General features: G+C 68.2%; 60 protein-coding genes. 46 read left to right on the plus strand and 14 right to left on the minus strand.

Annotated features, from left to right (window positions below):
• The 5 genes from ACFOY6_RS13760 to ACFOY6_RS13780 form a co-directional block, all read left to right on the plus strand.
• On the plus strand, positions 1-892 hold an 892-nt coding region (locus ACFOY6_RS13760), incomplete at its 5' end, for a hypothetical protein (RefSeq protein WP_379651275.1).
• Positions 889-1,701 carry a hypothetical protein gene (locus tag ACFOY6_RS13765; RefSeq protein ID WP_379651277.1) on the plus strand — a complete coding sequence of 271 codons (813 nt, stop codon included), beginning with the start codon at positions 889-891 and terminating at the stop codon, positions 1,699-1,701. The genes ACFOY6_RS13760 and ACFOY6_RS13765, both read left to right, overlap by 4 nt.
• A 29-nt stretch (positions 1,702-1,730) precedes the next feature.
• Positions 1,731-2,042, plus strand: a complete 312-nt coding sequence (locus ACFOY6_RS13770) for a phage holin family protein (RefSeq protein ID WP_379651279.1) — start codon at positions 1,731-1,733, stop codon at positions 2,040-2,042.
• Between the two features lie 85 nt (positions 2,043-2,127).
• Positions 2,128-2,301, plus strand: coding sequence for a hypothetical protein (locus ACFOY6_RS13775; protein ID WP_379651281.1), 174 nt, complete (start codon positions 2,128-2,130; stop codon positions 2,299-2,301).
• Positions 2,298-3,113, plus strand: coding sequence for an N-acetylmuramidase domain-containing protein (locus tag ACFOY6_RS13780; protein WP_379651283.1), 816 nt, complete (start codon positions 2,298-2,300; stop codon positions 3,111-3,113). The genes ACFOY6_RS13775 and ACFOY6_RS13780 overlap by 4 nt, the downstream gene beginning before the upstream one ends.
• Before the next feature lie 140 nt (positions 3,114-3,253).
• On the opposite strand, the gene ACFOY6_RS13785 is transcribed toward ACFOY6_RS13780, so the two are convergent.
• Positions 3,254-4,102 carry a DUF6270 domain-containing protein gene (locus tag ACFOY6_RS13785; protein WP_379640699.1) on the minus strand — a complete coding sequence of 283 codons (849 nt, stop codon included), beginning with the start codon at positions 4,100-4,102 and terminating at the stop codon, positions 3,254-3,256.
• 132 nt (positions 4,103-4,234) lie between these two features.
• Complete coding sequence (locus ACFOY6_RS13790; protein WP_379640700.1) at positions 4,235-5,236, minus strand: DDE-type integrase/transposase/recombinase; 1,002 nt, start codon at positions 5,234-5,236, stop codon at positions 4,235-4,237.
• Between the two features lie 224 nt (positions 5,237-5,460).
• Here ACFOY6_RS13790 and ACFOY6_RS13795 point away from each other — a divergent pair, with 224 nt between their 5' ends.
• On the plus strand, positions 5,461-6,579 hold the full coding sequence (locus ACFOY6_RS13795; protein WP_379640701.1) for a hypothetical protein: 1,119 nt from the start codon (positions 5,461-5,463) through the stop codon (positions 6,577-6,579).
• Positions 6,580-6,749: 170 nt separating this feature from the next.
• Here the strand turns inward: ACFOY6_RS13795 and ACFOY6_RS13800 are convergent, their stop codons facing one another.
• The 9 genes from ACFOY6_RS13800 to ACFOY6_RS13840 all read right to left on the minus strand — a co-directional run bounded on the left by ACFOY6_RS13800 (position 6,750) and on the right by ACFOY6_RS13840 (position 13,441).
• Complete coding sequence (locus tag ACFOY6_RS13800; RefSeq protein WP_379640702.1) at positions 6,750-7,955, minus strand: DUF1501 domain-containing protein; 1,206 nt, start codon at positions 7,953-7,955, stop codon at positions 6,750-6,752.
• Entirely contained in the window at positions 7,952-9,274 is a 1,323-nt protein-coding gene (locus tag ACFOY6_RS13805; protein WP_379651342.1) for a DUF1800 domain-containing protein, read from the minus strand. Before ACFOY6_RS13805 ends, ACFOY6_RS13800 begins: the two co-directional genes overlap by 4 nt.
• 103 nt (positions 9,275-9,377) lie before the next feature.
• Positions 9,378-10,094, minus strand: a complete 717-nt coding sequence (locus tag ACFOY6_RS13810) for a hypothetical protein (protein ID WP_379651286.1) — start codon at positions 10,092-10,094, stop codon at positions 9,378-9,380.
• Positions 10,095-10,659: 565 nt separating this feature from the next.
• Positions 10,660-11,298, minus strand: coding sequence for an AAA family ATPase (locus ACFOY6_RS13815; protein ID WP_379640734.1), 639 nt, complete (start codon positions 11,296-11,298; stop codon positions 10,660-10,662).
• 195 nt (positions 11,299-11,493) lie between these two features.
• A complete protein-coding gene (locus ACFOY6_RS13820) occupies positions 11,494-11,733 on the minus strand; it encodes a hypothetical protein (RefSeq protein ID WP_379651288.1) in 240 nt (79 codons plus the stop codon).
• Positions 11,730-12,245 carry a hypothetical protein gene (locus ACFOY6_RS13825; protein WP_379651290.1) on the minus strand — a complete coding sequence of 172 codons (516 nt, stop codon included), beginning with the start codon at positions 12,243-12,245 and terminating at the stop codon, positions 11,730-11,732. The genes ACFOY6_RS13820 and ACFOY6_RS13825 overlap by 4 nt, the downstream gene beginning before the upstream one ends.
• Positions 12,246-12,250: 5 nt before the next feature.
• Positions 12,251-12,667 carry a MarR family winged helix-turn-helix transcriptional regulator gene (locus tag ACFOY6_RS13830; protein WP_379640706.1) on the minus strand — a complete coding sequence of 139 codons (417 nt, stop codon included), beginning with the start codon at positions 12,665-12,667 and terminating at the stop codon, positions 12,251-12,253.
• Positions 12,664-12,939 carry a hypothetical protein gene (locus ACFOY6_RS13835; protein WP_379640707.1) on the minus strand — a complete coding sequence of 92 codons (276 nt, stop codon included), beginning with the start codon at positions 12,937-12,939 and terminating at the stop codon, positions 12,664-12,666. Before ACFOY6_RS13835 ends, ACFOY6_RS13830 begins: the two co-directional genes overlap by 4 nt.
• Before the next feature lie 181 nt (positions 12,940-13,120).
• The gene (locus tag ACFOY6_RS13840; RefSeq protein ID WP_379640708.1) at positions 13,121-13,441 is read right to left on the minus strand and encodes a helix-turn-helix domain-containing protein; all 321 of its coding nucleotides are present in this window, start codon (positions 13,439-13,441) and stop codon (positions 13,121-13,123) included.
• 790 nt (positions 13,442-14,231) lie between these two features.
• Between ACFOY6_RS13840 and ACFOY6_RS13845 the strand changes: the two genes are divergently transcribed.
• From ACFOY6_RS13845 to ACFOY6_RS13995, 31 genes are all read left to right on the plus strand, one after another.
• Positions 14,232-14,714: a phage regulatory CII family protein gene (locus tag ACFOY6_RS13845; RefSeq protein WP_379640709.1), complete on the plus strand. Its 483-nt coding sequence runs from the start codon at positions 14,232-14,234 to the stop codon at positions 14,712-14,714.
• Positions 14,711-15,433 (plus strand): hypothetical protein, encoded by a 723-nt coding sequence (locus ACFOY6_RS13850; RefSeq protein WP_379640710.1) that lies wholly within the window; start codon positions 14,711-14,713, stop codon positions 15,431-15,433. The genes ACFOY6_RS13845 and ACFOY6_RS13850 overlap by 4 nt, the downstream gene beginning before the upstream one ends.
• A gap of 62 nt (positions 15,434-15,495) precedes the next feature.
• Positions 15,496-15,687, plus strand: a complete 192-nt coding sequence (locus ACFOY6_RS13855) for a helix-turn-helix domain-containing protein (RefSeq protein WP_379640711.1) — start codon at positions 15,496-15,498, stop codon at positions 15,685-15,687.
• A 2-nt stretch (positions 15,688-15,689) separates the two neighbouring features.
• Complete coding sequence (locus ACFOY6_RS13860) at positions 15,690-16,751, plus strand: hypothetical protein (RefSeq protein ID WP_379640712.1); 1,062 nt, start codon at positions 15,690-15,692, stop codon at positions 16,749-16,751.
• A gap of 141 nt (positions 16,752-16,892) precedes the next feature.
• Entirely contained in the window at positions 16,893-17,741 is an 849-nt protein-coding gene (locus tag ACFOY6_RS13865; RefSeq protein ID WP_379651292.1) for a hypothetical protein, read from the plus strand.
• A gap of 137 nt (positions 17,742-17,878) precedes the next feature.
• A complete protein-coding gene (locus ACFOY6_RS13870; protein ID WP_379640714.1) occupies positions 17,879-18,250 on the plus strand; it encodes a hypothetical protein in 372 nt (123 codons plus the stop codon).
• Positions 18,247-18,450, plus strand: coding sequence for a hypothetical protein (locus tag ACFOY6_RS13875; protein WP_379640715.1), 204 nt, complete (start codon positions 18,247-18,249; stop codon positions 18,448-18,450). Before ACFOY6_RS13870 ends, ACFOY6_RS13875 begins: the two co-directional genes overlap by 4 nt.
• A gap of 389 nt (positions 18,451-18,839) precedes the next feature.
• Positions 18,840-19,574 (plus strand): recombinase family protein, encoded by a 735-nt coding sequence (locus ACFOY6_RS13880; RefSeq protein ID WP_379651294.1) that lies wholly within the window; start codon positions 18,840-18,842, stop codon positions 19,572-19,574.
• Positions 19,555-19,941, plus strand: coding sequence for a hypothetical protein (locus tag ACFOY6_RS13885; RefSeq protein ID WP_379651297.1), 387 nt, complete (start codon positions 19,555-19,557; stop codon positions 19,939-19,941). Before ACFOY6_RS13880 ends, ACFOY6_RS13885 begins: the two co-directional genes overlap by 20 nt.
• A 129-nt stretch (positions 19,942-20,070) precedes the next feature.
• Positions 20,071-20,415, plus strand: coding sequence for a hypothetical protein (locus ACFOY6_RS13890; protein ID WP_379640717.1), 345 nt, complete (start codon positions 20,071-20,073; stop codon positions 20,413-20,415).
• A gap of 141 nt (positions 20,416-20,556) precedes the next feature.
• Positions 20,557-21,114: a hypothetical protein gene (locus ACFOY6_RS13895; RefSeq protein WP_379651300.1), complete on the plus strand. Its 558-nt coding sequence runs from the start codon at positions 20,557-20,559 to the stop codon at positions 21,112-21,114.
• Positions 21,115-21,234: 120 nt separating this feature from the next.
• Complete coding sequence (locus ACFOY6_RS13900; protein ID WP_379651302.1) at positions 21,235-21,942, plus strand: hypothetical protein; 708 nt, start codon at positions 21,235-21,237, stop codon at positions 21,940-21,942.
• The gene (locus ACFOY6_RS13905; protein WP_379651304.1) at positions 21,902-24,094 is read left to right on the plus strand and encodes a phage terminase large subunit family protein; all 2,193 of its coding nucleotides are present in this window, start codon (positions 21,902-21,904) and stop codon (positions 24,092-24,094) included. The genes ACFOY6_RS13900 and ACFOY6_RS13905 overlap by 41 nt, the downstream gene beginning before the upstream one ends.
• 7 nt (positions 24,095-24,101) lie before the next feature.
• Positions 24,102-24,359, plus strand: coding sequence for a gpW family head-tail joining protein (gpW, locus tag ACFOY6_RS13910; RefSeq protein WP_379640721.1), 258 nt, complete (start codon positions 24,102-24,104; stop codon positions 24,357-24,359).
• Positions 24,356-26,002: a phage portal protein gene (locus ACFOY6_RS13915; RefSeq protein WP_379651306.1), complete on the plus strand. Its 1,647-nt coding sequence runs from the start codon at positions 24,356-24,358 to the stop codon at positions 26,000-26,002. Before gpW ends, ACFOY6_RS13915 begins: the two co-directional genes overlap by 4 nt.
• Positions 26,003-26,013: 11 nt before the next feature.
• Positions 26,014-26,298, plus strand: coding sequence for a hypothetical protein (locus ACFOY6_RS13920; protein WP_379651308.1), 285 nt, complete (start codon positions 26,014-26,016; stop codon positions 26,296-26,298).
• The gene (locus ACFOY6_RS13925) at positions 26,298-27,176 is read left to right on the plus strand and encodes a S49 family peptidase (protein ID WP_379640723.1); all 879 of its coding nucleotides are present in this window, start codon (positions 26,298-26,300) and stop codon (positions 27,174-27,176) included. Before ACFOY6_RS13920 ends, ACFOY6_RS13925 begins: the two co-directional genes overlap by 1 nt.
• A 53-nt stretch (positions 27,177-27,229) precedes the next feature.
• Complete coding sequence (locus ACFOY6_RS13930; protein ID WP_379651310.1) at positions 27,230-27,949, plus strand: hypothetical protein; 720 nt, start codon at positions 27,230-27,232, stop codon at positions 27,947-27,949.
• A 12-nt stretch (positions 27,950-27,961) separates the two neighbouring features.
• Positions 27,962-28,348 (plus strand): head decoration protein, encoded by a 387-nt coding sequence (locus ACFOY6_RS13935; RefSeq protein WP_379640725.1) that lies wholly within the window; start codon positions 27,962-27,964, stop codon positions 28,346-28,348.
• Between the two features lie 98 nt (positions 28,349-28,446).
• Complete coding sequence (locus ACFOY6_RS13940) at positions 28,447-29,481, plus strand: major capsid protein (RefSeq protein ID WP_379651312.1); 1,035 nt, start codon at positions 28,447-28,449, stop codon at positions 29,479-29,481.
• A gap of 6 nt (positions 29,482-29,487) precedes the next feature.
• Entirely contained in the window at positions 29,488-29,826 is a 339-nt protein-coding gene (locus ACFOY6_RS13945; protein ID WP_379651314.1) for a head-tail joining protein, read from the plus strand.
• On the plus strand, positions 29,823-30,374 hold the full coding sequence (locus ACFOY6_RS13950) for a hypothetical protein (RefSeq protein WP_379651316.1): 552 nt from the start codon (positions 29,823-29,825) through the stop codon (positions 30,372-30,374). The genes ACFOY6_RS13945 and ACFOY6_RS13950 overlap by 4 nt, the downstream gene beginning before the upstream one ends.
• A 12-nt stretch (positions 30,375-30,386) precedes the next feature.
• Entirely contained in the window at positions 30,387-30,545 is a 159-nt protein-coding gene (locus tag ACFOY6_RS13955; RefSeq protein WP_379640676.1) for a DUF2635 domain-containing protein, read from the plus strand.
• Positions 30,535-30,759 carry a hypothetical protein gene (locus ACFOY6_RS13960; RefSeq protein ID WP_379651318.1) on the plus strand — a complete coding sequence of 75 codons (225 nt, stop codon included), beginning with the start codon at positions 30,535-30,537 and terminating at the stop codon, positions 30,757-30,759. The genes ACFOY6_RS13955 and ACFOY6_RS13960 overlap by 11 nt, the downstream gene beginning before the upstream one ends.
• The gene (locus tag ACFOY6_RS13965) at positions 30,759-32,237 is read left to right on the plus strand and encodes a phage tail sheath subtilisin-like domain-containing protein (RefSeq protein WP_379640729.1); all 1,479 of its coding nucleotides are present in this window, start codon (positions 30,759-30,761) and stop codon (positions 32,235-32,237) included. The genes ACFOY6_RS13960 and ACFOY6_RS13965 overlap by 1 nt, the downstream gene beginning before the upstream one ends.
• 3 nt (positions 32,238-32,240) lie before the next feature.
• A complete protein-coding gene (locus tag ACFOY6_RS13970; RefSeq protein ID WP_379640679.1) occupies positions 32,241-32,609 on the plus strand; it encodes a phage tail tube protein in 369 nt (122 codons plus the stop codon).
• Between the two features lie 2 nt (positions 32,610-32,611).
• Positions 32,612-32,920, plus strand: a complete 309-nt coding sequence (locus tag ACFOY6_RS13975; protein ID WP_379640680.1) for a phage tail assembly protein — start codon at positions 32,612-32,614, stop codon at positions 32,918-32,920.
• Positions 32,921-33,046: 126 nt separating this feature from the next.
• Positions 33,047-34,999, plus strand: a complete 1,953-nt coding sequence (locus ACFOY6_RS13980) for a phage tail tip lysozyme (RefSeq protein WP_379651320.1) — start codon at positions 33,047-33,049, stop codon at positions 34,997-34,999.
• Entirely contained in the window at positions 34,996-35,757 is a 762-nt protein-coding gene (locus ACFOY6_RS13985; protein ID WP_379651322.1) for a DNA circularization N-terminal domain-containing protein, read from the plus strand. Before ACFOY6_RS13980 ends, ACFOY6_RS13985 begins: the two co-directional genes overlap by 4 nt.
• Positions 35,754-36,317: a hypothetical protein gene (locus ACFOY6_RS13990; RefSeq protein ID WP_379640683.1), complete on the plus strand. Its 564-nt coding sequence runs from the start codon at positions 35,754-35,756 to the stop codon at positions 36,315-36,317. The genes ACFOY6_RS13985 and ACFOY6_RS13990 overlap by 4 nt, the downstream gene beginning before the upstream one ends.
• 275 nt (positions 36,318-36,592) lie before the next feature.
• A complete protein-coding gene (locus tag ACFOY6_RS13995; RefSeq protein WP_379640684.1) occupies positions 36,593-36,892 on the plus strand; it encodes a phage baseplate assembly protein in 300 nt (99 codons plus the stop codon).
• An 11-nt stretch (positions 36,893-36,903) separates the two neighbouring features.
• Here ACFOY6_RS13995 and ACFOY6_RS14000 read toward each other — a convergent pair whose 3' ends face one another.
• From ACFOY6_RS14000 to ACFOY6_RS14010, 3 genes are all read right to left on the minus strand, one after another.
• On the minus strand, positions 36,904-37,368 hold the full coding sequence (locus ACFOY6_RS14000) for a hypothetical protein (protein ID WP_379640685.1): 465 nt from the start codon (positions 37,366-37,368) through the stop codon (positions 36,904-36,906).
• Positions 37,369-37,476: 108 nt separating this feature from the next.
• Entirely contained in the window at positions 37,477-37,746 is a 270-nt protein-coding gene (locus ACFOY6_RS14005) for a BrnA antitoxin family protein (protein WP_379651324.1), read from the minus strand.
• The gene (locus ACFOY6_RS14010) at positions 37,697-37,978 is read right to left on the minus strand and encodes a BrnT family toxin (protein WP_379651326.1); all 282 of its coding nucleotides are present in this window, start codon (positions 37,976-37,978) and stop codon (positions 37,697-37,699) included. The genes ACFOY6_RS14005 and ACFOY6_RS14010 overlap by 50 nt, the downstream gene beginning before the upstream one ends.
• Positions 37,979-38,059: 81 nt before the next feature.
• Here ACFOY6_RS14010 and ACFOY6_RS14015 point away from each other — a divergent pair, with 81 nt between their 5' ends.
• The 9 genes from ACFOY6_RS14015 to ACFOY6_RS14055 all read left to right on the plus strand — a co-directional run.
• Positions 38,060-39,190, plus strand: a complete 1,131-nt coding sequence (locus tag ACFOY6_RS14015) for a phage baseplate assembly protein (protein ID WP_379651328.1) — start codon at positions 38,060-38,062, stop codon at positions 39,188-39,190.
• A complete protein-coding gene (locus ACFOY6_RS14020) occupies positions 39,187-39,702 on the plus strand; it encodes a phage baseplate assembly protein domain-containing protein (protein WP_379640689.1) in 516 nt (171 codons plus the stop codon). The genes ACFOY6_RS14015 and ACFOY6_RS14020 overlap by 4 nt, the downstream gene beginning before the upstream one ends.
• On the plus strand, positions 39,699-40,148 hold the full coding sequence (locus ACFOY6_RS14025) for a phage GP46 family protein (RefSeq protein WP_379651331.1): 450 nt from the start codon (positions 39,699-39,701) through the stop codon (positions 40,146-40,148). Before ACFOY6_RS14020 ends, ACFOY6_RS14025 begins: the two co-directional genes overlap by 4 nt.
• A gap of 7 nt (positions 40,149-40,155) precedes the next feature.
• Complete coding sequence (locus tag ACFOY6_RS14030) at positions 40,156-41,259, plus strand: baseplate J/gp47 family protein (protein WP_379651334.1); 1,104 nt, start codon at positions 40,156-40,158, stop codon at positions 41,257-41,259.
• A gap of 3 nt (positions 41,260-41,262) precedes the next feature.
• Entirely contained in the window at positions 41,263-41,856 is a 594-nt protein-coding gene (locus ACFOY6_RS14035) for a YmfQ family protein (protein ID WP_379640691.1), read from the plus strand.
• Entirely contained in the window at positions 41,853-42,686 is an 834-nt protein-coding gene (locus tag ACFOY6_RS14040) for a glycine-rich domain-containing protein (protein ID WP_379640692.1), read from the plus strand. Before ACFOY6_RS14035 ends, ACFOY6_RS14040 begins: the two co-directional genes overlap by 4 nt.
• 11 nt (positions 42,687-42,697) lie before the next feature.
• Positions 42,698-43,174 (plus strand): hypothetical protein, encoded by a 477-nt coding sequence (locus tag ACFOY6_RS14045; RefSeq protein WP_379651336.1) that lies wholly within the window; start codon positions 42,698-42,700, stop codon positions 43,172-43,174.
• 2 nt (positions 43,175-43,176) lie between these two features.
• Entirely contained in the window at positions 43,177-43,521 is a 345-nt protein-coding gene (locus ACFOY6_RS14050; RefSeq protein ID WP_379651338.1) for a hypothetical protein, read from the plus strand.
• 44 nt (positions 43,522-43,565) lie between these two features.
• A partial coding sequence (locus ACFOY6_RS14055; RefSeq protein ID WP_379651340.1) for a hypothetical protein occupies positions 43,566-45,083 on the plus strand: 1,518 nt, incomplete at its 3' end.

Genomic DNA, 45,083 nt, shown 5'->3' on the forward strand with positions numbered 1-45,083 from the left:
GATCGGCCACACCGTGTGGTGGGGCGGCCAGAACATCGACAAGTTCATCAAGGGCACGATCCAGTACCAGCACGTGCTGGCTGCCGTCACCTCGGCCCGGGGCGCCGCGGCCCGCATGGGGCGCGAGCTGCGGGTGATCATCCGCTGGTGCCAGGGCGAGAACGACACGGCCGGCTATCTCGACATGCTGCGCCAGCTGCAGGCGGATCTGCGCGAGGATGTGCGGGTGTCGGCCGGCATGTCCACCCTGCCGCCCTTCGTGATCCAGCAGGTGAACGGCAACGCCGACACGGTCACGGGCATCCAGCGTCCGGTGCAGGCGCAGTACGAGATCCTGAAGGAAGGCATCCCGGGCCTCTACGGCTCAGGCCCGATGTATGACTGCCCGCTCGGCGACAACATCCACGCATCGTACTTCGGGCGCATGATCCAGGCCGCGCGCGATGCACACGCCGTCGACAGCATCCTGCGTGGCCTGTCGCCGATGGGACTGCGGCCCACCTCCTTCACGCGGATGAACGCCACCACACTGCGCATCACCTGGCAGCTGCCGCCGGATGCAACGGCGCTCTCCTGGTCGAGCTGGACGCCCGATGTCGCGCAGCGCGGGTTCGAGATCTGGCAGCAGGACGGCACCGATGTGCCGCTCTCCGCCGTGACGATCAGCGGCGCCGCCACGCTGGACCTGGTGGGGGCAGCCGACCTGCCCACCACGCCACTGCGCATCCGCTCCGCGATGCAGATCAGCGGCCCGGCCCTGGAGGGCTGGTCGCGCGGCCGCACCACGCTCGAGGCCGTCACCCCCTACCGCACCTTCTGGCGCGACCAGGGCTTCGCCATCCCTGAGTTCGTCGCCTACCCCGCCATGCGTTTCGAGGAGATCGTGGCATGAGCCGCATCGTCGTCGCCACTTCTGTGCCCGGCAGCGCCGCGCCGGTCGCCAGGCCGCTCGACCAGCAGATGCTGGAGGATGTGGATCTGGCCCACTGGTTCCGCGCCTATGAGCCGGACATGGCCGTGACCGCCGAGACCCGCGAGATCACGCAGTGGCGCGATCTCAAGGGCAGCGGGGCCACCCTGCGGCCGGGCACCGCCACGGGCATGGGGCCGGCCAGGCTTGTCGAGGGGGCGCTGAACGGCCGGCCTGTGGCCGATCACGCCGAGAATGGCATCTATGTCTGGGATGGCGGCCCGGCCGCGCTGCCGCAGCCCGACTTCGCGCAGCCCTTCTCGCTGGTGGCGCAGATCCGCGTTGCCTACCCCGGCACCGGCACCACCTACCTGCTCAGCCGGTTCAACAGCCTCTCGGCGCGCACGCTGCTGCAGATCAACGGGTCGGCGAATGCGCAGACGCCGGGCAGCATCACCTTCATCCAGGGCAATCGCAGCGTGTCCGTCCCCTACAGCTGGGGCACGGAGGCGCACATCATCGCGGCCTGCAGCGGCACCGAGGTGGCGCTGTGCGTCAACGGGCTGTGGACGGTGCCGCAGCCCACCGACAACGCGGCCGGTACCGCTGCCCTGGCCTTGGGATCGCTCTACGCAGCGACGGTCAATGGCCGCTTTGCCGGCCGCAGCACCAACCTGCAGATCTGGAAGCGCTACCTCTACGGCGACCAACGGCGCGTCAGCCTGGTGCAGCGCTACTTCCAGCGCCTCTACGCGCTGCCCTTCACGCCTGCGCGCCGGCCGCTGGTGTGATCCCCAACGTCAAGCGGCAGAGGCCAGCCATGGCGATCTTTGAGCCCCCTTCCGGCTGGGATGTCGCCGGCTCGCTCGCCGCCGCCGCGGCCGGCCGCGCCCTGCTGCTGCTGAGCGCCCCCCGCGAGGGCGTCACCGCCCGCAGCGCGCTGCGCACCCTGCTCTGGGAGGTGCCGGTCACCGCCGCCATCGGCTTCCTGGGCTACGGCCTGGCCCGCTGGCTGGCGCTCGATGGCGGCGCCGCCATCGTGCTGATCGCGCTGCTGGCGCGCTTCGGGCCAGACCGGCTCGAGCCCCTGCTGGAGGTCCTGGTGCCGGCGCTCCGCCGCACCAAGCCCTAGCCACCCTCTCCCCCTTCCCCCCGCGCCTCCCCCACGCCGCCGGCATCCCGCCCGCGGCGCGATGGCGCATGTCCGGAGGTCCTCCATGGTCCCTCTCCTCCTGGCGCGCCTGCGCCAGCGCACCACCTGGCTCGCCCTCGCCTCGCTGCTCGGCGTGCTGGGCGTCCAGCTCGCCCCCGAGGCCTGGGAGCGCGTCGTCAGCGCCGGCATGACCCTGGCCGACATCGTCGCCCTGCTGCTGCCCCTGCTCGGCCAGTGACCACGCCCCTGCCCTTCGCCGGCGCCGCGCGGCCGCTGGCACCGGCCGACATCGCCCAAGCGGCGCGGGATCTCGGCTGCGACCGCGCCGCCATCGAGGCGGTGCTGGCGGTCGAGACCGGTGGCCTGGGCGGCTTCCTGACCGATGGCTCCGGCCGGCCGGCCATCCTGTTCGAGGCGCACCACTTCTCGCGTGAGAGCGGCGGGCGCTTTGACGCCAGCCATCCCACCCTCTCGGTGCGCAGCTGGGACCGTAGCCTCTACCTGGGCGGCCGGGCCGAGTACGGCCGCCTGCAGGCAGCCGTAGCGCTGGACCGCGCCGCCGCGCTGCGCGCCACCTCCTGGGGCCTGTTCCAGATCCTGGGCAGCAACCACCAGGCGGCGGGCTTCGCCAGCGCGGAGGCCTTCGTGGCCGCCATGGCGGAGAGCGAGGGGCGGCACCTCGGCGCCTTCATCGGCTTCTGCCGAGCCAACGGCCTGGCGCGGCACCTGGTGGTGCTGGACTGGGCCAGCTTCGCCCGCGGCTACAACGGCGGCGCCTACCGCGAGAACCGCTACGACACGCGCCTGGCGGCCGCCTATGCCCGGGCGCGCGCCGCCGCGCCGCCGGAGCCGGTGTTGCGCATTGGCGCCCGCGGCGAGGCCGTGCAGGCCCTGCAGGCGGCGCTGAACCGCGCCGGCGCGCGCCTGGTGGTCGACGGCCTGTTCGGCCGGGCCACCGAGCTGGCGCTGGAGGCCTTCCAGGCCGTCCGGCGCCTCGGGGTGGATGGTGTGGCCGGCCCGGCCACCCGCGCCGCTCTATTAGATTCGTAATCGAAACATTTTTGCCTACCGCCTTGCTGTCGCTCAAATTCCTTCGGACCGATGGCGCCTACAATATGGTCGGGCCTCATAACCAGTAGCTGACGATGGCTGGCGAGCTGGACGGCAGCCAGCCACTTTGTGACAGTCAGTCAGAACTCCGCCGCACGATTTTTCCAAGCCTCCAATTCATGCAGGATTGCGCGCTCACGCTCTGCCGCGCCACCCATAAAAACTTGAATGCTGCCTGGATTTAGGGCGGCGGTATCACGCATCGCCTGGAAGAAGGCAGATGGATAGTGATAAGGAGCTGCTCCATAGCGGTGGTCACGATCCATCTGGAGCCATTCGGTTGGAAGTGGTAGAATGCAGGAACGACGAAGGGCAGCAAGCGCAATTCGCTGCATATGGCTAAGCATAACACTTCGCCTGTTGTGCACTCCAGTTGGCTGCGCCGGTGGTTCGTCGTCCCAACCGTCGCGCAACGTGGTGACAAGATGAATAGGCGAAATTAGCCAAGTTGTCGACGTTTTATTGGCCGCATCAGCAAATCTTTGAAAAGCCTCAAACCAAAAATCAGGATACGCAGGGTCGGTTGGCTTGATGATAGCACTAACAGGAAGATGATTTTCTAGTTTGTATTGCCACCATTGCAAACCAGCCGTAATATATCGCCCATCCTGAAGCTGAACAACACTATAAGTGTCGCGAAAAAAGTCAATTAATACAAAATCTTCATTTAAAAGAGTATTCATGTCAAAACTTTTATTAGCATCGTTGGAAAATGTTAGAAGTTCTTTTGGATCTGTGATGATGTGTGATAGGTCGATTGGATTGCCTCCTGGTGACATCAACGAAACAGTATTGATGCGAAGAAAGTAACGATATTTTTTTGCTGCTGGGAATAGGGCCAAGCAAGTGTCGAGTGAGACACAAGCTCCAAGCAAGCCCACGCTAGGAGCAAGACTGGCCTCATTGATCAAGTTAGAAGGGTCGAACATAAGGGAATCCCGCAGCTACAAAGATCCAAGAAAGCGACTTAACTCCTTGTTACAAAAGCGCCTAAAAAGCAAGCATTCCCACCGACTTACTCTGTTAAAACCTGGGCACTTTTGGAAAACCCGATGCTGCAGCTAGCTGTCTGGTTGTGAAACCTCCTTGGCAGCTTCAGCAATGAGGCGTGCGCGGGCGATGTCCTCTGGGCCAGCTCGACCTTCAGGTGTTTCGGGTTTGGGTCGGGCGAGCTTTCGTCGCGCCCGGAGGCGTTCTTTGACGACCTGGTCGGGTGTCTTTCCGTCGAGGACGCGCTGACGGCGGGCATTGTAGGCGGCGTTGAAGCCCCGGAGCAGCTGCTCCAGTTGGGCATGGGACCAGATGGTGATGCCGAGCACCTCGCTGCCGACCCGCCCGTTGAACCTCTCTACCATGCCATTTGTCTGCGGCGAGTAGGGCCGGGTGTGGCGATACTCCGCACCGAGCTCGGCGCACACCTTGGCAAAAGCGGGTGTGAAGCAACTGCCGTTGTCTGTTAGCACGTGGGTGAGGCGGAACGGAAAGGCCTTGGCTGCCTCGCGCAAGAAAGCGATGGCGCTGCGCTCCGTCTCGTCATCCTTGACAGCCAGGTGGACGGAGCGGGAGCGGCGATCAATGGCGACATAGAGGTAGCGCTTGCGGCGCTCACCATTGGCGGTCTGCAGCTTGGGCAGATGCTTGATGTCGATGTGGACGAAGCCGAGATCATAATCCCGGAAGGTGCCCTTGCCCCGGATAGGCCGCTCGGAAGTGGAAGGGCGCCTGCGGCTCAGCCCTTCAGCTTTGAGGATGCGCCAGATGCTGTCGCGGTTCAGATGCGGCAAGAAGTGGGTCACCACGAAGGTGAGGTCATCGAGGGCGAAGTTGGTGGCCCGGCGCAGGCCGCAGACGATGGCGCGCTCCTCCTCGGTGGCCTTCCAGGGCAGCTTATGGGGCCGGGCCGAGTGGTCGAGGCAGTCTTGCGGTCCGCGCTGGCGCCACTTGCGGATGGTCTCGCTGCTCACCCCAAAGCGGCGAGCCAGGACACCCGAGGGCTCGGAAGAGCGGGCGATCTCAGCCCGGACGGCGGGGGTGGTACGGGCATTGGGGTGGATCTGGTGCATGGCTCACCTACCTCCCGGCACGGCGCGCTTCAGGCGCTCGAAACGATAGGCGTGGTCTACGATCGCCAGCCCCACCGGATCCCAACAATGTTCCGCGACCAGGCAGCTAGGTTTGTCCACGTGACCTAACGACAAAAGGCAATCACATACAGAATTTTTAGCATGGCATAATCTTGTTAGATGTATAACAATGAAAAATATACAACATAATCCTTGGAGATACCATGGAAGCTCTGGTTCTTGGTACGTCAAACTGCGTAATGCGGGATGGATTTCTGAAATATTTTAGAGAGCATGCACGTTGTGGTGTGACGACACGCTCTATTGGAGGCGTTCTAAGTTCTACTGGTTTGTATTATTTTGGCGAAGTCCGAGATCAGCACCATGATTATGCAATTATTGATTACGAGATAAATGATCATCAGGCAGTGAATGCGGGGCTCACAACAACGCAACGATTAGAACAAAATCTTTGCAATCTTGTCACAGAAATTCGCCTTTCAGGTAAAAAGCCAATTCTTCTGATCCTTCCCAGCCTTGCTCATCTTGAGAAGCCTTCAAGCGTCGAGTTGATGCAGGAAGCTTTTTGTCAGAAGATGCAAGTACCTTATTTCAACGTCACTGCCATCTTCCGAGCCGCAATGCTTCTTGGCGCCACGAAGGAAAAGTTGATGCGTGACAGTGCGCACATGTCGCAGTCGGCAGCTGTGGTAATCGGACAAGCTCTTTCTGAATGCATTACAGAGATGGAAAGCGTAATTAGTATTGAATCAAGCATGACTGTAATGTGTCACAAAACGCACCGTATTTTAGCTTCTAGTCTTGTAAAACCTGAACGAGTTATTGAGCGGGGATCAAGCCTTCGCACTGCACAATTTGCACAGATTTTCGAAGGAGAAAGCCTATTAATTCCAATTGGAGAGAATGAGGTACTATCAAGCATAATGATTAATAATGGAGCAAAAGGATGTATTGCTAGTTTTAATAATGGCAACAGGACTGTATCTCGACAGTTGATAATGTATTGGGACACAAATAATCCAGATGTATACAATTCTATGCATGTTGATTTCTTTGATGAACTTGAAGGATCTAAAAACGGAATTATTATGAAGCTAGAACCAATCGACTATTTAGTCACCGAACGCTTACTACATGGTCGTCCTCCCCTGCCGGGTCGTTATGGAGAGTTACAAATAGAAGGCTTTCTTGTTCGTTCACAAAAAGAAACGCCTACGCTTGCACCTTATCGTCAATATCCTGAACTTCCTCTCAGTCTAGAAAAATTCCCTTCTCAAAAAAATATAATAACGAATATTATTGAAAGTTTAAAAAATTCCTAGGCTCAGGGCCTGTTAACGGACCTCTTGCGCTTTGACCCTGCTGTGATTCCATGGCGGCCGGAGGTGCTGCCATGGTTGACCAGTTCCGGGGCTACGGTCACCAGCACGACGAGTTGCATAGGGCCTGGGCCAGATCAGGGATCAGGACCAACTCGGAGCCTCGTCATGCTTCAGGTAAGACGGATTAATCCATTCTCTGCCACCACACCTTCCGCGTTGGGGAAAGCTGCAGCAATGGCGGCGTTTGGCAGGCCAAGATGGTCACGCAGCAACCCTTTGGTGATAGCGCGCAGGTCGCGTGTCGGCGCCAGGTCTCGCTTCTCGAAGAGCTGGCTATCGGCCAGCCCCGGCCAATCGGCCAACACCTTGCCACCTTGCACGGCGCCGCCCATCAGGAACGCGACGCCACCGGTGCCATGGTCGGTACCTTGGCTGCCATTGGCGCGGGCGGTGCGGCCGAATTCGGTCATCACCAGGATTGCAGTCTGAGCCCAGGCGGCGCCAAGCTGACCACGCAGCGCGGCCATCCCTTCATCCAGCTGCTTCAGCGCCCGCGACAGCGCGTAGTTCTGGTTGGCATGCGTGTCCCAGCCGCCGATTTCCAGCGCAGCCACGCGTGGCCCGTTCGGCGCGGCTAAAAGCTTGCCAGCCGAGGCTGCCAGTGACACGAAACCTCCCTTGGCCTGCGGCTCACCCATCAGCGCGTCGGCGGCGAAGCCACGCCCCCTTAGCCCTTCCCGCACGGCTTTGCCCAGCAGTGGATCGGCATGTAGAAGATCGGCCATGCGGGCATAAAGCTCCGGTGGCGGGCGCACAGGGCGCGGTGGCGCCCACATGCCCACCGGCTGCGCGCCGCGTAGCAGCAGAGGCAGGTCATAACCTACCGCCAGGCCGCGCTCTGGATGTCCTCGCGGTACAGGGGGAGTAGCTTCCAACGCGCGGTTCAGCCAGCCGGAGGCAAGGCGCTCCGGCGCCCCGCTTTCCAGCATGTCCTGCGCCTCGAAATGCGAGCGGTTGCGGTACGGGCCAGCTATGGCATGCACCGGTAACAAGCTTCCCTCTGAGAAGAAACGGTGGAAGCTCTGCAGTTGCGGCGCCAAGCCGAAGAAGCCGCCGCAATCTAGCAGACCGTCCTCCTGACCGGGCTCCGGCAGCGCCAGCGGACCGCGTAACTCGCGGTACTGCGCATCGCCGTAAGGGGCGAGTGCCGCTAGTCCGTCCATGGCACCGCGCTGGATCACCACCACCAAGCGACGATCGCCGGCTTGGCCCATCACAGGCGGCGCCGCTACTGCCAACCGCGCATTCCGGGTAGCGGCCAGTGCGGACAGACCGAGCAAAAGGCCCCGTCGCCCGATGTTCGGAAGATGGCTCATCGGCGCTGGAACTCCGCGCTGGCAAATAATAGGGCAAGAGCGTCGCGCGGGGAGCCGGCACCGCGCAAAGCCTGCCGGGTTTCCGTCCGCCCAAGGGGGCCTAGCGCGGTGTCCAGCACCGCCATAGGCTCTAGCCGAGCGAAGCGACCGGCCAGTTCGTAGCACCAATCGAGCCGTTGCATGGTTGGCTCAGGCCCCAGCCAAGCGCTGGCATGGTCGGGCCAGCCATTCGGCTGCTCCGCCAGCCAGCAGGATTGGTGCAGCATATCACAGCCCTTCCGAGCCACCTGCGCGAACTCCGTGCCAGCAGCGCCGCAGGCACGCAGGGCTGCCGTGACGTAATCAGCCGGCGTACGCAGCTTGGACAAGGGCGGCTTCCATGCTTGTTCCAGCCGCGGCAGGGCGCGTGCGACGGCCGCAAGGTCACCCCCCGTGTCTGTCAGCACCGCCTCAATACGGGTCACCGCTTCCGGCGGCGGATCGTCGGCGACGAAATGCCGCACTAGCTTGGTGGCCAGGAAGCGTTGGGTTGCGGGATGCGCCGCCAGGAAACGCAGTGCCTTCTCCACCTCCGCCGGACCTTCACCAAAGCGGCGGCCGAGCACGATCTTCTCGCCTGGCTCATGTGCATTGGCGCGGAACACAGCCCCGTAGGGCTCGCGCATCCGCTCCACTGTCCAGCCGGTCAACAACCGTGCAAATTCGGTGACATCGCGCTGGCTGTAGCGGGCAGCAGGCGAGACGGTGTGTAGTTCCAGGATCTCGCGCGCCAGATTCTCATTCAGCCCGCGCTTGCGCTGCTTGCCGAGCGGGCTGTTCGGTCCAATCGACTGTGTTTGGCTTAGGTAGGACAGCATGGCCGGGTGCAGCGCCACTGCCACCAGCATATCAGCAAAGGTGCCTGTAACGTGCGAGCGGATAGCATCTCGCATGAAGGGGCCCACCGTGCTGGCAACGCCATAGCCGGCCCGTCGGCTGACGGTGAAATGATTGGCCCAGAACTCAACCAGCCGTTCGCGGTAGGGAGTTGCAGTGTCGATGCGCAACGCCTGCAGTGCCACCACTTCTGCAGCAAAAGCGTAGTCCACCGGATGCGGTTGGCGGGGTGGCCTCTGGTCGCGCCGCTTATCGCCTTCGGCCCAGTTCCGGTACCCATCCCGCACTGTAGGTGGCGCTGGCCAGCCTGCCGGGATCGGCGGCGCTAAATCTGGTCCTTCCAGTTGCGCATCCAGCCAACTCAATGGGTCACGAGGCAGCGCTTGATCCGGACGGGCTCCTAGCCCGAAGCGAATGGCAGCCTGCAAAGAGTGCGTGTCCATGACGACCAAACTAGCACTCCTGTGCGCAAGCATCAGCATTTACTTGCGGACGATAATCTCGGCTTATCGCGCACAGCCTCGGGCTTCCGCGATCCCGCCGCAATCAGCACAGCCTCATTGCCGCTTTGCCCACTGACCAGGTGGCGCTGACCATCAGGCTGGAGAGCTGCTCCCCTGCCCTACCCCTTTGAATCTGAGAGACGTTTAATGGGCGAACGGCATTTCGCACCCCCCTCCGCGCCAGGGCACTGAGGGCCTGCACCCGCCGCATCCACGCCTCGCGCCAGCCGGTCTTGGGCGTGGGGGCGCGGCGCTCGTTCTGACGGGCCTGCACCGCCTCCGGCGACGGAAGCACCGCCTCCAGCAGCTCCAGCACCACCACGCCGCGCTGGGCGTCGTAGCGGTGCTCCAGGTACCCGGCGGCGCGCAGCTGGTGGTAGGCGTACTGCACCGCGCGGCGCGTGTAGCCGAGCTGGGTGGCCAGCGAGGCGGTCAGCGTCACCAGGCGCCCCGCTTGGTCGGCCAGCGAGCGCACCAGCAGCAGCACCGAGAGCGCACAGCCGCGTAGATGGGTCACCGGATCCAGGCTGATGTGCGGCACGTAACGGCCCGTCGAGCGCGGCTCACGCGGGGTGCTGCGCGGCCGCGGCGCCTGCGGCTCCCGGCGGGCATCCCAGCGGGCATGCAGCGCGTACAGCGTCGGCAGGGTGTCAGCGATGTCCAGACCGCCGGCGAGGTACTCCTCGGCCAGCCGCTTCTGGTGCAGCTCGCGCGGTATGCCAGCCACAAGGCTGGCCACGCGCGTCATCAAGTCAGGCATGGCTTCTGCCAGCCCGCAGGACGCAGTGTCCCCATACCGCAAGATGCTTGCGATTTTGAGGCCGAGCGAATAGCCTGGGGTTCTCACACCGTCCGGGCTACGCTTGGATATCAGAGGGGGTCGGTTCTGCTTCGGCGGGGCCGGCCCTTTTCTGTTTTCGGCCGGCAGGATTGCGCAGCCTAGAGCAGAATGATTCCCGGCCGCGCTTCCGATGACAAGCCCTTTAATTTCAGTTGGATAGATAGCTAGAAAGATAGAAAGCTATTTTTTTAGCTAGCTTTCTAGCTGGGTAGATCTAGCTTCCGCAGCTCGGCTTCGGTCCATTCTGCCAAAGCCTGCTCAATGACATCCTGCTTCCGCATTCCTAGACGAAGCGCCAAGTAGTGGCACTTCAGGGCCAGCGGTTCTGGGACCTTCGCATTCATTTGGACTCGTAGGTCTGGCCGCACCTTAGGATCTCGCCACGGAAGATCCTGGCGAGGCGCTGGAGCAGCGCTCGCTCCAGCAATGAAATCTTCCGCAGTGGCTGGTGCGGCGGGCCGGCGCGGCATCTTGATTGCCATGGTCAAGCCTCCCCGAAGATCTCGTCATGAAGGAATGCAATCTCGCTACAGGCCTTAGTGTCCCGGCGCGGCATCTCCTCCACCGTCAGTCCCTCACCCGCAGAGTGGTTGAAGGCAGCCCGGAAGACCGTCATGCAGTTCAAGAGGGTAAAGCGAGGCACATCGGCCATGACCTCGGCCGCCTCCTTGCGGGCTCGATCCACAGCCGTGGGCGGTACCTGCGACAGGCACACCGCTGCCTTCAGGTTGTCGTTGAAGCCTTCGGCCAGAGTCACAACCTCCTGCATCTTGAGCAGGGTCCAGAAATCGAACGAGCCGGGGCGCAAGGGCATCAGCAGCATGTTGGCTGCCAGCATGGCCGAGCGAAACTCCTGGCTATCTGCGCCCCCGGTGTCCACCACCACATCCTGATAGTGGCGGGACAGCTCCTTCAGCTCGACATGTACTTTGCCGCCGCGCAGGCTGACGCACGGGAACTGCGGAACCTGCTTGTGCTCCTTCCGGGCGTCGCTCCATATGGTCGAGGTACCCTGGCTGTCAGCGTCGACCAGGACAACGCTGCGCCCGGCAGCGGCACGCGCGGCCGCCATGTGAGTGGCCAGAGTGGTTTTGCCCACCCCGCCCTTCTCTCCGCCAACCATCAGAATCACAAGCCCACCCTCCATAATAGCTAAATAGCTAGAAAGCTATTTAGCTATATATCTAGCTAGAAAGCTAGCATTAGGTGCATTCGCAGTTGTCCTGCGGAGTGAGGAGTTGGAGGCATTCGTTACAGAGCATGGTGGCATAATCGCACGGGGTGGGACCGCATCCAGCGCAGGTTCCGTGAACCATCATCAGCGTATCGCCACGGCCGCGTCTTGCCGAAGCCGATGATGCAGCGCCTCCTGCTGCTGGAGCTGCTGGCGGATCCATGCGGCCACACGCCGCTCGACAGCGATCTCGGCTGCCGCGGCGGTATCCTGACGGAAGCCGCCCAGGCGGCTCTCGCGGTAGTCGGCCAGCGCCTCGGTGCGCTCGGCGTGCCGGCGCACCTCCTGCAGGATCGGCGGAGGGGGAGGGGGCGCGTTGGTCACTGGCGCCTCCGCAGATCAGCCAGCAGCACATAGCGCTGGGTCAGCCCCATCACCCGCAACACGGCAGGTGTGGGGTGCTTATGGCCGCCGGTCACGTCCGTGATCTGTGAGCGTGTCAGCGGCCGCTGGCCGGGCGCTGCACGCGATTCCGCATACAGCGTCGCGCTGCCGGCGGCGGCCACATCTCGCTTGAGCATGTTGCGGACGTCGAAGACGTCGAGCAACGCCGGACTTGGCCGAGGCGCGTCTTCCCATTCCCAGGTCTGCGACAGGCCGGTATCCATGCCCGGCAGAACGTCACCAGCGGGCATCAGGCGCCCCTCGGCCGCCAGTTGCAGGGCCAGAACCGCCTCACTGGCCACGGGGGCGTCGGCTCGCACCAGGTGCCAGCCGGTGCTGTGGCATTTGGAGAGCAGGTCGCCCGCGCGGAGATGCGCGAGCAGCTCGGCCGCATCAGCAATAGGGGAGGGGGCGAGCGCCGCTTCTGCGGCTGGCCGCAAAAGTCCACGCATGGCGTTCATGCTTCGTTGGGGGTGGAGAGTTGGTACGCCAGCGCGTGCACCGCCCCGCGGCCCGTGCTCGTCAGCGCCAGCAGTACGCTGCGGCGGTCGCGCAGATCCGGCTTCCGCTCAACCAGCGCCGCCTCGCTCAGCACGTCGACCGCCCGGCAGATAGCAGGCTTGGAGAGGCGGAGGGCGTCGGCCAAGCCCCGCACCGTGTGAGGCCCCTCCATCGTGGCCAGGTGAAGCAGCAGGGCCAGTTGACGCTGCGTCATGTCGACCGGAAGCGGCGAGGCCTCGCGCACTAGCAGCGCGACGGTGCGGGCGAGCGTCGCAAGCGACAGCGCTTGCTGGAGCACAGCGTGCACGGGCGTATCCGGATGCGGGGCGAGGACAGGCGGGAAGGCGATCTGGAGCGGCGTGAGCGCGTTCATGCCGCCTCTCCCAGCAGGAAAAGGACATCTTCCAGGCGGCGGGCATGAGCACGGTTTGCCTCGGCCATTTCCTGCATGGCCTGCGCCTCTTGCGCGAGCGCAGCGGCGCGGGTCGCGGCCGCCTCAGCCTGGACGCGGATGTAGGTCAGCGCGTCGCGGAGGGTTGGTGCGGCAGGGCGCAGCAGATCGACAGGAATGCCGGCAGGCGGCGCAGAAGGGGATGTGGCAGGCGTGTCGACGATAGACCCGTCGATGGGTGTCAGGGGCTTCATAGCCACAGCATCATCTCCTCACTGATCGGCGAGATAATAATGCAGTTTTTCTGCACACGATCAATCTGTTTGTGCATAATTTCTGCATTGCGCAGATTAGGTAAGCCCCTTTAGAGTGTTCCCGCAATGTTCTTTTAAGTGGAAAGGCTACCTCTAGCGCGTATGATCGAGACAGAAAGAATCAGGGAGATGATGAAGGCTTCTTGCGGCTACGGCGTGTCGGGGTGTCTGCCTTGGAAGTGGCGGCAATAATGCGGTCTGTCAGTTCTGCCGGCATTCCGTAAACCCGGCTACGGTAGAACCAATCCATCGTTGCTCCATAGCGCTCACAGATCAGGACCAAGACAAAAGGATCCGGATAGTTGTCGCCCCGTTTCCAATTACCCAGCTTGCTATTGCTGATGCCAACTGAGCGAGCGACTTCCGCATCCGGTAACCCAACGGCGTTGAGCAAGATTGTCAGGTTCTGGGCCACTTGGCGCTTATGTTCGCTGCTGTTCATGGCAGAAAAACTGCACTCAGTGTCCCTGTTTGGGGATGCATAGTTCGGGATTGATCCCATGCAGAATAACTGCATATTTGCAGGCATGGTCGAATCGCCCCTGAACCGAGCTGTCGCGGCTGCTGGTGGATCTGCCGTCTTCCGTGCGGAGGTCGGCATTTCCGCCCGTACGCTCGCGTCGTGGCGCAAGGATGGGGTTCCAGACGGGAAGTGGCATGCGGTGGCCGATGCCTCAAAAGGCGCTGTCACGCCACAAGACCTGGCTCTTGACCGGGCAGCGAGGTTAGCGCCCGCGACCATTTCGATTTCTGCTGAGGCCGCTGCGTGATGTGGGGCCTGGCAGTTACATCACCCTGGCACATGAGTGCGCCACCTGGCGACCGGCTGTGGTGGTGCTGGGTCCGGCACCGACTACGTGCTGGGCGGCTCCCCCTCAGGCGGTGAGCAGCAATGACATGGAGTGGGTTTGCGCTGGGCAGGCTGGGAAGAGCGGCTTGCCTCATCGGTGGCTCTTGGCCTGCGCCATGGCCGCGCGATGGCGAGTGCAATCGTGGCCAGCAGGATGGTCGCACCCAGGAACAGGTCTCCCACTGTCGCCGCATCGAGATCCATCCGCCTGTTCCTGCGCAGCCCCCTGCGCAGAGCCCTAAACCCAGATCCGCCAGAAGGCCGATATGCCCCGCCCGACCTCTCCAGGGCCAAGCTGCGCCCGCCGCCACAACCCTTCCGGGCATAGGTCATTGGCAGTTCTCGCTCATAGCCTGAGCGTGGCCAATAGAAAGCCTTTCGCATGATGGCGCAGCGTCCCCTTTCCACTGGCGATTTGGCGCTGAAGACCAGCACCCGAATGCTGATCGAGCGCGTGGGCGGGCTGGCAGCGGCGGCCTCCTGCACGCGGGTCGGCACAACGGTGCTCAGCGGCTACCAAAGTCCGCATATCTGCCAGTTCATCGCGCTCGATGTGCTGGACCGGCTGGAAGAGGTCTCCGAAGCGTCGCCCATCACCGAGCTGCTGGTGCAGCGCCGCGGCTACACCCTGACGCGCCTGGACGAGACCGCCTCCGAAAGCCTGCCGCATCTGGTGGCGAAGCTGAGCCAGGAGTTCGGCGAGTTCCATCAGGCTTTCGCCGAAGGGCTGGCGGATGGCGTGCTGTGCGCTGCGGACGAGGCCGCACTCGAACGCGAAATCACGCATGTCGTGCGCAAGGGAATGCGGATCTTGGCAGCGCTGCAAGGGCACCGCGCCCAGCGCAAGATCCGGGGGCCGGCATGAGCGCCCCCATCCAGATCTCACCGGGGGTCCCCCGCCCCTATGGTGAGCGGCAGCCTGCCGTCGACGGCCTACCGGGTGGGGTCGGCGGCGGGCGCCTGAAACGCGAGCGGCGCGGCGCGCGGCAGGACCCGCATGAGTGGTTCCGCACGCCGCCGGCCGCCACGGCCGCGCTGCTGGCGCGCGAGACGTTCCCGGGCCCGATCTGGGAGTGCGCGGCTGGCGATGGCGCCATGGCGCGCGTGCTGATTGCAGCCGGCTACGAGACGCACAGCACTGACCTGGTGCCGCGCGGCTGGGGCCTAGGCGGCGTCGACTTTCTGCGCGAGCAGACGATGCGTGGTGGCAGCGCCAGCATCGTCACCAATCCGCCCTACAGCCTGGCTGCGCCATTCCTGCTGCATGCGCAGGCGCTCGGAGCACAGCGGGTGGCCCTGCTGTTGCGCCTCGCCTTCCTGGAAGGGATGCGCAGGCACCGGACGCTGTTTCGCGTCCGGCCTCCGAACCGAATCTGGGTGTTCTCGTCGCGCCTGACGATGTGGCGCGGCGATGACCCGAATGCCCGAGAGACGGGCGGCGCCACTCCCTATGCCTGGATGGTCTGGGATGCAGCGCCGCCGGCCGATGGGCCTCGCCTCGGGTGGATTGCGGAAACCACAGATGAAGCGCCGCGGCTGCAACCGCCGGCGCTTCCGATCAACTCCATGGATGCCGGGACATGACTACAGATCGCGACCCCCAAGGCCAAGATCAGGGCATTCACCCTCGCATCACACTCGGGCGAGTGCGGCTGATCGACCACCGCTTGCTGGCGGTGCTCGTCAGCCTTTCTGATCTCTCGGCCGAAGAACCGACCCACACGACCACTCTGGCCGAGATTGCGCAGCACAGCTGCGTGCCGGCGTCTGCGGTGCACGAGCGCATGGCGCGGCTGGCCGAAGGTGGGTTCGTGTCCCTGCAGACGTTGGAGGTCTAGTCATGGCGCGCATCCGTAGCATCCATCCAGGCCTCTTCACGGACGAAGCTTTCGTTTCTGTCTCTCACGCGGCACGGCTCTTCGTCATCGGCCTATGGACCGAAGCCGACGACCAGGGCGTGTTCGCCTGGAAGGTCCTCACGCTGAAGATGCGCATCCTTCCCGCAGATGCCTGCGACGCTGCCGAGCTGCTGGAGGAGCTGCGCAACGCCGGCATGCTGATGCGCTACGAAGTCGACGGGAAGAGCTTTGGCGCGATCCGCAACTTTCGCCGCTTCCAGCGCCCTGAGAAGCCGAAGGCCGTGCATCCTATCACGGACGAGGTGGCCCGCTACGTCGATCTTCCATCCAACAGCCACACCTGCTCCGAGAAGCCTCTGCCTCCCATGGGCGGCGATGACGGCGACGGCGACATGGCAGCGACCGCTCGCCGCGCCTCGCAGAAGGCGTCGCCGGACGGTCGGCTACCTGTCGGCGACCGGTCGCCGACCAGTCGGCGATTGTCAGGGCCGATGGAGGAGGAAGGAGGGAGGGGAGGAGATTCCGTTCCTTCGCTTCGCTCAGGAACGCCGCCGGCTGCGCCGGCCGTGCCGGAAGCGGGCAGAGATGTTCGGGAGGAAATCGACACCGAGGGGCTGGAGCTGCTGAAGCGGCTGACGGGCAAGCCGCATCGTTCCGCGAAGGCCCTGCTGGGGAAGTTCGTTCAGGCCGCGAGAGACGACTGCGCCCTGGTGCTGGGGGTGCTGGAGGAGGCTCTGGAGGAGCCGAGGCGTGACGCGGTGAGCTGGATCTTCCGCGCCATCGACGCCCGGATGAAGCGGGCCAAGGAGGGAAGCTCCGGACTGAACGCGGCCGAGGAGCCCATGCCGCTGATCCGCGATGACGATGGGCTGCTGCCGCAGCAGCGCGAGCGGGTGGAGCGCTACGTGCAGGTCGTTCGGGCCGGCGTCTCGGCCGAGCACCAGGAGCGCTTGCGCATGGAGGGCTTCATGCGGGCCCACGACCTGCCGGCCTGGCAGGTCGCGCAGCGCCTGCTGGGCGCGCAGATGGCGGCCGCAGCATGATCCATCTCGCCCTTTCCGCGCTCTCGGCCAAAAAACTGCACGCGGAAATTGCGTTTAACGCAAATCTTGCTACTCTTGATCACGCACCCGTGATAGCACTTCGTCTTGGCGCCGGTCGGGGGTCCGCCGCCAGAGGTCCGTGTGTCGCATCTGTCTGTCGCCCTGCCGCCCTTCGCGCAGGGATCCTCGCCCGCTTCGGCGGGCCGCGTTCGGCGCTCCAACTGCGCCGACGGTCAGTTCCCCGCCCGGCTCTGGGCCCGGCGGGTCTCGCGCATCTGGGCGCGTGTGCAGGGCGAGCTGCTGGCGGAGCCGCCGGCAGCGCCCGAGCCGGGCTCGATCCTGCCTACCAGCCATCGCCGCGCCGTCGCGCCGGGGGTGGACGTGCCTGACCCCGGTCAGGCGCGGCGATTCCGCGAGCGGGCAGGGCTGCTGGTGGGCCAGGAGCTGGCCGCGCAGCGCCGGGATGTGCAGCGCGCCGAGGCGACGCGCGTTGCTGCCCTGAGTGCCCATGACCGGCGAGCCGCGCAGGAGCGCGCGGCTGCTCGGGTGGGCATCCTGCAGAGCGACCGGGGTGCGGATGGCGCGGCCATGCGCGCCCGGCCGATCTGCCACTCTGGGGTGCCAGGATCGAGTGCCCTGGCGACAGCCGATCATGATCCGCTGGTGGCGCTGGGGCTCACCGAGTGCCAGGAGGAAGCCGCCGGGTGGCTGCGGCAATACTGGCGCGACGCGCTGCCGGCGCTGGCCCTGCCGAAGGGCTGGGGCTCTGGCGGCCGGGCGGTGGGGCAGGAGCTGACGGGCGATCAGGAGCGAGCGGCTCGCACAGCCTGGCGACAGTACCAGGCCTGGATGGAGCTGATCCAGCGGGACTGTGGCACGCGTCCTGCCGATGCCGTGCGGGCTCTGGTGATCCAGCACGAACCGCACCCGGCCATGGCGTCGGTACCGGCCGCCCTCGACTACCTGGCGGCCCATATGGGCCTGCCCTGACATCGTGCTTGACAGCCGCTCACGGTTTTGCGAGGTTCAACCCGCTGCCGCTAGAGGTGCGCCCGGAGCCCGGAAGGGGTCCGGGTTTTTTGTTGCCCGCGCGCTGAGGCGCGTCTCCCCCCGCAGAAAGCCTTCCGATGAACCTCACCGACGCGCCTGGCAAGGGCGCGGATGGGGGCGCGCGGCCGTTCAACACTGTTGAGGATGCCTGGCTCTGGACCATGGCCGCGCTGATCGCGCGCCGTGGCGGTGCCGGCCTGTGCCTCCAGCCCGGACGGACCGCGCGCCCCTGCGAGCCGGATGACGTGGTGAAATGCCTCGACCGGCTCTACCGCCAGCGCCGCATCGACCTGGCGCACGCCCGTGTGCTGCGCATCTGGGGCGAGCGCCAGGCGACGCCGGATCCGAAGCGCGACCATGGCGAGGCCCGGCTCTGGGGTGAGGCCATGGAGCGCTTGGCCTTTCCGCTCCGGCAGAAGGGCATCGTGGCGCTGGGCGTGCTCGCATGACCACGCCCTATGCCTGCATCTGCCCGGCCAAGCGCGACCAGCCGCACCGGATCTGTGGGGTGAACCACCCGCAGTGCGCCGCGCTGCGCGTCACCAGCATGTGGCCGCTCGCCGATGACGAGGCTCTGCCGCCGCCGGCGCAGCCGCCCCATGAAATGGGCGCGGCTGTACCAACGGTGGCAACGTCCGTCAGCCCTTGAAACAGATGGTGGTGACAGCAGGCTGCAGAGCAGGCTTACTGGATCCATATGGTCCGTGCTCCTGAAGCCTTTCTCACCGATTGGGTGAACCGCCAGCTCGCTACCTCCAGTCTCCAAAAGAGCAGTGGGTGGACGCGGATACTGCAGTTGGCCGACCAGTGTCGCTCAGAGGCCGAATGCGAGAGAATCACTCCCGCAGAGCTGGATGAAGCCGCAGGCAAGCTGTCCTGTAGCCGGGAAGACTTGGCCGGCTTCCTGGCCTTGTGCTGCGGCAAGCCTCAGGCGAGCAAGTAGCCTCTTACTTTCGGCGTTGACGAAGTAGCCTGCACATTTCGTCAAACGTCCGTTTGGAAGTGTTCACCCCCACCGACCCATGATCGGCTCCCAGAATGGCCCGCAAAACCCCGCTGAAGAGGCTGGGAGGCGGGGGCGGCGTGCCAGGGTTCATCGCGTACTACCGCGTTTCGACCGACAAGCAGGGCGCCAGCGGCCTTGGCCTGGAGGCCCAACAAGAGGCGGTTGAGCGCCATGTGCGCGCGGCCGGCGGCCGCATCCTGGATGTGTTCCGGGAGGTGGAGAGCGGAAAGAAGAACGACCGGCCGCAGATCGCGGCGGCCATCGCGGCCTGCCGCTCCCGCCGCGCCACCCTAGTCATCGCCAAGCTCGACCGCCTGGCCCGCAACGTGGCCTTCGTCTCCAACCTCATGGAGGCGGGCATCGAGTTCGTCGCCTGCGACAACCCCCACGCTTCCCGCCTGACCATCCACATCCTCGCCGCCGTCGCCGAGCATGAGCGCGAGATGATCTCCGCACGCACCAAGGCCGCCCTGCAGGCGGCAAAGGCGCGCGGCATCCGGCTCGGCAATCCCCGGCTCCGCACTGGCAACGGCACGGCCGCGCGCCAGGCCACCGGGATCCGCATCGCCCGTGCCGAGCAGCATGCCCGGGATGTGCTGCCAGCCATCCAGGCGGCGCAGCGCGCGGGCTGCACCAATCACACCCAGATCGCCGAGGCGCTGACCGCGCGCGGCATCCGCACACCGGCCGGTGGTGACGTCTGGCACCCCGTGCAGGTGGCGCGCATCCTGAAGAGGACTTCCCCCGATGGCCCGCAACCCGGCTGATCCCGCAACCCCCAAAAAGGTCCGTGCCCGCAAGCCTGCCGAAGCCGAAGCCCCGGTTGTCGCGCCTGTCGCCGGCAGCAATCATCCGGTACTGACCGACGCAGCCATCATCAAGGCGGCGGCGGAATACGCCGTGATGGCGCCGGAGAAGAACCGGCTGGAGAAGCGATTGAAGGAGCTGAAGCCGGTGCTGCTGACAGCGATGGGCGAGGCGCCTATCGCCTATGCAGGCAAGCATGTGCTGACCCGCACCGAGGTGCTGGGCACACCTGATCTTCCAGGGGAACTCATCACGCGCTCGATGCTGGGCAAGCGGCTGCCGCCAAAGAAGGGCCGTTCAGCCTACACCACGCTTGAGATTCGGTGATCACGAAATTGGCAACACCATAACGGTAGTGACACGAAAATTTTTGCCCATTTTTGGTTGTATCAATGAAGGGCAGGACACCTAAGATCCTGCTCCTTCTCGTCAGGCACTCAATTTCGGAGAAGTTGAATGTTTGTCACAACTGAAATGTCTAAACCTCTGAAGTCCAATGAACTGGCTTCGAAGTTTTCATCAGCACTGCTGGTTTGTGGCGATCTCAGCCTTGCCCAGCAGGCAGCGATTGAGAAATGGGGCTGGAAGAACAAAGGGCAGGATTGCTTCCAAGCACTGGACGGCGACAAGGTGCATGCAGTGGGTGACTGCTCCGTGAGCACCTTTCTGAGCTGGCCTCGCGGCACTCGGGTCTACCTCGGCCCTGGTTGGTACGGGAGGCAAGACAGCAAAATCCTCAATGCTCTGCTCTACTCCGGACATCTGGTCGAGGTTGACCCACCCAATAGTGGAGGACGCTGATGCGCGGTGTTATCCACGGCCTGTTGCTCGAGTTAATATTTTTCAGCTTCCTTCTCTTAATTTTGATGGCAGTTGGATGGTTTGGTTGGCAATTGGCTGGGTCATAGTTCGGTGTTCGATATACAGACAGATCTGCAGCCGTTGGCCCGACGTCTGGACAATCTGGCCAGACGTCAGTTGCCCTACGCCGCCGCGACCGCGCTAAACGACACCGCCAAGGTGGCGGCCAACTCGGTGCGAAAGGAGCTGCCGCGCATCTTCGATCGGCCGACGCCCTTCACCATGAACGCCATCAGCATGACGCGGGCAACGAAGGGGCGGCTGCAGGCGCGGGTCTTCGTGAAGGACCGCCAGGCCGAGTACCTGGAGGTGCAGGAGACGGGCGGTACCCGGACGCCGGAGAAGCGCGCCATCGTGCTGCCGCGCGCCATCCGCACCAACCAGTACGGCAACACGGCGCGCGGCACCTTCGCCGCGGCGAAGGCCCGCAAGGGCGTGTCGAGCGCGGTCATCGACGGCGTCGCCGGCCTGTACCAGCGGACGAAGGGCAAGCTGAAGCTGCTGGCCTTCTACACGACGAAGGCGACCTACAAGCCCCGCTTCGGCTTCAAGCGGCGGGTCACGAAGGTGGCCGCCTCGGTTCTCCCCGTGGCCTTCCGCCAATCGCTCGCCAAGGCCCTGGCCACGGCGCGGCGCTGAGCATCCCGGCCTCGCCTCCGCCGGCCTCCCCCCACCCCCCTTCTTGGGTCCTTCCTGGAGGGGGGTGGGGCGCGGGCCATTTCACCCCGCGCTCCAACCCCAGCTGAGGGGGTCAAAATCTTGTCCGCAGTGTCCGCACCCCTGTCCGCAGGGATCTCCATCCGCGAGTTCGCCCGTCGCGAGGGCTGCAACGACAAGCTGGTCCGGCGCGCCATAAATGGCGGATTCCTCGGCACTTTGCCCGATGGATCGCTGGACCCGGCGCTGGTCGGCAGCGGCTGGCGCAAGGCCAACCGGCATGCGGACAAGGCTGCGGACACCTCTGCGGACACTGCGGACATGTCCGCACCTCCTGTCCGCACTGTCCGCGCCCCTGTGTCCGCACCGGCGGGCGTCCTCGAGGAGCGGGAGGAGCAGCCGCGCGGCGGCGCCCTCCGGCGCCAGCGCCGCCCGGAGGAGCCGGAGGACGGCGACGACGAGGATCTCGACCTGGACGAGTTCGCCCGCCAGGTGCTCGGCGGCCGGACGCCCACGCTCGCCGTCTCGGAACGCGCCAAGCAGGCCGCCCTGGCACTCAAGCAGGTGCTGGCCGCCCAGCAGGCGGCGAACGCCCTGGTGGAGCTCGCCGTGGCTCAGACGGTGCTCTTCAAGACGACCCGTCAGGCGCGCGACGCCTGGATGAACTGGCCGACCCGCATCGGCCCGCTGCTGGCGGCCGATTTGGGTCTGGAAGCCGCCAAGGTGGTTGAGGCCCTGACACCCTATGTCCAGCAGCAGCTTGAAGCGCTTGGAGAGCCGGAAGCCGACTTCACCTCTCCCGAAGACTGAGCAGCTCTTTCTGTCCGCCCGGAAGGGCTGGACCCCGCCGCCGCGCATCAGCGTCCCCGACTGGGCGGACAAGGTCCGCAAGCTGGCCAAGGAGGCCGGCAGCGCGTCCGGCGACTGGAACACCGGCACGGTGGAGGTGGCCCGCGGGCCGATGCTCGCTGTCACCGAGCCCGGCGTGCACATCATCACCGCGATGGTCTCCACGCAGCTGCTGAAGACGGCGCTGCTGGAGAACGTCTTCGGCTTCCACGCCCACCTCGACCCCTGCCCGATGCTGCTGATCCAGCCCAAGGAGGCGGCGGCCGAGCAGTTCTCGCGCGAGCGCATCACGCCGATGGTCCGGGCGACCCCGAAGCTGCGGGCGCTGGTCGGCAGCTCCAAGACCCGCAAGGGCGACGAGAGCCTGCTCTACAAGAGCTTTCCCGGCGGCTTCCTGGCGCTGGCCGGCGCCGGCAGCCCGGACAACCTGGCGCGCCGGCCGATCCGCGTGCTGCTGTGTGACGAGGTCGACAAGTACCCGGTCACCCGCGAGGGCGACCCGATCATGCTGGCGGAGGAGCGCACCGCCTCCTTCGCGCTCAATTGGCTATCGCTCCGCGTCTGCTCGCCCACCGTCGAGGACGAGAGCCGCATCGAGGCGAGCTACAAGGAATCCGACCAGCGCCGGGCCTCGATCGCCTGCCCGGACTGCTCGCACCGCCAGTTCCTCGACTTCTTCAAGCATGTCGATTGGGAAAAGGACGGCGGCACCCACCGCCCCGAGACAGCGCGGATCTACTGCGAGGCCTGCCGCCATGGCTGGTCGGAGGGCGAACGCCTGAAGGCGCTGGCGACGATCCGCCATCACCAGACGCGGCCCTTCACCTGCTGCGGCGAATACCAGATGCCGCTGGAAGCCTACGAGCGCGCCTGGCGCGCGGCGGAGGAGCCGGACGAGGACGGCGTTCTGCAGCCCTCACCCGCGGCGGCCGATCCGGTCGATGCCGTCTGGGACTGGTGGACCGGCCCGCGCTGGGCGGTCTACCGGGCCAAGTGCCGCCACTGCGGCAGCTGGGCGGTGCCGAACAAGCACGCGGGCTTCCAGGCTGGCAAGCTCTACTCCCCCTGGCAGAAGGACCGGCCGGCCGACATCGCCGAGAAGTGGCTGGCCGCGCAGGGCGACGAAGACCGCAAGCTGACCTGGTGGAACACCCAGGCCGGGCTGCCCTACCGGGCGCACGGCATCAAGCAGCTCGCCGTCGAGAAGCTGGCGCAGCGCGGCGAGGTGTGGGCCGGCCAGGTGCCCTTCGGCGTCGGCATCCTGACGGTCGGCGCTGACGTGCAACCCGACCGTGTCGAGCTGGAGCTGGTGGGCTGGGGGCACAACGAGGAGAGCTGGTCGCTCGACTACGTGGTGTTCGAGGGCGACGCCAACAGCGACGAGGTCTGGGACCAGGTCGATGCCTACCTCAAGCGCACCTTCTACCGCGAGGACGGCCGCCCGTTCGTCATCTCGGCGACCTGCATCGACACCGGCGGCCACAACACCGAGAAGGTCTACCAGTTCTGCAAGGCGCGGCTCGGCCGCAAGATCTGGGGCATCAAGGGCGAGAGTGCGACCAACGGGCAGCGCAACCCGGTCTGGCCCACCAAGCGCCCGATGGCGCGCACCAAGGCCACCTACCGGCCCATCGTCATCGGCGTGAACAGCGCCAAGGACGTGGTGCGCAGCCGCCTCGGCCTGGAAACGCACGGACCCGGCTTCATGCATGTGCCGTCCGACCGCGACATCGGCTGGTATAGCCAGCTGCTGGCCGAGCGGCAGAAGGTGGTCGAGAAGGGCGCCAAGCGGTACCGCGTCTGGGAACCTCTCCCGGGCCGGCGCAACGAGGCGCTGGACTGCCGGGTCTACGCCTATGCCGCTCTGTGCGGCCTGGTGCACCTCGGCACCGCGCTGAACCGCCGTGTGGCCGATGTCGCGCTGCCCTACCAGCCGGCGCCGGGCGAGATCCCGCCGCCGGCAGCCATCCCGGCTATGACGCCGGCGGCCCCACCGCCGGCCACTTCCCCTGCCACGCCCGGCGCGCCTCGGCCGCCGGCATCCACCACCGCGCCGGCACCCGCTACGGCGCCCCGTCCGGCCGTGCCCCGCAAGGCGCGCTGGGTCACCTGAGGACAGCATGTCAGCCACCATCCAGAGCGGCACCTTCGCCGGCATGACGCATGCCGAGCTGGGGGCGCAGCGTGCCCAGCTGCAGCAGGCGCTGCTGCAGCTGGCCGCGGGGGCCAAGGTGGCCTCCGTCTCCTATGCCCAGGGCAATGGCTCGCGCACGGTCAGCTACACGGCCGCCGACGAGACCCGCATCCGCGGCCTGATCCGGCAGATCAACGCCGCGCTCGGTCAGCCCCGGCGTGCCATCGGCGTGGTGTTCCGGTGAGCCGCCGGCAGCGCCGCCTGGCCCGTCGCCAAGCCGCCGCGGCGGCGACGGCCAGCCAGGCGATGACCCCGGCACAGCGCGGCGCACCGGGCGGCATGGGCGGCGCCTTCGCCTATGACGCGGCGGGCTTCGGGCAGGAAACGGCCGAGTGGAATCCCTGGCTGCGCTCGCCCGATGGCGAGATCAACCAGGACCGCGACCGCATGGTCGCCCGCCAGCGCGACCAGGTGCGCAATGACGGCTGGGCCACCGGCGGCGTCACGCGGATCCTCGACAGCGCCATCGGCTCGCAGTTCCGGCTGGTCGCCAAGCCCGACTACCAGGCGCTCCGCCGCTACGGATCGGCCTTCGACGCGGTGTGGGCCAACGAGGCCAGCACCGCCATCGAGGCCGAGTACCGCATGTGGGCGGATGATTCCGGCAAGCACGCGGACGCCGCGCGGCAGCTGACCATGACGCAGATGTTCTGGCTCGGCCTGCGCCACAAGCTGATCGACGGCGACGCACTGGCGGTGATGCTGTGGACGCCGGAACGCGTCGGCTACGGCGGTGCGCGCTACGCTACCAGCGTGCAGATGATCGACCCCGACCGGCTCTCCAACCCGCAGCAGCAGATGGACACGCGCTATCTGCGTGGCGGCGTGGTGGTGGACGATCTGGGTGCCGCCGTGGGGCACCACATCCGCCAGGCGCACCAGGGCGACTACTTCAACGCGGCCGAGGCGCAGAATTGGGACTTCTTCCCGCGCGAGACGCCCTGGGGCCGGCCCATCGTGGTGCACGACTTCGAGGTGGAGCGCCGCGGCCAGCACCGCGGCGTCAGCGTCCTGTCGTCGGTGCTGCCGGCGATGCGCATGCTGACCCGATACGACCAAGCCGAGCTGCAGCAGGCGCTGCTGCAGACGATCTTCGCGACCTTCATCCAGAGCCCCTTCGATCCGGAGGACGTCAACAACGCCCTCAACGAGGGCGGGCTCAGCGAGTACCAGAAGCTCCGCCAGGACTACCACGGCAGCAACCCGATCTCCCTCGGCGGCGCGCGCATCCCGGCGCTGGCGCCCGGCGAGGAGATCAAGTCGGTGGCCGCGACCCGGCCCAACAGCGGCTTCGAGGCGTTCCAGAGCGCGGTGCTGCGGCGCTTTGCCGCGGCGACCGGCCAGTCGGCTGAGCAGCTCACCTGGGACTACAGCAAGACCAACTACAGCTCTGCCCGCGCGGCGATGCTGGAGGCCTGGAAGACGCTGAAGCGGCGCCGCGACAACTTCGCGGTGGGCTTCGCCAACCCGATCTACGGGGCCTTCCTGGAGGAGGTCTTCGACCTGGGCCGGGTGCCGCTGCCGCGCAACGCGCCGTCCTTTGTCGAGATGCGCACCGCCTACATGCGCTGCGACTGGATCGGCCCGGCGCGTGGCTGGGTGGATCCCGTGGCGGAGCGGCAGGGCGCGGTGCTCGGCATGGAAGCGGGCTTCGGCACGCTGGAAGACGAGTGCGCCGAGCAGGGCCGCGACTACGTGGAGGTCCTCGACCAGCGGAAGCTGGAGGTGGGGATGATGAAGGAGCGCGGCCTGCCCCTGCCCACCTGGGCCATGGGCTCGCCGCTGTACCAGAACCAGCAAGGCCAGCTGCCCCGCCAGGACGGCTGAAAGGCATCCGCATGACGAACCTCAAGCGCCGCGGCCTGCTGGGCCTCGCGGCGGTGCTGCCGCTTGCCCTGCGCGCGGCGCCGGCTGCTGCGGCCCGGGCGCACACCGCCACCCTCTCCGCGGTCACCGGTGAGAGCGTGCTGGGCTTGGCGGCACCCGGCAGCAGCCACCTCGGGGTGACACTGGCCCGCTCCGGGGCGCTGCACCCCGGCCCCATCCCCCCGGCCCGACGCCAATCCGCGTCGGCAGCCACGCCCGCCCCCTGGGGCTGGGACACGCTGGAGAACGTCCGCTGATGACCCGCTTCCCCCATCTGGCGCAGCGGCTGTTCAACACGCCCATCGCAATCCACCCCGGCAAGGCCGAGGTGGTGATGGCCGCGCTGGCCGACCGGCTCGGCATCACCCACCTCTTCCGGGGTGGCGAGCTGCTGGCCCTGGCGCCGATGGCTTTCGACCAGGAGGACGAGGGCGAGAGCTTCGGCCGCAAGGCCAAGGCACGGCCCTACGAGGTGGTGGCCGGCGTCGCCATCATCCCGGTCACCGGCACCCTGGTGCAGAAGCTCGGCAGCCTGACGCCCTGGTCCGGCATGACCGGCTATGACGGCATCCGGCTGAACCTGCTGGCGGCGCTGGACGATCCCGAGGTGCAGGCCATCGCCCTGCTGATCGACAGCCCCGGCGGCGAGGTGGCCGGGTGCTTCGACCTGACCGACTTCGTCTACGGGCTGCGCGGTCAGAAGCCGCTGCACGCCATCCTGGACGAGAGCGCCTACTCCGCCGCCTACGCCCTCGCCAGCGCCTGCGACCGCATCACCGTGCCCCGCACCGGCGGCACCGGCAGTGTCGGCGTCATCGGCATGCATGTCGACTTCTCCAAGGCGCTGGGCAGCGCCGGCGTGGCGGTGACCATGATCCGCTACGGCGAGCTCAAGGCCGAGGGCAACGAGTACGAGCCGCTCACCAAGGGCGCGCTGGGGCGCATGCAGGCCGACATCGACACGATGGGCGAGCTGTTCATCGAGACCGTCGCGCGCAACCGCGGCCTCAAGGCCTCGGCGGTGCGGGCCACCCAGGCCGGCACCTTCCTCGGCAAGGCCGGGGTTTCCATCGGCTTCGCGGACGCGGTGCGCGCTCCCCAGGCCGCCATGGCGGACTTGGTCCGCTCCCTCTGACACCCCGCGCCCGGGCCGATCTCGGCCGGCGCCCCCATCCATGAGGTTACCCCATGCCCCGACCGCTGCTGCGGGCGCTGTCCTTCGCGCACCTGCTCGGCCATGCCGGCAAGAACGCCCGCGCCGAGGATGAGCGCGAGGACGAGGACAAGGCCAAGAAGGCGCGCCGCGCCTCCGAGGACGAGGAGGACGACAAACCGCAGGGCCGTCGCGCCTCCGATGATGAGGACGAGGACGACAAGCTGCAGGGCCGCCGCGCTTCCGAGGAGGAGGACGAGGACGACAAGCCGAAGGGCCGCCGCGCCTCCGAAGAGGAAGACGAGGACGACAAGCCGAAGGGCCGGCGTGCCTCGGAGGACGAGGAGGAGGATGAGCGCGACCCCAAGGGCCGCCGCACCGCCGCCGAGGAGGATGATGAGGAGGAGCAGGACGAGGCGGACGAGCGCGACCCCAAGGCGCGCGCCGCCCGCCGTCGCGAGCGCGCCCGCTGCGCGCGCATCTTCGGCTCCAAGCATGCTACCGGCCGCGTCGCCGCCGCCGCGCAGCTGGCCTTCTCCACCAAGATGAGTGCCCGCGAGGCCATCGGCGTGCTGGCCAGCCTGCCGGCCGATGGCGGCGGCACCGGCGCCCGCTCGGGCGGACTGGGCGCCGCCATGGGCGCGCTCGGCACGCCGCGCCCCACCGGCTCCGCCCCGCCCGCCCCCACCGGCCGCCAGGCCGTGGCCTCCTCCTGGGATGCCGCGGCCAACCGCGCCGGCATCCGCAGCAAGTAAGGGACCGCCTCGATGGTCAGCCCTGTTCTCAACGAGCGCTTCTATCCGGGCGCTTTCATCATCAGCGAGGCCAACGGCCTTCGCTCCCGCGACAGCATCGTCGTCAAGAATGCCGGTGGCTCCGACCTGGTGCTGGATGGCGGCCTGGTGCTGGCGACCCTGACCGCCGATGGCAGCGCAGTGCCCTACGACAACGCGGGCACCGATGGCAGCGAGGTCGCCTCCTGCATCCTCTACGGCGGCGTCATCGTGCCCGCCGGCGGGCAGAAGCGCGTCGCCATCGTGGCGCGCGATGCCGAGGTGAACGCGTCCGAGCTGCGCTTCGAGGCGGCGGTGGACGCGGCCGGCCGCACCGCCGGGCTGGCTGACCTGGCCACGCGCGGCATCATCGCCCGCTGACACCCTGCGCCCGCATCTGCGGGCGCCTTTCCTGCAGCCCTGGGCCTGGACCCTGGCGCGCCCCATGGCGCGCGGCCGCCCGGATGGAGCATCCCGCCTTGACCATCCTGAACCTGTTCCGCCAGGACGCCTTCTCGGCCCTGGAGCTGACGAGCTTTGTCGAGCGCACGCCCTTCCTGCCGACCGGCCTGGGCTCGCTCAACATCTTCACCGACAAGCCCATCCGTACCACGGCGCTCGCCGTCGAGGAGCGCAACGGCGTGCTGGTGGTGATCCCGACCAGCCAGCGCGGCGCGCCGCTGACCGAGCGCACCACGGAGAAGCGCAAGATGCGCTACTTCGAGACGCCGCGCCTGGCGCATGGCGACACCATCAATGCCTCCGAGCTGCAGGGCATCCGCGAGTTCGGCACCGAGAGCGTGCTGATGCAGTTGCAGACCGAGGTGGCGCGGCGCCTGGCCGGCCCCACCGGCCTGACCAGCAACATGGAGTACACCTGGGAGCGGCACCGCCTCGGCGCCGTGCAGGGCCTGCTGCTCGATGCCGACGGCTCGGTGCTGTTCAACTGGTTCGACGAGTTCGGCGTCACACAGCCCGACGAGATCGCCTTCAACCTCAAGGCCACCACGCCCAAGGATGGCGACCTGCGCCGCAAGTGCAACGCGGTGGTGCGCGACATGCAGCGCAAGGCACAGGGCGCCTGGACCCCCACCACCCGCGTGCAGGCGCTCTGCGGCGACGAGTTCTGGGACGACCTGATCAGCCACCAGGACGTGGTGAAGACCTACCTCAACTGGCAGGCGGCCGCCGAGCTGCGCCAGGGCGCGGCCTTCTCCTCGATGCACTATGCCGGCATCGACTGGCTGAACTACCAGGGCTCCAACGACCAGAGCACCATCGCCATCGGCGCCGACAAGGTGAAGTTCTTCCCCGTGGGCGCGCCCGGCGTGTTCGAGCGCGCGCTGTCCCCGGGCGAGACCTTCGACTGGGTGAACACCCCCGGCAAGCCGATCTACGTGCTGCCGATCTTCGACCGCGACCGCAACAGCTGGTGGCGCCAGGAAGCCTACTCCTACCCGCTGCACATCTGCACGCGGCCGGAGATGCTGCAGAGCGGCCGCGCCGGCACCTGACGCGCCATGGCCATCGACTTCGGTGCGCTGAACGCCGCCGTCATGGAGGCCTTCGCCGAGCCGGAGCGGGTGGCCTACCAGCCGCGCGGCCAGGCCGGCCTGCTCTGGGTGCGGGCGATCTATGACCGCTTCCAACTCCAGGCCCTGCTGGATGGCGATGCGCCGGTCTCGGTCATGCAGACGCAGATCGGCGTCTGTCAGGCCGACTTCCCGCCGGGCTTCGTGCATGACGCGGGCGACCGCGTACAGGTCCGGGGCATCAGCTTCGTCGCCAGCGACGCACAGCCGGACGGCCAGGGCTGGGTCTACCTGCCCGTCAAGAAGATCGGCAGCGCCGGGCCATGAGCGATACCGACTGGCCCTCCGCCCGGGCCCGCATCCGCCACGCCGTGGTGGAGCTGCTCAAGGCGCGCGTGCCGGCGGTGCGGCGCCGGGTCTATCGCGGGCGCAGTTGGCCGCTGCAGGAGCGCGAGCTGCCGGCGCTGCTGGTCTATGCCTGGCAGGAGGACAAGAAGGCGCCGGCCGGCGCCGGCACGGCCGTCACCTCCTACGCCGTCGAGCTGACGCTGGCAGTCGAGATCCGGGTGGCCGAGGCCTCCCGCGCCGGCGAGCAGGCCGAGGCGGTCGAGGACGAGCTGGAGGCGCTGGCCGGCGCCGTCACCGATGCGGTCATGCAGGCGCCCGAGCTGCTCGGGCGCACCGGCCTGATCGAGCGCATCGAGGGCGTGCGGACCACCTTTGGCGTCCATGGCCGCGACGCCGAGCAGACGCTGGGCCGTGCCCTGGTCGCCTTCGATCTGCGCTTCAGCGAGCGCTACCGGCTGCTGCCGCCGCCCATCGTCTGCGACGAGCCCACTCTCACCTTCGCGCCGCGCTTCGACGCCGCGCCATAAGGACCTCCACCCATGAAGGTGATCCCCTCGGAGGGCCGCGCGGTGCGCGACCCCGAGTTGCGCGACCTGCTGCCCGCCGAGGGCCGCGACGTGCCGCGCACCGACTACTGGCTGCGCCGCCTGCGCGATGGCGACGTGGTCGAGGCGCCGGAGGCTGCCGATGGCAAATGATCGCCTCGAGATCCAGCGCGTCGGCAATGGCTGGATGATCTCGCCCATGCGGCTCTCCTACCTGGAGCCAGCGCGGGCCACCGAGATCCGCGTCGCCCGCACGCCTGAGGAGGTGCTGGAGGCGGTGCAGGGCTTCCTGGCCGCTGAGCGCCTGCAGGCGATGCTGGCCGCGCCCGAGTTCACCCCCAACCTTGCCCAGGAGGCCCCCCGCTGATGGTCGGGTTCCGCGACATCCCCGCCGCGCTGCGGGTGCCCCTGTTCTTTGCCGAGCTGGACAACAGCCAGGGCAACACCGGCAGCGAGGCGCAGCGCACCCTCGTGATCGGCCAGATGACCGCCGCTGGCACCCTGCCCGCCGGACTGCCGGTGATCGACCAGGGCGCCGAGTGGCGCCGCGGCGCCGCCGGTGCCGGCTCCGAGCTGGCCCGCATGGCGGCCGCCTATCGTCGGCGCGACAGCTTCGGTGAGCTGCACCTGCTGCCGCTGGCCGATGCCGGTGCCGGCGTTGCGGCCACGGGCTCGGTGGCCTTCACCACTGCTGCCACGGCCGCTGGCACGCTGAACCTCTATGTGGGCGGCGAGCGGGTGCAGATGCTGGTGGTGCCGAGCCAGACGCCGGCGCAGCTGGCCACCGCCCTGGCGGCCGCCATCACCGCGCAGCCCGACCTGCCGGTGACCGCCGCGGCCGCGACGAGCACGGTGACGCTGACCGCCAAGAACAAGGGCCTCAACGGCAACCAGCTGCCGCTGATGCTGAACTACCGCGGCGCCGCCGGCGGCGAGGCCACCCCGGCCGGCCTCGGTGTCACGCTGACCCAGATGACGGGCGGCACCACCAACCCGGCGCTCGACGCGGCGCTGGCCAACCTGGGCGACCGGACGTTCGACTTCATCGTCTGCCCGTTCACCGACAGCGCCTCCCTCGCCTCCATCCGGGCCTTTCTGGCCGCGCGCTGGGCCTGGGACCGGATGCTGTACGGCCACGCCTTCGCGGCGACCGCCGGCACGCTGGGTGACGCCACCACCTTCGGCCTGGCGCAGAACGACCCGCATCTGACGGTGATGCCGGCCCATGACAGTCCGACGCCGCCGGCGATCTGGGCCGCCAACCTGGTGGGCGCGCTCGCCGTCAGCCTGCGCGCCGACCCCGGCCTGCCGCTGCACGGCCTGCCGCTCGACGTGCTGCCGCCGCCGGCGGAGAAGCGCTTCACCATCGGCGAGCGCAATGTGCTGCTGTTCGACGGCATGAGCACCCACACGGTGGCCGACGATGGCACGGTCACCACCGAGACCATCATCACCACCTACCAGCGCAACGCCGCCGGCGTGGCCGATGACAGCCAGCTCTATGTTGAGCGGATGTTCGTCGTGATGGCGGTGATCCGCGACCTGCGGGCCTTCGTCACCACCACCTTCGGCCGCATGAAGCTGGCCGATGATGGCACCGGCGCCCGACCGGGCTCGCGCATCGTCACGCCCAGCATCATCCGCGATGCGCTGCTCGGCCGGTACCGGTTCCTGGAGCGCCAGGGCCTGGTGCAGGACTACGAGGCCTTCGCCGCGGCGCTGGACGTCCAGCGCAACGCCTCCAACCGCTGCCGCGTCGACGGGCTGATCCCCATCGTGCCGATCGACCAGCTGCGCCAGTTCGCCGCGGTCGTGCAGCCCCGCAACTCCAGCCAGGGAACCTGATCCATGGCCGACAATTCGCGCCGCCTCGCCGGTCTCGTCTGGCTCTGGATCGAGGGCGTCGAGTACGAGGTGGTGTCGCAGCCGCAGTACGGCGTCTCCTCGGTCACGCGCACCACGCTGGCCAGCATGCGCGGCGTCAGCGGCTACTCCGAGACGCCGAAGCCGGGCTTCATCGCCGCGACGATCCGCGACGACGGCACCTTCAACGTGCGCGACTTCCAGGACATGACCAACGTCTCGGTGACCCTGCAGCTGGCCAATGGCAAGCGCATCAGCGGCACCGGCCTCTGGACGGTCGAGGCCGTCGAGGTGGACTCCACCGAAGCCACCTTCGCGGTGCGCTTCGAAGGCGAAGACGTGCGGGAGGGCTGATCGTGGACGACATCTACACCGACGAAGAAACCGTCATCGAGGAGAAGCCGCCGCTGCGGATCCGCTTCGCGCCGTTTGAGGTCGGCGGCAAGACCTACGACAGCATCGTCGTCAGCGAGCCCACCGCCGGCCAGCTGCTGGCGATGGGCAAGCAGACCGAGGCGGTGCAGCAGATCCTGACGCTGATCTCGCTGAACGCCAGCATCCCCATGCCGGCGGCGCACCGTCTGCCGCAGCGGGTGATTGAGCGGGCCAGCGAGCACTTCGCGTCTTTTTCGCCGCCCTCCCTGGCGAAAGCTGGCGAGGGCTGATCTCCACCGTGACCCTGGCCTATGGCTGGGGTCCCTTCGAGGCGGAGAAGCTGCCCGTCACCCGCCTGCTCTGGTGGGCGCGCGAGGCGGTGCGGCTGAAGGCCGCGAAACCCGGAGAATCCTGACATGGCGGCCGCCGCCGGCACCCTCTCGGTCACGCTCAGCGCGGTCGACCGCATCACCGCGCCCATCGCCCGCATCGCCGCGACCGTCACCCGCCTGCAGGGCCAGCTTGGCCAGGCCGGCAGCCGGCTGCGCAGCCTGAGCCAGTTAGACCGCCTCTCCGGCGCGGCGCGGCGCGTGGCGCATTCCATGGCGCAGATCGTCCCGCCCCTCTCCGCTATCACCGGCGCCGCCAGCATCGCCGGCGTCATCGGCCTGGCGAGCCGCTGGGCGGCCTTCTCCGCCCAGATGGGCACCACCGCCTACCGGGTGATGGCAACCGTCTCCAGCCTCACCGCGCTGCAGAATGCGGGTCGGCTGGCCGGCGTCTCGGCCGAGGCGGTGGCCCAGGGCCTGCAGGGCCTGGGCGATGCCCTCTCCGACGCGGTGGGCGGCCGCGACACCACGGCGCTGCAGTACCTTGGCCTGCTCGGCATCCGCATGCGTGATGCCGTCGGTCAGGCCCGCAGCGCGACCAATGTGCTGCCCGAGGTGGCGGACGGCATTGCCCGCATCGCCGATCCCCGCCTGCAGGCGCGGGTGATGAGCGCGCTGCGCCTGCCAGAGTCCATGCTGCCCTTCCTCAAGGAAGGCTCCAAGGGGCTGCGTCGCTGGGAGGAGGATGCCCAGCGCTTTGGCGTCATCACCGAGCGCGGCGCGGAGATCGGGGCGAAGTTCGCCCAGACCCAGGAGCGCCTCAAGATGGCGGCCGAGGGGCTGGTCAACAGCGTCGCCCAGCGCCTGGCGCCGGTGATCGGCCCCATGCTGGAGCGGCTCACCGGCTGGATCGCTGCCAACCGCGAGCTGATCGCCCAGCGCGTCGAGGAGGTGGTCACCCGTCTCGCCGCGGCGGCCGAGCGCTTTGTCTCCGAGGGCGGGCTGCAGGACATCGCGACGCGCATCGGCGACATCGTCACCGGCATCACCGGCATGGTGGAGGCGATGGGCGGGTGGGAGAAGGCCGCCATCGGCCTGGGCGCGGTGCTGACCGCCAACCTGGTTCTGCCGCTGGCTGCCATCGCCACCTCGCTCACCGCCATCGGCGCCTTTCGGGCGCCGGGCTGGATGGCCCGCATGATGGGCGGCGCGGGGCTCGGCGCGGCGGGCGCGGTGGGCGCCGGGCTCTTTGGCGAGCGTGCCATCAATAGCGCCCTCGGCCTCGACCATGAGGCTTATGCAGCCCAGCGCGAGCGCGGCCGGCAGGCGGGCTATGACCAGCTGACCGGCTGGCTCAGCGCCTTTGTGCAGGGCCTCCGGCGCAACACCACCCCTGGCGGCGGCGCCCAGCAGCGCTTTGGTGCCCGCGGCGGAGCGGCGTCCGCTGCACTGCCCGGGCATGGCAACGAGGCGCCGGGCGACCGCCAGCGCCAGGCCTTTGCCTACTTCCGCAGCCAGGGCTGGTCGGCCGAGCAGGCTGCCGGCCTGGTGGCCAATCTGCGCCATGAAAGCGGTGCGGGGCTCAACCACCGCGCTGTGGGCGACGGCGGCGCCTCGCACGGCATTGCGCAGTGGCGGGATTCGCGCCTGCAGGATTTCCGCCTCTGGGCCGGCAAGGACATCCGTGAGAGCAGCTTCGAGGACCAGCTGGCCTTCGTGCAGCACGAGCTGACCGCGGGCCGGGAGCGCGCGGCCGGCGATGCGTTGCGCGCCGCGCAGAGCGCCGCCGAGGCCGCCGCGACAGTCTCCCGCCGCTACGAGCGCCCGGCCCGGGCCGAGGCGGAGGCAGCCGCCCGCGCCAGCACCGCCGAGGGGCTGCTGCCACGCCTGCAAGGGCCGGCCGCACCGTCCGCTGCGGCGCCGCAGCGCATCGACCTGCGCATCTCCGGCCTGCCGGCCGGGGTGACCGCCACCACCACGACGCGCGACCCGAATGGCGGGGTGCGCGTCGAGCGCGCCATGCCGGGCAGCCTGCCATGAGCTGGCAGGACGCGCTGCGCCCGGCCACTTGGCGCGGCCTGCCCTTTGCGGTCTGGCACACCGACACCCAGGTGAGCCGCCGCGTGGCGCCGCACGAATATCCCTACCGCGACACCGCCTGGGTCGAGGATCTCGGCCGCGGCATGCGGCGCCTCTCCGTGTTGGGCTTCCTGGTCGGCGACGACTGCCTCGACCAGCAGGACCGCATGATCGAGGCGGCGGAGCGGGAAGGGCCGGGCGAGCTGATGCACCCGACCCTCGGGCTGCGCCAGGTCAGCCTGGTCAACCTCGCCACCACCTCGCGGCACGATCTGGGACGGGTGGTGGAGCTGTCCTTTCAGTTCCTGGAGGCGGGCGAGCGGGTCTACCCGGAGTTCGGCCAGGATGGGCTCTCCTCCATCCTGGCCGCCGCCGACGCGGCGGATCAGGCGGCGGCGGGCGACTTTGCAGCCCAGGCCGGCGCGGCGCTGCGCCAAGGCGCGGCGGCGGCCGACCAGGCGCGGCGCACGCTGCGCGGCTGGACGTCGACCGTCACGCGCCTGTCGCTCGACGCGCGCAACCTGCTCGGTGCGGCGAGCGGCCTGGTGCCGGGCGCCGACCGGGTGGTAAGCAGGTACATGTCCGGCCCGAAGAGCCCGCTGGCGGCACTGGACCGCGCCACCAACACCGTCAATGCCCAGCTCACCCGCGTGTCCCGCACGCAGCGCGCGGTCGGCCAGGCGGTCAGCGACATCACCACCCTGGCGGATCGGCTATGAGCACCACCACCGACCTTGCGGAAGGCCTGCAGGACCTGGTCGCCACCCTGCGCGGCATCACACTGGATCCAGCGGCGCAGATCACCCTGCTGGCGCCGCTGGCAAGGTTCACGCCCGGCGAGAGCCCTGGCGGCGGCACGGTGGGTAGGGCCATGGCCACCATGCAGGCGGCAGTGGGCGCGGCCTGCCGCCGCGCTGCCTTGGTCGCCATGGCGCGTGCCGCGGCCGCCAGCGCCCCGGCCTCCTACGATGAGGCTGTGGCGCTGCGCGACCAGCTCTGCGGCCTGCTGGAGGCGGAGGAGCTGGTGGCGGGGGATCTTGGCGACGATGCCAGCCTCGCCGCACTGCGGGCACTTCGCGGCGCGGTGCAGCAGGATCTGACGCGCCGCGCGGCGGATTTGGAGACGCTGCGCACGGTCAGCGTGCCAGGCACGCTGCCAGCGCTGGTGCACGCCTACCGGCTGTACCGCGACATCGACCGCGCTGAGCAACTCGCCGCTTATGCCGGCGCGGAGGATCTGAACTTCATGTCCCCGGCCTTTCAGGCTTTAGGCCAGTAAAGCAGTCTGCCACTCGCGGATTACAGGAATTACTGCTCCTGAACCGACACGATTTGCACTCATTTTTATTTGTCTGACCAATGTATAAAAAAGCAGAAAATGGCATTAGCGCCATCATTATCCCCAGAAATTTTCCAGGAATGAGTATAGCCGCCGATGTTCCAACTAAGGCCATCCCGATCATCACGCTCCAGATCATTTTTACCCCTAATCACAGAAACGTGAGAACGGCTCAAAATCTATATCGTTCTCGGTAAAATTGTAAGGTCGATCTGATGCCTCACGACGGTGAGCTGACGCTCCTGGTCGAGGGCCGGCGGCTGTCGGGCTGGCAGGAGATCCGCGTCTCGCGCGGCATCAAGCGCTGCCCCAGCGACTTCGACATCACCCTGACCGAGCGCTTCCCCGGCGAGCTGGACGGCGTCACCGCATGCCCCGGCAGCGCCTGCCAAGTGCTGCTCGGCCAGGATGTCGTGGTCACCGGCTTTATCGGCCGTGCCGAGCAGCTCGCCGCCTACGCAGCCGCCGAGGATCTCAACTTACTACCTGTCAGTTTCAACGCCTTGGCACGGTGACCGACATCGCGTCAGGCCATGTCGCCCTGCTCTTCGATCAGACTCCACTTCTCGCGATAGGGTTCAAGCCAGCCCTTGCTGTAGCCAAGACCAGGGTCCACCCGATCATAGTCAGGAAGGAAGCGGCGAAAGTCCGTGTCGGTCCGCTGCTGTCCAGATTTTCCAGGTGCAGCAAGCCACGCCTGGTGCGTGCTCGCGATCACCGTCGCAACGATAGTGCTGGGAACGATGAAGCACATGGGCAAGGCCGAAAGATCCGCGCCAAAATCGACGAAGGCATAGAACAGGTTCTGTGAGGCAATGCTTTCGTGTTTGCGGCTCATGTGCCAGCCGCCATCGTTCCCCTTCTCGACGCGCGTCTTCACCTGAATGGCCGAAAGGCGCGCGCCGATCTGGTCCGTGACAAGAATATCCGTGTTGGGCACGCCAACCGGCGCTAGAGCAGCGATCAATCCCCGGCGCAGCAGCTGGCACATGACGTAGTGTTCGCCTGCGGCCCCCAGCACGGTCGATTTTGAAACCACCTTGCACCCTCGCCCTGCCGCTTCATGCGCACAGCATAAATCCAGCGTGTATGTACACGCTCAACTGGCTTTTGGCAGATCCAGCGCCTTGCGCAGAGCCGCATTGATCCGGCTCTGCCAGCGCGGCCCGGTTGCTCGCATGCGCTCGACCACATCCTGATCCAGGCGCAGCGTCACCTGCACCTTGGGATTGGCCACTGCGGGACGGCCGCGGCGGACCACCGTCTCGCCCTCCCGTACCTCGGCCTTGGCAAAGAATGCGTCGGTCAGCTCGGGCGCGTCATCCGGATCCACCCAGGTGGACGCGCCAGCGGTGTTCTTCTTTGGCATGGGCGTGCCTCATGGAAATGACCCGCCGCGCGGTGCCGCGGGGGGTCCAGACAAAGACCACGAGCCGGCTGTCCAGATAGCCCGCCGTGATGAAGCGGGCCTCACCGTAATCCATCCGGTCGTCGGGCACTGTGGCGTGCAGGCCCGCGAACACCTTCGCCGCATCCTGAAAGTCCAGTCCCCGCTCCTGCAGGGTCTTCTCTCGCTTGGCGGCGTCGAAGGTGATCCTCACCCATTAAACGTAGCTACATTTAACCCGCTCCGCAAGCGTGGCCGGCGCCCGCCGGCGACGCGGTACCCCACAGGACATTCCATGCCCGACGACGGCGAGCTGACGCTCCTGGTCGAGGGCCGGCGGCTGTCGGGCTGGCAGGAGATCCGCGTCTCGCGCGGCATCGAGCGCTGCCCCAGCGACTTCGACATCACCCTGACCGAGCGCTTCCCCGGCGAGCTGGACGGCGTCACCGCGCGCCCCGGCAGCGCCTGCCAGGTGCTGCTCGGCCAGGATGTCGTGGTCACCGGCTACATCGACCGCTACTGCCCGAGCATCGACCGCAGCACGCACCGCCTGCGCGTGCTGGGTCGCGGCCGCTGCCAGGACCTGGTCGACTGCGCCGCCTGGCTGCGCGACGCCCACGGCCAGCTCATGCTGGCCAGCACCCGGGCGCTCGCCGCCCAGCTTGCCGCCCCCTTCGGCATCAGCGTCACCGCGCCCGATGGCGACGGCCTGACCGTGCCGCAGTTCAACGTCATCCTGACCGAGAGCTCGTGGGACATCATCGAGCGCGTCGCACGCCACTCCGCGTTGCTCGCCTATGAGGGCGCGGACGGCAACCTGATCCTGGCCCGCGCCGGCACCGACCGCATGGCCAGCGGCTTCCGCCAGGGCCTCAACGTCGAGGCCGCCTCCGCCGTCTTCGGCACCGACCAGCGCTTCAGCCTCTACGAGGTGGTCTGGCAATCGATCGATGTGCTGACCGACATCGCCCGTGCCGCCGGCGGCGATGCCGCCTGGAACCAGCGCGCCCGCGTCGCCGACATTACGGTCGGCGCCGACCGGCCCGGCACCGGCCGGCGCTTCCGGCCCAAGATGCTGGTCTCCGACCAGGAGCAGTTCGGCCAGGACATCGCTACCCAGCGGGCGCTGTGGGAGCGCAACCGGCGCAATGGCCGCTCCTGCGCAGTCAGCATCACCGCCGACAGCTGGCGCGACGCCGCCGGCCGGCTGTGGGAGCCCAACACCCTCGCCTCGGTGCACCTGCCGGCGCTCGAGATCCGCGACGCCACTTGGCTGATTGCCGAGGTCACCTACCGCCGCGGTGCCGAGGGCACTCATGCCGAGCTGCTGCTGATGCCGCGCGAGGCCTTCGAGCCCGAGCCCATCGTCCTGCAACCCTTCGATGCCCAGGTCGCCCAGGCCCTGCGGGCAGGAGCCACCCCATGAGCAGCGCCCTCGAGCGCCTCTATGGCCGCCTCGTCTCGCTGGTGGCCATCGGCCGCATCACCGCCACCACCGCCCTGCAGGGCCGCGGCCTGCGTCGGGCGCAGCTGCGCATCGACGAGGCGGAGGCGCGCGACGCCACGCCGCTGCTGGCGCAATACGGGCTGGCCACCCGGCCGCAGCCCGGCGCCCAGGCGGTGGTGCTGTTCCTGACCGGCGACCGCAGCCGCGGCCTGGTCATCGCCACCAACGACGCCCGCTACCAGATCGAGCTGGCCGAGGGCGAGGTGGCGCTGCACGACGATCTGGGCCAGCGGATCCACCTGACCCGGCAGGGCATCGTCATCGACGGCGGCGGCCGCGCCGTGCGGATCCAGGGTGCGCCGGAGATCATCGCCGACACCGCGCAGCTCACCGTCACCGGCGACGTGGTCGCCGGCGGAATCAGCCTGACCCAGCACCGCCATGGCGGGGTGCAGGCCGGCGGCGCCCAGACCGGGATGCCCGCGCCATGAGCCAGGAAATCGCCCTGGCCTGGGATCGGGAGGGCCTCACCGCCGACTGGCAGCGCCTGCCCGAGGGCGACCTGGTCACCGGCCCGCCGCTGGTGACGCTGGTCTTCGTGTCGCTGTTCACCGATCGCCGCGCCAGCGACGACGACGCGCTGCCGCCGGGCGAGACCGACCGCCGCGGCTGGTGGGGCGAGCTGCTGGACGACCAGCCGGTGGGCTCGCGCCTGTGGCTGCTGCGCCGCGCCAAGCGCCTGCCGGAGACGCTGCGCCTGGCGCAGGACTATTGCCGCGAGGCGCTGGCCTGGATGATCGAGGCCGGCCTCGCCGCCCGCATCACCGTCACCGCCAGCTGGCACGGCCGCAGCCAGATCCGCGCCAGCATCCTCCTCCACCGCGCCGATGGCACGGCGCGCAGCGTCACGGCCGACTGGGCCTGGCAAGGGACCTGACCCCGACATGCCCTTCGAGCGACCCACCCTGCGCGCCCTCGGCGCGCAGGCCCTGGCCGACATGGCCAGCGTGCTGCGCGTGCCCGCCATCCTGCGCGCCTCGCCCGTGGCCATCCTGGCCAAGGCCTGCGCCGGCCTGGTGCACGGGCTTTACGGCTATCTCGACTGGATCGCCCGCCAGGCGGTGCCCTTCACCGCCACGGGCGAGTTCCTGGCCGCCTGGGCGGCGCTGGTCGGCATCCTGCGCAAGGCGCCCAGCGCGGCCACCGGCACCGCCGTCTATGGCGGCACGGTGGGCGCGGTGCTGCCCGAGGGCACCGAGCTGGTGCGCCAGGCCGATGGCGCACTGTTCCGCACCACAGCGCTCGCCGTCATCGGCAGCGATAGCGCCCTGATCGTGCCGGTGGTCGCGCTGGAGGCCGGTGCGGCCGGCAATGGCACGGCCGGCGCGACGCTGGTCATCCGCTCCGCCGTGCTCGGCGTGAATGCCGCCGGCACCGCCGGCCTGATCACCGGCGGCGCCGATGAGGAGCGGGGGGAGGATTTCCGCCAGCGCATGCTCGACCGCTTCCGCGCACCTCCGCAGGGCGGCGCGGTGGCCGATTACGAGACCTGGGCCCGGGCCGTGCCGGGCGTTACCCGCGCCTGGATCGCGCCGAATGGCATGGGCGCCGGCACGGTGGTGGTCTACGCCATGCTGGACGACGCCCAGGCTGGCGCGGGCGGCTTTCCGCAGGGCGCCGATGGCGTCGCCGCGGCCGAGACCCGCGCCACGCCGGCCACGGGCGACCAGCTCACCATCGCCGATGCGCTCTACCCGCTCCGCCCGGCCACTGCCCTGGTCTATGTCGTGGCGCCCACCCCCTATCCGGTCGACTACGTCATCACCGACCTGGCGCAGGACAGCGTCGGGACGCGCACCGCCATCGCCGAGGCGCTGCGCGGCATGTTCCGCCGCCAGGGCGCGCCGGGCGGCCAGATCTTCCAGTCGGATTCCATCGGCGCCATCGCCGGCGCCGAGGGGGTGACGCGCTTCAACCTGGTCTCGCCAGGGCTGGTACAGGCCCCACCCGGCGCGCTGCCGGTGCTCGGCACCATCAGCTGGAGCTGACCGATGCGGAGCGCCGAAGACCACTGCGCCGCGCTGCTCGCCCTGCTGCCCACCGGCCCGGTCTGGCCGCGCGAGCCCGGCTCCACCCTGGCCACCATCGCCCTCGGCGTCGCCACCCTCACCGCCCGCCTGCAGGCGCGCGCGGCCGGGCTGCTGGCCGATGCCTTCCCGGCGACCGCCTATGAGCTGCTGCCCGAGTGGGAGGCCAGCCTCGGCCTGCCCGACAGCTGCGCCGGTGCGGCGCCGACGCTGCAGCAGCGCCGCGCCCAGCTCACCGCCCGCCTGACCGCGCAGGGCGGCCAGTCGGTGCCCTACCTGGTCGCCCAGGCGGCGGCGCTGGGCTTCTCGATCACCGTCGAGGAGTTCGCCCCCGCCCGCGCCGGCCTGCTCCGCGTCGGCCAGCCGCTGCACGGCGAGGCCTGGGCGCACACGCTGCGCATCCGCGCACCCGCCACCACCGTGACGCGCTTTCGCGTCGGCCAGTCGCTGGTCGGCGAGCCGCTCGCCGCCTGGGGCAATGCCGCCCTGGAATGCAGCCTGCGCCGCCTCGTCCCGGCCCACACCCTCCTCCTCTTTGCCTACGGGGACTCCCCATGAAACGGATCCAGAGCAGCACCGCGGTGACCACGCCGCCGGCGGTGCCGGCGCTCTCGGGCAACCTCGGCTACTTCACCGAGGGCGACCCGGCAGGCGGCATCCCCGCCACCAACGTGCCGGCCTGGTGGATGAACGGCGTCCAGGACGAGCTGGTCGGCCTGATCGAGGCCGCCGGCCTCTTTCCGCTGGCCAGCAACACCGCCCAGGTGCTGGCCGCCCTGCGCCTGATGTTCGGGGCGCGCCTGTCGGTGTTCCTCACCTCGGGGGCGGCCGTGGTGCCGGATGGCAAGACGCAGGGCCTGGTGCTGCTCTGGGCGCCGGGCGGCGGCGGCGGCGGATCTCTCGGCACCGGCTCGGCCGGCAGCGCGGGCGGCGCCGGCGAATGCCGGGTCGGCATCGTCAACGGCCTGACACCCGGCCAGTCGATCCCCGTCACCGTGCCGGGCGGGGGCTCGGGCGGGGCGGGCACGCCCAGCAATGGTGGTGCCGGCGGCAATGCCAGCTTCGGCGCATACCTCACCGCCATCGGCGGCGGCGCCGGCCTCGCCGGCAACAACACGATCCAGACGGGCGGCGCCGGGGCGGGCGGCACGGGCGGCTCCGGGGGCCAGCTGGTCATCGCGGGGCGCGTCGGCGGCCTCGGCATCAACTACGGCGGCGTGCCGGGCGGCGGCGTCGGCGGCAGCGCCTTCATGGCGTCGACCCCTGGACCCTCGGTCAACGGCGCCGGCGCCGGCGGGGTCTTTCCGGGCGGCGGCGGCAATGGCGGCGCCGGCGGCTTTAGCGGCGGGGCCGGCGCCAACGGCCTCTGCCTCGTGCTCTGGATCTGAGGAATAGCGACATGACCAGCACCCGATACGCTCATGTGGTCGATGGCGTCGTGCGCAGCCTCTACCAGCGGCCCGACACCTTCGCGGACCTGCCGCTCGACGCCTTGATGGCGCCGGAGATCGCGGCGCAGATGGCGCCGCTGCCGGAAGACCAGGCCAGCCAGGTGCTGGAGGGCTGGCGCTGCGAGGCTGGCACCTTCCTGCCGCCGCTGCCGCCCGAGGCGCCGCCGCCGACGCCGATCCGCGTCATCACCCCGCGCCAGTTCCGGCTGCGCTTCACGCTGGCGGAGCGCGGCGCCATCACCCTCGCCGCCAGCCAGGCGCTCGCGGCGGGCGACGCGACGCTGCAGGTGTTCCTCGATGACCTGGCCGCCAGCCAGGAGGTGGAGCTGGACCATCCGGATCTGGCCGCAGGCGTGCAGGCCCTGGTGACCGCCGGGCTGATCGATGCCGCCCGGGCCGCCGAGATCCTCTCCGTGTCGGCCTGACCATGCCAGCCCCGCCCCCGGGCCCGCCCGACCTGGTGCTGGCGCTTTCCTCGGCCGCCCACCCCGACATCGTGCTGCCCCGCGTCTGGATGGGCGAGGGCGTGCGTCTGGTGGTCGAGGGCCGCGATGCCATGACCGGTGACGCTGCCGGCCTGCAGGCGCTGCGCTTCACGCTCATCCGGCCGGATGGCCTGCGCATCGTCGCGCCGCCCGCCCTGATCGTACACGGCGCGACCAATCTGGCCTGGCTCGACTGGGTGCTGGACCAGCCGGGTCGCTGGCACATCCAGGCACGCTGCGCCGAGCCCCGTCCCGCCCTGGACTGGCTGACCATCGACGCCGTCTGACCGCCACGCTTCGGCGTGGCCCGCTGTTTCACAGGAGAATCCGAATGGCGAACCCGGTGCTGATGCCGGCGCCCGATGCTGTGATGGTGCTGCCACAGGGCACCACCCTGACCGGCCAGCTGATCACCGAGCTGGCCGAGATGGAGGCGCTGACCGGCCAGGAACAGCTGGTCGGCGTGCAGGACGCCGCAGGCCTTCCTCTCGGCCGTGCCCTGCCGGTCCGTGTGCTGCGCGAAGACGTGGCCCAGGTGGCCGCCGAGGCCATCGCCTCGACTGTGGTCAGCGAGGCCGGCCGCGTGGCCCGGGAAACCGTCGACGCCTCGGTGGAGGGCCTGCAGGAGATTGCCCGCCAGGCCGCGACGCCGGCGGCGCAGGAGGCAGCCCGCGAGGAGGTCGCTCCCTCCGTCGCCGCAGCAGCCGAGAGTGCTGGCCAGGCGGAGGCTGCGAAGCAGAGCGCCGAGGCGGCGCAGCAGCGCACGGAAGCCGCCGCCCAGAGCACCGAGGCCGCGGTCCTCAACGCCGCGCCACAGCGCCCGAGCGTGGCGGCCCTGGTGGCAGCCTGGAGCGCCGTAGGGGCTGGCGAGGGTGCGCTGGGGGTGGTCTTCACCATCGGGCCGGAGGAGGGCGTCTATCGCCTCCAGGACGGCCTGCCGGTGCGTACAGGCGACACGGAGCGGCAGAAGAAGGCGTTTGCCCTGGCCGAGGCCCAGCGCACCAGCACCGCCGCGCGGGCCCTGCCCGTGCTCGGCATGGTCGCGCCCGACGTGGTCACCGACAACCTCTGGGAGGTCACCGACCCGGCCGGCCGGCCGCTGCTCGACATCGGTGAGGATCTGACCCTCGGCATGGCCGGCGTGCTGCTGCGCGGCGACCTGATGAGCCTGGAGGACTATTCCTGGGGGCTGCGCACCGAGGCCGGCAAATGGCTCATTTCCGGCGAGGATGATGGCACGGCCGGTGTCGCCGCCCTCCTTCTCTACGGGCAGCAGCTCGCGCCGATGTCGGTGGCCGACGATGAGCTGCCGCTACTCGAAGACCAGGACGGGCATGCGCCGCTCCGCTGGCAGGAGGGCGGCTGGCTCGGCCTGCACATCGGCGACAGCCAGATCCGCCGCGTCACGCTGGCGCCAATGCAGGTGTCGTTCCCGCAGGGCTTCGTCACGCCGGATGAGCGCGTGGTGCTGGGCATCCACGACAACGCCACGGTGGAGGCGCGGCTCTCGCCGGATGCGCGCGACGACCTGCAGGCCGACAGCTATCTGCCGCCCGAGACCCTGCGCGGCATCGCCGCCTTCAATGTCAGGCGGCACCGCAACTCTCGGCTGATCGTCGGCACGGTGCAGGACAGCACCGGCCGCGCCTACGATGTCGTGCAGCTCGCCGACCAGTACGATCTGCAGACGCTGGCTGACAGCGCATCGCCGCTGGTGCTGCTGATCAACTACGGCCAGAGCAACAACGGCGTGCAGGGCGGGCCGCTGCTGGGGCCGATCCCGCAGCCGCAGTTTCCGCATCACTTCCTGATGCTGGGCGATCCCTCCTACTGGCCGCAGGCCTATGCC

The organism is Teichococcus aestuarii (genome assembly GCF_042651065.1).
In the GTDB taxonomy this organism is placed as follows: Bacteria; Pseudomonadota; Alphaproteobacteria; order Acetobacterales; family Acetobacteraceae; genus Pseudoroseomonas; species Pseudoroseomonas aestuarii.

Coding starts and splice junctions, on each gene's coding strand:
- ACFOY6_RS13765 (WP_379651277.1), top strand. CDS start 889: ATGAGCCGCATCGTCGTCGCCACTTCTGTGCCCGGCAGCGCCGCGCCG.
- ACFOY6_RS13770 (WP_379651279.1), top strand. CDS start 1,731: ATGGCGATCTTTGAGCCCCCTTCCGGCTGGGATGTCGCCGGCTCGCTC.
- ACFOY6_RS13775 (WP_379651281.1), top strand. CDS start 2,128: ATGGTCCCTCTCCTCCTGGCGCGCCTGCGCCAGCGCACCACCTGGCTC.
- ACFOY6_RS13785 (WP_379640699.1), bottom strand. CDS start 4,102: ATGTTCGACCCTTCTAACTTGATCAATGAGGCCAGTCTTGCTCCTAGC.
- ACFOY6_RS13790 (WP_379640700.1), bottom strand. CDS start 5,236: ATGCACCAGATCCACCCCAATGCCCGTACCACCCCCGCCGTCCGGGCT.
- ACFOY6_RS13795 (WP_379640701.1), top strand. CDS start 5,461: ATGGAAGCTCTGGTTCTTGGTACGTCAAACTGCGTAATGCGGGATGGA.
- ACFOY6_RS13800 (WP_379640702.1), bottom strand. CDS start 7,955: ATGAGCCATCTTCCGAACATCGGGCGACGGGGCCTTTTGCTCGGTCTG.
- ACFOY6_RS13805 (WP_379651342.1), bottom strand. CDS start 9,274: ATGGACACGCACTCTTTGCAGGCTGCCATTCGCTTCGGGCTAGGAGCC.
- ACFOY6_RS13810 (WP_379651286.1), bottom strand. CDS start 10,094: ATGCCTGACTTGATGACGCGCGTGGCCAGCCTTGTGGCTGGCATACCG.
- ACFOY6_RS13815 (WP_379640734.1), bottom strand. CDS start 11,298: ATGGTTGGCGGAGAGAAGGGCGGGGTGGGCAAAACCACTCTGGCCACT.
- ACFOY6_RS13825 (WP_379651290.1), bottom strand. CDS start 12,245: ATGCGTGGACTTTTGCGGCCAGCCGCAGAAGCGGCGCTCGCCCCCTCC.
- ACFOY6_RS13830 (WP_379640706.1), bottom strand. CDS start 12,667: ATGAACGCGCTCACGCCGCTCCAGATCGCCTTCCCGCCTGTCCTCGCC.
- ACFOY6_RS13835 (WP_379640707.1), bottom strand. CDS start 12,939: ATGAAGCCCCTGACACCCATCGACGGGTCTATCGTCGACACGCCTGCC.
- ACFOY6_RS13840 (WP_379640708.1), bottom strand. CDS start 13,441: ATGAACAGCAGCGAACATAAGCGCCAAGTGGCCCAGAACCTGACAATC.
- ACFOY6_RS13845 (WP_379640709.1), top strand. CDS start 14,232: ATGATGGCGCAGCGTCCCCTTTCCACTGGCGATTTGGCGCTGAAGACC.
- ACFOY6_RS13850 (WP_379640710.1), top strand. CDS start 14,711: ATGAGCGCCCCCATCCAGATCTCACCGGGGGTCCCCCGCCCCTATGGT.
- ACFOY6_RS13860 (WP_379640712.1), top strand. CDS start 15,690: ATGGCGCGCATCCGTAGCATCCATCCAGGCCTCTTCACGGACGAAGCT.
- ACFOY6_RS13870 (WP_379640714.1), top strand. CDS start 17,879: ATGAACCTCACCGACGCGCCTGGCAAGGGCGCGGATGGGGGCGCGCGG.
- ACFOY6_RS13875 (WP_379640715.1), top strand. CDS start 18,247: ATGACCACGCCCTATGCCTGCATCTGCCCGGCCAAGCGCGACCAGCCG.
- ACFOY6_RS13880 (WP_379651294.1), top strand. CDS start 18,840: ATGGCCCGCAAAACCCCGCTGAAGAGGCTGGGAGGCGGGGGCGGCGTG.
- ACFOY6_RS13885 (WP_379651297.1), top strand. CDS start 19,555: ATGGCCCGCAACCCGGCTGATCCCGCAACCCCCAAAAAGGTCCGTGCC.
- ACFOY6_RS13890 (WP_379640717.1), top strand. CDS start 20,071: ATGTTTGTCACAACTGAAATGTCTAAACCTCTGAAGTCCAATGAACTG.
- gpW (WP_379640721.1), top strand. CDS start 24,102: ATGTCAGCCACCATCCAGAGCGGCACCTTCGCCGGCATGACGCATGCC.
- ACFOY6_RS13920 (WP_379651308.1), top strand. CDS start 26,014: ATGACGAACCTCAAGCGCCGCGGCCTGCTGGGCCTCGCGGCGGTGCTG.
- ACFOY6_RS13925 (WP_379640723.1), top strand. CDS start 26,298: ATGACCCGCTTCCCCCATCTGGCGCAGCGGCTGTTCAACACGCCCATC.
- ACFOY6_RS13930 (WP_379651310.1), top strand. CDS start 27,230: ATGCCCCGACCGCTGCTGCGGGCGCTGTCCTTCGCGCACCTGCTCGGC.
- ACFOY6_RS13935 (WP_379640725.1), top strand. CDS start 27,962: ATGGTCAGCCCTGTTCTCAACGAGCGCTTCTATCCGGGCGCTTTCATC.
- ACFOY6_RS13945 (WP_379651314.1), top strand. CDS start 29,488: ATGGCCATCGACTTCGGTGCGCTGAACGCCGCCGTCATGGAGGCCTTC.
- ACFOY6_RS13950 (WP_379651316.1), top strand. CDS start 29,823: ATGAGCGATACCGACTGGCCCTCCGCCCGGGCCCGCATCCGCCACGCC.
- ACFOY6_RS13955 (WP_379640676.1), top strand. CDS start 30,387: ATGAAGGTGATCCCCTCGGAGGGCCGCGCGGTGCGCGACCCCGAGTTG.
- ACFOY6_RS13960 (WP_379651318.1), top strand. CDS start 30,535: ATGGCAAATGATCGCCTCGAGATCCAGCGCGTCGGCAATGGCTGGATG.
- ACFOY6_RS13965 (WP_379640729.1), top strand. CDS start 30,759: ATGGTCGGGTTCCGCGACATCCCCGCCGCGCTGCGGGTGCCCCTGTTC.
- ACFOY6_RS13970 (WP_379640679.1), top strand. CDS start 32,241: ATGGCCGACAATTCGCGCCGCCTCGCCGGTCTCGTCTGGCTCTGGATC.
- ACFOY6_RS13980 (WP_379651320.1), top strand. CDS start 33,047: ATGGCGGCCGCCGCCGGCACCCTCTCGGTCACGCTCAGCGCGGTCGAC.
- ACFOY6_RS13985 (WP_379651322.1), top strand. CDS start 34,996: ATGAGCTGGCAGGACGCGCTGCGCCCGGCCACTTGGCGCGGCCTGCCC.
- ACFOY6_RS13990 (WP_379640683.1), top strand. CDS start 35,754: ATGAGCACCACCACCGACCTTGCGGAAGGCCTGCAGGACCTGGTCGCC.
- ACFOY6_RS13995 (WP_379640684.1), top strand. CDS start 36,593: ATGCCTCACGACGGTGAGCTGACGCTCCTGGTCGAGGGCCGGCGGCTG.
- ACFOY6_RS14000 (WP_379640685.1), bottom strand. CDS start 37,368: ATGTGCCAGCTGCTGCGCCGGGGATTGATCGCTGCTCTAGCGCCGGTT.
- ACFOY6_RS14005 (WP_379651324.1), bottom strand. CDS start 37,746: ATGCCAAAGAAGAACACCGCTGGCGCGTCCACCTGGGTGGATCCGGAT.
- ACFOY6_RS14015 (WP_379651328.1), top strand. CDS start 38,060: ATGCCCGACGACGGCGAGCTGACGCTCCTGGTCGAGGGCCGGCGGCTG.
- ACFOY6_RS14020 (WP_379640689.1), top strand. CDS start 39,187: ATGAGCAGCGCCCTCGAGCGCCTCTATGGCCGCCTCGTCTCGCTGGTG.
- ACFOY6_RS14025 (WP_379651331.1), top strand. CDS start 39,699: ATGAGCCAGGAAATCGCCCTGGCCTGGGATCGGGAGGGCCTCACCGCC.
- ACFOY6_RS14030 (WP_379651334.1), top strand. CDS start 40,156: ATGCCCTTCGAGCGACCCACCCTGCGCGCCCTCGGCGCGCAGGCCCTG.
- ACFOY6_RS14035 (WP_379640691.1), top strand. CDS start 41,263: ATGCGGAGCGCCGAAGACCACTGCGCCGCGCTGCTCGCCCTGCTGCCC.
- ACFOY6_RS14040 (WP_379640692.1), top strand. CDS start 41,853: ATGAAACGGATCCAGAGCAGCACCGCGGTGACCACGCCGCCGGCGGTG.
- ACFOY6_RS14045 (WP_379651336.1), top strand. CDS start 42,698: ATGACCAGCACCCGATACGCTCATGTGGTCGATGGCGTCGTGCGCAGC.
- ACFOY6_RS14050 (WP_379651338.1), top strand. CDS start 43,177: ATGCCAGCCCCGCCCCCGGGCCCGCCCGACCTGGTGCTGGCGCTTTCC.